We start from the raw sequence: 57671 nt of genomic DNA on the forward strand, positions 1-57671 counted from the left end.
GCCTATGGACTGGTTTCAAGTCTAACCTCCTAGCAAAACAGAGCGGCGACTATTCATCATTGATTTACGTTCTGAAAAGAGCAGAAAACTAATTTAAGGCGCCTTATTCGCTTTTTTATATTCAAGCCGCTAAACGACTATGGGCACAGATCAAAAGCCCCTAAAAAGGCGCTTATTAAGCCAGAAAACAATAATTTTTAAATATAAAAAAAACAAAAACGATAGATTTGCCTTATTGTTTCTATTCTGACTTTTGGTGGAGAAGTCTAGTGAGTTTTATAGATAAATCCGTAAACACGATTTTGCCATTCGCATTTCGTTCAATGTGGTGTATAGCGCTTTCAAGTTCAGAACAAATTTTTTCAATATTTTGAGCGTCAATGAAACGAGCAAACTTTTTCAACGAAAAGCTTTGATCTAAAAGCTCAAAATGAACAAGATCCAAAGCGCCATAATTTAAAAGTAAGGCTTGTCGGAAAAATTCTAAACTGTAGCCTAAAAATAGTTTTTCTTTCTCTCTACCTAATTTAGCTATTGCTTCACTCCATTCCATTAAGCTGTTAATCGATTTTTTATTTGTCTTTGCTTGAAATGCCGTGCGAACCCAATCAATAAACAGTGCCTCAAATTGACTTATTTGATCCCCCTGATCAATTAATTTCAGCGCTGTATTAAAATTTCCTTCAGACCTATGCGCAATTTGCTTAGCTCTTGAATTGTCCAATTTTTTAATTTTTACAAGTGCATTTGTAATTTGAATTTCGGTTAATGGGCGTAAGTGCACAGACTGGCAACGCGACTGAATCGTTTTTAATAAAGCATCTTCTTGTTCCGAAATGAGGATAATATTTGTTTTTTCATTTGGTTCTTCAAACCATTTCAGCAGCTTGTTTCCGCACTCAGGATTCATTTTTTCCGCATGCCAAACAATCAACACCTTGTTACCGCCCCCAAATGATTTTAAAGCCAGGGTTTTAATGATTGCTTGGGCTTCATCAACCGTAATTAACCCTTGTTTGTTTTCTGCCCCAATAGCCGTATACCACTGATTAAGTTCACCGTAAGGGTTTTGTGTTATAAAGCTTCTCCATTCTTTAATATAGTCTTTTGAAATTAGGGTTTTGCTTGGAGATTTTTTAACTACAGGAAAAAAAAAGTGTATGTCTGGATTTTCTAGTGGGTTGATGTGTTGTTTTGGGTTTTCTGACTGCAACAACAAGGAAGCATAAGCAACTGCAAGCGGAAGTGCGCCTAAGCCGTCTTTACCTACAAAAAGCTGCGCATGAGGTGCGCGTCCACAACGAATGTTTTGTTGCAAAAAGGATTTAAGATGTTCTTGTCCAATGATATCCTCAAAAGTCATCTTACAAATATAATTTATTTAAATCATCAAATTATAGTTTAAATTAGTTTTTAAGACCCCTATTCTATTTTATTCGCTCTAAAGAAATATGTACCTTTGGGCTTTAAAAATCAACAAAACCAACCAAAACACACCCACAAATGAGCACATTAAAAGAGTTTAATTTTAAAAACAAAAAGGCCTTAATTCGCGTAGATTTTAATGTGCCTCTTGACGAAAACCTTCAAGTCACTGATGATACTAGAATTCAGTCTGCCAAAAACACAATTTTCAAGGTTTTGCAAGATGGCGGAAGCTGTGTTTTGATGTCTCACTTAGGCCGTCCAAAATCAAATGAATCTGAGTATTCTTTAAAGAATATTGTCCCCGCAGTGGAAGATATTTTAGGTGTTGAGGTTTTGTTCGCCAATGACTGTGTTGGAGCAGAAGCCGCACAAATGGTAAAGGCCCTGAAACCAGGGCAAGTTTTGCTTTTAGAGAACTTGAGATATTACAAAGAGGAAAAAGAGGGGGATACATCTTTTGCTCAATCATTGTCAGAGCACGGAGATATTTATGTGAATGACGCCTTTGGAACAGCCCACAGAGCACATGCCTCGACGAGTATAATTGCTCAATTTTTCCCTAAGAACAAATGTTTTGGTTTTCTATTGGAACAAGAAATAAAAAGTATAGACAAAGTAATGAAATCTGGAGAAAAACCAGTTCTTGCAATTTTGGGAGGTGCTAAAGTTTCCTCTAAAATCACTATCATTGAAAATATTCTTGATAAAGTTGACCACCTCATAGTCGGCGGTGGAATGTCTTTTACTTTTATAAAAGCACAGGGCGGCTCAATAGGCGACTCAATATGTGAAGATGACAAGATGGATTTAGCTTTAGAGATTCTAAAATCAGCAAAAGAAAAAAATGTCCAACTCCACCTTCCCGTCGATGTTTTAGCGGCAGATGATTTCAGTAATAGCGCTAACACTAGAGTGGTAGATATTACAAGTATCCCTGTTAATTGGCAAGGTTTAGATTGTGGTCCTAAAACCAAAGCAATATTTCATGAGGTGGTACAACAATGCAAAACAATTCTTTGGAATGGCCCATTAGGGGTTTTTGAATTAGACCCCTTTTCAACAGGAACAAAAGCATTAGGCGACTCAATATCTGAGGCCACAAAAAATGGTGCATTTTCACTTGTAGGCGGAGGCGATTCAGTAGCCGCTGTTAAACAATTCGGTTTTGAGCAGAAAGTGAGTTATGTAAGCACAGGAGGAGGAGCAATGTTAGAGAGCCTAGAGGGGAAAATTTTACCTGGAATTGCAGCAATTACAAACCACTAAAAAACCCAGCAATGTCTAGAATATTGGCTGTTTTTGTCTTTTTGTTTCCTCAATTTTTTTACGGACAATCGTCTGTATATGACCAAGAAAAGATACGTATAGACAGCTTTGCTATTGAACTAAAAGATTACAAATCAGCTATTCATTATGATGCCGAATGGCGCAAAGAATTTTTGCATCAGAGCGGCCATGATACGATTACAGACGCCTCAAATCAAAGCACTACACAAGCGCCCACGGCGTCTTATTTAGATAAGGATACCTTAAAGTTGCGTTTAATGCGATTAGATGCAAAAACCCCTTTTCACATCAACTACAACCCCGCTTTAGAAACACTCATTAGGAAGTACCTTAAGGAGCGAAAACCCCCTTACGAGCGGCTGATGCAATTAAGCAGATACTATTTTCCGCTCTTTGAAGAAGTTTTCGACAGAGAAGGTATACCATTGGAAATAAAATACTTAGCGGTTGTAGAGTCTGGACTAAGGCCCACCGTAAAATCTAAGCCGGGCGCAACAGGCCTTTGGCAGTTTATGTTTTCTACGGGCAAATATTATAATTTAGAAGTCAGCAGCTATGTTGATGAGCGTTGTGACCCAGCACGTTCCACAATAGCCGCAGCACAGTATTTGAAGTCATTGTACAAGGTGTTTAAAGACTGGGATCTAGCGCTTGCCGCTTACAATTCCGGACCAGGAAATGTAACAAAAGCAATCCGACGATCTGGCGGGTACACTAATTATTGGAATATCCGTCCTTTTTTACCTAAAGAAACAGCGGGCTATCTACCTGCATTTTACGCTACTATGTATCTTTTTGAATATGCTTCCGAACATGGTTTTAATGCTAAAAGAGCGCAAATAACGCAGGCACAAACGGATACTATTCGTATTGCCAATACGATAAGTTTAAGGCAGGTTTCTGAGGTAATAGATATAGACTTAAAAACCTTAGAATTTTTAAACCCGTCTTACAAACTCGGCATTATTCCATTTGTTGAAGGTAAAAATTACGGATTAAGACTTCCATTAGAAACAATTGGTGCTTTTGTAAGCAATGAGAAGGCTATTTATGCCTATGCCGCGCAAGAATTTGAAAAACGCGAAAAACCATTACCGAAGTTTTTCAAGCTTGACACCAAAATCAGGTATAAAATTAAAGCAGGGGATTATTTAGGTAAAATTGCCAATAAATTTGGTGTTCGAATTAGCCAAATTAAGCTATGGAATGGATTAAAGTCAGATCAATTAAACGTTGGAGATCGACTAACGATTTTCACGAGAAATCCTCAAAGTCAATCAGAAGAACGATCAGAACCGTCAACCAAAAAAGGGGACAGTACACAGGTCTATGAAGTGCTAAAAGGAGACTCTTTGTGGAGTATCTCCAAGAAGTTTTATGGCCTTTCTGTAGAAAAACTAAAAAAATGGAACGGTATTAGCAGTGATAAACTAAAACCAGGAATGAAATTAATAATTTCAAACCAAGACAACCTATAACATGCGACTATTTATAAACATATTTGTTGTATCACTTATCCTTTTTTCATGTAAAGAGCGGGCAGAAAAAAGAGTGTATAAACCGGATTCATCTGGAAACATCAATAGTCTTTTAGTGGTTGTTGATGATGATTTGTGGGCCACAAGCGTCGGCGATGCAATTAGAAGCCGTATCGGTGCCGAAGTATATGGTTTGCCACAAATCGAACCCCAGTTTGATTTACGCCAAGTCCCTCCACCTGTTTTTTCAGACTTTGTCCGCATGAATAGAATTGTTCTTAAGGTACAACGATCAGAAGAAAGCACAGTGAAGTTTTACACCGACCCCTACGCAACTCCACAAAAAATGATCTTGGTCAGTGGTCCATCTCCTCAGACTATGGTTGATCTCATTGAAAAAAACGGGTTTAGAATTCTGAATGAATTTAAAAAGGTTGAACTTAAAGAACGACAGCGAAGAACAAAAAAATCACTATTTAACACGGACGCAATAGAGTCATCTTTAGGGGTAAGTATAGCCCTTTCCTCAGTGTATAGAATAGCAAAAAATGAAGAAAACTTCTTTTGGGTCAGAAGAGATACAAAAACGGGAATTATTAGCTTATTAATTTATAGCCTCCCGTTGCAAGACTTTACTTCAAAGGAGGCATTTTCTCAACGCGTTATACAAATAAGAGATTCGGTTGCAAAACAGCATATTCCAGGACCAATAGAAGGTAATTATATGACTACCGAAATGGCGTATACCCCTTTCTCTGTCTTAACAGAAACAGAAAACACAAAGGTATTGGAAACAAGAAGCTTGTGGAAGGTGGAGGGGGCATTTATGTCTGGCCCCTTCATCAATTATTCGTTTTTAGACAAAAAGAACAATAGAATGCTTGTCGCTGAGGGCTTCGTTTACGCACCGTCAGAGCCCAAAAGAGATTATATTTTTGAATTAGAATCCATTATAAAGTCAATTAAGATTCAATAAAAAACCCCAGAAAAGTTCTGGGATTTTATTTATTTTTTCTCTTCGTCTTTTTTCTCGGCGTCCTCTTCTTGGCTTGCTTTTTTAAATTCTTTTATTCCGCCGCCTAATCCTTTCATAAGCTCAGGGATTTTTTTTCCTCCAAACAATAAAAGAACAACAACGACAACAAGTACGATTTGCATTGGGCCAAAAGCCAGAGGTAGTATAAACAGGTCCATAATTATTGTATTTATAAAGACAAAGTTAAGAATTATCCATTAATTAAATTACTTAAATAAAAATATTAGTAAAAGAGTTCTGTAGTATACCTATAATTTTTATTTAATTTTGTTGTTGATGAAATATTCAAAGACAACTAAAAAATCGCGGCAGAAGAAACTTACTAAAAAGTTGTTGCATAAATACAGATTGGTCGTTCTCAATGAAGACACATTCGAGGAGCGCTTTGCCATGAAGCTTACACGCTTGAATGTCTTTATTTACGGATCGTTGTTTGCGCTACTTCTTATCGGTTTCACAACCGTTTTTATTGCTTTTACCCCTATTCGTGAGTATATTCCAGGCTACACTTCCCCAACACTACAAAAACAAGCGATTGCACTGGAGCAAAAAACAGATTCTTTGATGCGCATCACCAAAATGAATGAACGTTTTATGGCTTCAATAAAAGATGTTTTAAGCGGCCAGACATCTTCAGAGACAATTAATAAAGACTCTATTTATGCTGAAGTGGCTTCTGAGGTTGACCCTCAAAACCTAAACCCTTCACAGGCGGATTCAATTCTAAGAAACAAGGTAGAGAATGAAGACAAATACAATCTTTTTGAATCGGCAAAATCACTTAAAAACTTTGTTTTTTTTCCGCCGGTAAAAGGAACAGTAAGTTCAGAATTTAATTTTGATGAACAGCACTATGCCGTCGATATAGCAGTTCCAAAAAACACACCGGTTAAGGCAGCAGCAGACGGTAGGGTAATCTTTGCCTCTTGGACATCAGACTCAGGGTTTGTACTTATAATCGACCATGGCAACCAATTAATTACTGTATATAAACACAATGCTTCGCTAACAAAAGCCCAAGGAGAATTGGTTAAAGCAAGGGAAGTGATCGCAATTTCTGGTTCATCAGGAGAGTTAAGCACAGGACCCCACTTACATTTCGAGTTGTGGAGCGACGGGAACCCAATTGATCCTCTTTCATTTATAGATTTTCAGCTTTAAAATATGACATCAATAAAATCATTTTTTGCAAAGATATTTGCTGCGCAGGTAACCAAAAAAATTAATACTTGGGCAAGTGATCCTATTGCCACTCAACAAAAAGTCTTCGAACAGCTAGTTCGCACAGCGAAGCACACGACTTTTGGGAAAGACCATAATTTCAGTGCGCTAAAAAACCACGATGATTTTGTAAAAAACGTTCCTGTACGGGATTATGAAAAACTAAAACATTATGTTGATCAAGTTGTTGCTGGAGCCCCAGACATTTTATGGCCAGGCAAGCCACTTTATTTTGCCAAAACCTCAGGGACCACCTCTGGCGCAAAATATATTCCTATCACTGCCCCTTCAATAAAAGCGCAAGTAGAAGCTTCGCGGAATGCTGTTTTAATGTATATTAACGAAACGGGTAATTCGGACTTTGTTGATGGCAAATGGATTTTTCTCCAAGGAAGTCCGGTTTTGGACGAAAAGAATGGTATAAAACTCGGTCGCCTTTCAGGAATTTCCGCACATTATGTTCCGTCCTATTTACTTAAAAACAGAATGCCAAGTTGGGATACAAATTGCATTGAGGATTGGGAAACTAAAGTCGATGCAATTGTTGAAGAGACTTTAGAGGAAAACATGACCGCCATTGCTGGAATTCCCTCTTGGGTACAGATGTATTTTGAAAAATTAGTTGAAAAGAAACAGGAAAAAGTTGGCTCCATTTTTAAGAACTTTAACCTTTTTATTTTTGGCGGCGTCAATTTTGAACCCTACAGATCAAAATTTGAAAACTTGATTGGAAGAGAGGTAGATAGCGTTGAGCTTTATCCAGCAAGTGAAGGTTTTTTTGCATTTCAAGACCGACAGAACCAAAAAGGCTTGTTATTGCAATTAGATTCTGGTATTTTTTATGAATTTATTGAAGCAGATCATTTCTTTGAAGAGGCTCCGAAACGCATAACGCTGAAAGACGTTCAGTTAGGGGTTAACTATGTTATTATCATTTCAACCAACGCTGGTCTTTGGGCCTATAACATTGGCGACACAGTTCAGTTTACATCCCTATCGCCGTATAGAATTATTGTTAGCGGTCGAATTAAACATTTTATTTCTGCTTTTGGCGAACACGTGATTGCAAAAGAAGTTGATCAAGCCCTAACAACCGCTGTAAAAACATCCAATGCAAGGGTCACTGAGTATACTGTTGCCCCACAAATTACACCAGTAGACGGCCTGCCGTATCACGAATGGTTTATTGAGTTTGAAAAAGAGCCCGAAGACTTGGATGTATTCATTCAAACAATAGATTCCGCTCTTCAAGAGCAGAACGCTTATTACAAAGACCTTATTACAGGGAAAGTATTACAGCAGCTGCATATAAAAAAGGTTAAAAAAGGGGGCTTTAAAAGTTATATGAAAGCCATTGGTAAATTAGGAGGGCAGAACAAAATACCTCGCCTATCTAACGACCGCAAAATAGCCGAAAGTCTCTTGAATGCCGATCTCATCAATTAATGTATATTTGCATGTAAATGATTACAAACCCCACAAATAGCCTAAACCGAACACGTGCTCAAGAAAGTTCTCACGCCATTCAGCGCATGTACATTACCATGCGCCATTTGTTCAGCCGAGGATTTTACAAACCGATGGGTGTTTCTGGTTCTACCTTGCGCCAAGCGCTTTTATCTTTAAGACCTGAAATTTACGGCACTATAGCTGAAGAAAAAATAGAACTGCAGGGCTTGCTGTATGTCGTCGATCGCCTTCCAATAGGGATCGAGCAATGTATGCATATAAACCTTACTAGCGCTGAAGGGTTCGGCGGATCTCATTTTGAAGTCATTGTGCCTGCAAAACGCAGAAGAAACTGTTACCGGATTGATTTTGAGCAAATGAACATTGAAATAACTCGGGGGCGCTCAGAAATTTATGATATTTTAACGCATCTTACATTTCTATATATTGAGTCGCACAAGATTGCTCACCAAGTTCTAATAGGCGAAAAAGGAAAGACAACTAGAGATTGGCAGAAACTTGAAGCTGCAATCACAGCTGAAAAAAAATTAACTAAAAAAGCACGCGAAATAGCGGTGTCTCATACAGCAAATATTTTAGGCCGAACGTTTGAAGAGATTTTGGCAGTATATGATGCTTTTGCAACAGACAAACAACCCGATCATTTTTTACATCTTATATATTGGCTTGGGAAGCGTGCCATTAGTGAAATTACTGATCAAGACAAACGCATCATCACTTTTAGTCCAGTTTTAAGAGAACGTTTAGGGCATCATATTCATGGGGAGCAATGGGCCAATACTATAAAAAATATTCTGGTAAAACAGCAGCTCATCACACGCCCAATACATATTATTTCGGCTAACTTACATAGTGTAATGAATGCACTGTACGCGCCAAAAGCACTTCAGAAGCTAGCTAAAAGCACTGATATTTTTACTATTTATGAGCAATTAAGCGCGAGTGAAAACTCCGCTATGCGCAATAAAATCAAGCAGTTAGCGTTGAAAGAAGGAATGATATATCTAGAAGACAAATCGGGAACAAACATAGATGTTCAGCTTATTGACACAGCAAAGGTTGACTTTACACAGAACACCAATCTTTCTGGCGTTGCATCAGCGAACAATGCCCCTGTCCTTATTGTCATGGATTACGCCTTTGGGGAACAGGCTTATGAAACAATTGACGAACTGTTAAAACCCTACAAGACAAAGGCAAAAAACTATTTTTTAAACGTAGACTCTATATCTGTGATGGGGAAAGCCGGCATTTTAGATGGTGGCAAAGGAGATATTATGATTCCGTCAGCGCACATATTTGAAGGCACAGCAGATAATTATCCTTTTAAAAATGAATTGAAAAAAGAAGATTTTGACGGCCAGAATGTTGATGTTTACGAAGGCGCAATGGTAACTGTTTTAGGCACCTCCCTACAAAACAAGGATCTTTTAAGATTTTTCCATGAATCCACTTGGGACGTCATTGGCTTAGAAATGGAAGGTGTTCATTATCAGAAGGCGATACAATCTGCCTCAAAAATAAGAAAGAGTATTTCATCAGAAGTGAAGGTACGCTATGCTTATTACGCCAGCGATAACCCTCTTGAAACGGGCAGCACTTTAGCTTCGGGTGGTTTAGGCCTTTCAGGGGTGCGCCCAACATACGTTATTACACATCAGATCTTAAAACAAATTTTAAATTAATACATCAAATATGAGTACCACAAGCAACCCCCAACCCTCAGAAGAAGTCGATTTAGGCCAACTTTTCAAAATGATTGGAAATGGATTCCGCCGTCTTTTTCAGTTTATTGGCTCTATTTTTAAGCAGCTTTTTTTAGCTTTTGTTTGGTTTGTGTTTTTCTTAAAAAAACGCACCATCATACTTTTAATTGCAGCAGCTGTTGGTTTAGCGTTAGGATTGGTTTTAAACAAGACCTCACCCCCAATTTATAAGTCCTCGATTTCGGTAAAACAAAATTATCCTACAGGCGAAAATTTGTACGGCTCCATTGAATATTACAATGGACTTTTGAAAGACAGAGACTACGAAGTTCTTGGTCGTGTTTTAGGAATTGGAGAGGACGTTTCTAATGAAATTGTTGGATTTAGCATAGAGCCCATCATTACAGACAATGACAGAGTTGTTATGTTTGATCAGTACATCACAGAATTAGACTCATTAGCGGCATCAAAAGTTGAATACGAGGCTTTTATTGATAACATTGAAGATTACAAGCACAGGAACCAGCAAATTAGCATCAAGTCTACGACCAGAGCAAACTTCAAGGCTGTATTTACAAATATCGTTGATAATATTAATTCCAATTCTTTTTTCAAAAATGAACAGGCAAAAGATATTTTTGAGCTCGAGGAGAGCAAAGCTGCAATTGAACAGGCCTTAGTCCAATCGGACTCCTTACAGCGCACGTACAAGCGCGTTTTGGAACAGCAGACGGATGCTAAATCGGGCGCAGAAATTGGAATTACATTCGAGGGGGATAACGACATAGATAAAACCCGTGAATATGACTTGTATCTCAATGATATTAGACTAAGGAAAGAGCTGGTTGACATTAACCGCAGATTGAACGATATCGAAAATATAGTTGATGCGATCTCTAGCAAACAAGAAAGTGGTTTTGTGGATAACACAAAAGAACTGTTAGGGATGAAGTTGAGCTCTAGAACTTATTATCCATACTTGTTTTTTCTTCTCGCTTTTGTAGCACTATTAGGCATGGAGTTTTTTAAGTTTATTGATAAATACAAGCCAGAACAATAGAGTTTGCAGCAAGTTAATACTCTCTTTTATGAAATTACACCCTACTCCTTTAAACGGTTGTGTTGTTCTAACCCCCACTATTTTTCCAGACCACAGAGGATATTTTTATGAGTCTTATAAAAGAGGCATTTTTGACGAAGTTTTGGGGTATGACGTCAATTTTGTTCAAGACAATGAATCCTTCTCAACAAAGGGAACGCTTCGAGGAATACATTTTCAAAAAGGGAATTATGCTCAAGCTAAATTAACCCGAGTTGTGCAAGGCACTGTTTTGGATGTTGCAGTAGATCTTCGTGAGAACTCACCAACTTTTGGTGCACACTTTTCTGTAGAACTGTCGTCTGAAAATAAAAAGCAATTGTTCATCCCAAGAGGTTTTGCACATGGATTTGTAGTGCTTAGCGATACCGCTATTTTTTCCTATAAATGTGATAATTACTATCATAAGGATTCAGAAAGCGGAATCATTTATAACGACCCAACACTTAACATTGACTGGAAATTACCTAATGATCAATTACAACTGTCTAAAAAAGATTTAGAACTCCCTGGATTTAAACCATTGGAGTTATGATTAAAGCTTTGGTAACAGGTGGTAATGGGCAGCTCGCTCAATCTTTAAAGGATGTTGTAAATCACCAGGATGAATTAGATGTTGATTTTCAGGATCTTCCGGATTTAGATATTACCAACAAGCAGCAACTAGAGTCATACTTTTCAAATAATGAATTAGATTATTGTATTAATTGTGCGGCGTACACCGCAGTAGATTTAGCCGAAGAACAAAGCGATTTGGCCTATGCAGTCAATGCAGAGGGCCCTAAATATTTAGCGGAGGTTTGTCAGAAACACCAAGTTACACTGATTCATATCTCCACAGATTTTGTTTTTGACGGTCAAAAGCGAATACCCTATTTAGAAACGGATGCACCCAATCCACTTAGTGTTTATGGCGCCAGCAAACTGCAAGGTGAACGCAGCATACAGGAGACCACGGAAGCCTATTTTATTGTACGTACTTCATGGCTGTACTCGGAATATGGGAATAATTTTATAAAAACCATGTTAAGGTTATCGGAAACACGAGACGAAATTAGCGTAGTGTCCGATCAAATAGGTTCGCCCACATATGCAGGAGATTTGGCTGAGGTTTTGATAAAAATTGTTTTATCTTCGTCTATAAGTTATGGCATATACCATTACAGTAATGGCGGTATAGTTTCGTGGTATGATTTTGCGTCAGAAATTTTTAAACAGTTTGGCAAGAAAATTGAGGTTAAGCCCATCAAAACAAAAGATTATCCAACCGCAGCCAAGCGGCCAAAATATAGTGTATTGGATACTACAAAAATTAAAAACAACTTTGATTGCACAATAAAAGATTGGCAGGGAAGTTTAAACAAAGTAATATATATAAATGAACCTAACTAACAAATCTATCCTAATAACAGGCGGCACAGGCTCTTTAGGGAAAGCCTTAACCGAAAGGATTTTTAACACTTATCCTAATGTTAAAAGATTAGTCATTTTTTCAAGAGATGAGCAAAAACAATTTTTAATGGCTCAAGAATACCCTGTAGACAAATTTCCAGCGATTCGTTTTTTTATTGGTGATGTTAGAGATCGAGAACGCCTGATTAGAGCTATGGATGGAATTGACTATGTAATCCATGCTGCAGCGATGAAGCATGTTCATTTGGCCGAATACAATCCATCAGAGTGTGTAAAAACAAATGTCAATGGTGCGGAAAATGTGATTCATGCATGTTTAGAAACTAATGTAAAAAGAGTTGTAGCGCTTTCTACAGATAAAGCATGTGCGCCTATTAATCTTTATGGGGCTACTAAATTAACTTCTGACAAACTATTTGTTGCTGCTAATGGTATAAAAGGAAACAGAGATATTCGTTTTTCAGTTGTCCGATATGGGAATGTAATGGGATCCAATGGATCTGTGATTCCATTTTTTATAAAAAAGAGAGCGGAAGGGTTTTTGCCCATTACAGATTTGAATATGACGCGTTTTAACATCTCACTTTCTGGTGGTGTAGACATGGTGTTACACGCCCTTAAACATGCTTGGGGCGGTGAAATATTTGTACCTAAGATACCGTCCTATAAAATTACAGATGTAGCTAAAGCTATAGCCCCCAATATTGAGCAACGTGAGGTTGGAATTCGACCAGGAGAAAAACTTCATGAAGCCATGATTACGTCTTCAGATTCTTACAACACCTACGATCTGGGGAAATATTACACTATTTTACCAACGGTTTTGAACTGGGATTTAGATGAATTTATAAAAGTCTTTGATGCAAAAAAAGTTCCCGAAGGATTTCGTTACAATTCTGGAGAAAATGATGAATGGGAAACTGTCGAAAGTCTGAGAGCATTAATAAAAGAACATGTAGACTCAAATTTTACATTGTAATGAACTCAATCCCTTATGGAAGGCAACATATAGACCAAGATGATATTGATGCTGTTGTGTCGACCTTACAGAGTGATTTTCTAACTCAAGGGCCAGTGGTCAAACAATTCGAAGACCAATTTTCAGCGTATATTGGCGCAAAATATGCAGTTGCTGTGAGCAATGCCACCGCAGGACTTCATTTGGCCAATCTGGCGTTAGGCTTAAAAAAGGGTGACCGCATTATAACCACACCCATTACATTTGCCGCAACAGCAAACTGCGCGCGCTATTGCGGAGCAGAAGTATGGTTTGCCGATATTGACTCAGACACCTATTTACTTTCATTAGAAAGTACCAGAAATTTGATCGAAAGTAAACCAAAAGGATTTTTTAAAGGGATTATTCCAGTGGATTTTGCGGGTTTGCCCGTAAATATGGAAGCTTTTAGGGCTTTAGCGGATGAATATAATCTATGGCTTATTGAAGATGCTTGTCATGCGCCAGGAGGACATTTCACAGATTCAAAAGGTACTAAGCAAATGTGTGGTAATAGCAATTATGCAGATATTGGTATTTTTTCTTTTCATCCAGTAAAACATATAGCGTGTGGTGAGGGAGGCATGATAACCACAAACTCTGAAGCGCTTTACAAAAAACTATCTATGCTTAGAACCCATGGTATAACCAAAGAAAACATGGTCGAAAATCATGGAGGGTGGTTTTACGAAATGCAAGAATTGGGTTTTAATTATAGGTTAACCGACATACAATCGGCTCTAGGCATTAAGCAACTTGCAAAAAACAAAGCAAGTGTAGTTAGGAGAAACGAAATAGCAAATAATTACAAGCAAGCATTTAATGGAAAAGTAAAATTCCAAAACTTACCAGATGGAAATTTAAACGCACACCATTTATTTGTTATTGAAGTTGAAGACCGAAAAGGCTTATATGATTATTTAAGAACACACAGTATTTTTGCTCAAATACACTATATACCTTTACATACACTACCATATTATAAAGAAATAGGTTACGGAAGTGCAGATTTAAGCCATTCTGAAAACTACTATTCTAAATGTATCAGTTTACCAATGTACCCAACATTGACAGATGATGAACAAGCATTTGTTATTGAAAAAGTTTTAGAGTTTGTTAATGGTAAATAAGTTAATATTAGGGACGGTTCAATTAGGGTTAGATTATGGTATCAATAATCAATTAGGAAAGCCAACTTTAGAAAAGGCATTTGATATATTGCATACTGCTTATGATAATGGCGTTAGAATATTAGACACAGCAGAAGCCTACGGTAATTCGGTAGAGGTTATAGGGAAATTTCAGAAACGACATCCCAATAAAAAATTTAATATTATAAGTAAATTGGCAGCAAACACCAATTTGTCTTCTAAAGACCTCTTTAGTCATGTTTCAGAAGGCTGTAAGATTTTAAATACAGACCAGCTTTATGGATACATGTTTCATAATTACATGAGTTTTAAACAAAACACAAATTTTTACGAGGAACTATTAAACCTTAAATCTAAGGGATTGACATTACATATTGGTATTTCATTGTACACTAATGAAGAGATTTTAGATGTAGCTGAAAATTTCAGTGATTTTGATTTTATTCAAATACCTTTTAACTTACTTGACAATGACTTAAAAAGAAAAAAAGCTATTTTGAAAGCAAAAGAGAGCAATATTGCAATACACACAAGATCAACTTTTTTGCAAGGTTTATTTTTTATTGACCCAAATACATTGACAGATACTTTATTACCATTAAAGCCATATCTACAAGAGATCGAAAAAATAAAATTAGATTATAATTTAACAACCGAATCTCTTGCGCTTCAATACGTAATTCAGAAAGAGTATATCAATCACGTTTTAGTAGGCGTAGAAACGAGTCAACAATTAATTGATAACATTAAGTTGTGTGGAGCTGAATCAACAATACCCCATTCTAAAGTTGATAAACTTAATGTCTTAAAAAGCCACTTGTTGAACCCATCCAATTGGAACTAAATCTTAAACCCCAAACATTAAGAAATTAATTATTGAATAACTCTTGCTGTTTATAAAAAAACGCTTTAATTTAAAATCAAAATAAAATTGTCATGAAAAATATTGTGCTATTAGGTCATGGGGTTGGTGTTAAATTTGTTGTGAATTCTTTATTAAAAAACAGTAAAACATACAAAGTTGTAGCTCTTTTTACGCATCCATTTAACGATCATAAAAGAGATTTAGAACTCATTGAAAACAGAAAAGATATTTATGATGAATATGCCTACAATGTTTTCAATTTAAAAAAGGATTACGATATTGATGTGCATGAATCTGAAAACATCAATGATTCTAAAACGGTTTCAAAAATTAAACATTATAATCCTGATTATATCATTAGCATAGGGTGTAGAAACATCTTAAAGGGTGCTTTTTTAAATGAGTTTCCTCAAAAAGTACTGAACATCCATACAACACCTTTGCCAACATATAGAGGAGCAGCAAGCGATTCTTGGATGATTTTAAACAACGAATTAGGAAAAGAAAAGTATGGCTGCATGCACTTTATTGACTCTGGAATCGATACAGGAGATATCATCGCAAAATCGTATTATACTATACCCAAAAAATCATACCCAATTGATGTGTTTAAAGCTAGAATGGACATCTTTCATGATATTATTTTAAAAGGTTTAACGAACCTAGAAAACCCTAATTTTGTTGCTGAAAAACAAGACACAAGTGTATCAACGACTTTTCCAAGGCTGTATACTCCTAAAGATGGAAAAATTAATTTTAAAGAATATACAGGAGAACAATTAATACATTTTATTTGGGCTTTTGGCTACCCTTTCGAAGGTGCCTTTTGTTTTTTAGAAGACCAAAAGATTAATATATTGGATGGCGAGTTTCATGATGATCTCGGCTTTCATCCGTTTTCACATGGTTTAATTTTTGGTAAAAACGAAAACAATGAATATAAAGTTAGTGTTAAAAACGGTTATATAGTTGTGAAGAAAATTGAAATAAATGGAGTGTTAACAAAACAGTCGAAAATATTTAGATTAGGGAAATTTTTGAAGTAAATGAAAGTAATAGCAGTAACACAGGCAAGATCAGGTTCTACGCGTTTGCCAAATAAGGTTTTATTAAAGATTGAAGATAAAACTTTGCTACAGATTCACATTGATAGAATAAAACAAGCAAAGCAAGTTGATGCCATTATTATAGCAACAACTATAGAAAAAGCAGATGATGTGATTGCAAGTCTTGCAAATAGTCTAGACGTTATGTATCACAGAGGAAGTGAAAACGATGTCCTTGACAGATTTTATCAAACCGTAAAGGATATTCAACCCGATTACATTGTGAGACTTACATCTGATTGTCCGTTAATTGACCCAATGCTTTTAGATGAGGTCATAGCCAAGGCAAAAGAAGAAGATTTAGATTATTATGCGAATGTTATAGAAGAGCAATATCCAGATGGACAAGATATAGAAGTGATTAAATTTTCTGCTTTAGAAAAAGCATGGAAGGAGGCATCTCTAAAGTCAGATAGGGAACACGTTACTCCATATATTAGAAATAACTCTACTTACAAAGGAGGTTCGCTATTCAAATCTAATAATCACGATTTAGATGATAATTACAATCATGTGCGTTTAACCGTTGATGAACCTAAAGACCTAGAAGTGATCAAGCATATTGTTAACGATTTAGGTTTAGACAAAGACTGGAGAACTTATGCAGAGTATTATTTAAACAACCCAAAAGTTAAAGCGCTTAACGATACGATTGTAAGGAATGAAGGGTATCAAAAATCTGTAGATGAAGACAAAAACAATTAGTAACTTTATGCTTAGAATTATTTTATAAACCCATGAATAACAGAACAGGACAAAACTTATATAAAAAGGCAAAAACATTAATTCCAGGCGGAACGATGTTGCTTTCTAAACGACCAGAAATGTTTCTACCAGACAATTGGCCGTCTTACTTTTCAAAAGCCAAAGGTTGTAAGGTCTGGGATCTTGATGGTAAGGAATATACCGATATGTGTATTATGGGTATTGGGACAAATACCTTAGGTTATGGAAATGATGAGGTAGATAATGCCGTCATTGAGACAGTAAAAAAAGGTAACATGAGTACATTTAATTGCCCAGAAGAAGTTGCACTTGCGGAAAAGTTGGTAGAGCTAAACCCTTGGGCTGATATGGTTAGGTTTGCACGAAGTGGAGGTGAAGCAAACTCAATTGCCATTAGAATTGCAAGAGCAGCTTCTGGCAAAGATAAAGTAGCCATTTGTGGTTATCATGGTTGGCATGATTGGTATCTTTCAGCAAATCATAATAAAGGGGACGATTTATCGAATCATTTACTTTCTGGGCTAAATCCAAATGGCGTACCCAAAAACTTAAAGAATACGGTATATCCATTTCATTATAATGATTTTGAAGAACTTCTTTCTATTGTAAATCAAAACGATATTGGTGTAATCAAAATGGAGGTTATGCGAAACTTTGGCCCTAGGGACAACTTCTTACAAAAGGTAAGAGATTTAGCAACACAACGTAATATTGTTCTAATTTTTGACGAATGTACTTCTGGGTTTAGAGAAACCTATGGCGGGATTTATAAAAAGTATGGTGTAGAACCAGATGTTGCTATGTATGGAAAAACTATTGGCAACGGATATGCATTAACTGCTGTGGTGGGTAAAAAATCTGTCATGGAAGCCGCACAAACTTCATTTATTAGTAGTACATTTTGGACAGAACGTATAGGGCCAACAGCAGCGTTGAAAACGCTTGAAGTAATGTACAAAATGAGTTCTTGGGATATTATCACTGATCAAGGAAAGAAAATACAAAACCAATGGAAATCTCTGGCAGAAACACACAATCTCTCTATTTCAGTTTCAGGAATGCCAGCACTTAGCACCTATAGTTTTAATAGTGAAAATGCTATGGAATACAAAACTTTTATAGCACAAGAAATGCTTAAAAAAGGGTTTTTAGCGAGTACAAACTTCTATGCTTGTACAGAGCATAAAGACGATCAAATAGTTGATTATTTTGATGCTTTAGATGGTGTTTATAAGATGATATCTGATTGTGAAAAAGGTCAGAAAAATATTCAAGACTTATTAGAAGGACCAGTTTGTCATTCTGGATTTAAGCGATTAAATTAATGACTAAAACGATTCTCTTTAGGGCAGATGGAAATGCTAAAACTGGACTAGGTCACTTATACAGATTATTTAGTCTTGTTGAAATGACTAAAGGCCAATATAATTTTGTGTTTTTAACCAAAGAAGAGTCAACGACTAAAGTCATTCCAAAAGAGTATAGGTTTGTAACAATTCCACAAAACATTACTATAGATCAAGAACCAGAATGGGTTAATTCTCAATTTCGAGCTAAATCACATAGCATGATTGTTGATGGATATCACTTTAATTCAAGTTACCAAAAGAAGTTAAAAGCAGCAGGCTATACATTTATTTATATAGATGATTTAGCAACCGAACACATGTATGCAGATATTGTAATCAACCATTCACCAGACCTAAATGAAACGCATTATAAAACGGAACCATATACACAATTAGCCTTAGGGACACAGTTTGCTCTACTTCGTCCAGCATTTTTAAAAGCAGCTCGTGAAAAAAGAAAAACTAATAGTATAGAGACTGCCTTTGTGTGCTTTGGTGGCTCAGACCCTAACGATCTTAGCTTTAAAGCGGTAAAAGCATTGCTACAGTTTAAAAAAATAAATATCGTTCTAGGGGAAGCATATAATCATAAAGACATTATTGAGCTAGCAAAACAGTATTCAGATAAAATCAAATTATATAAAAATCTTACAGAAACTGAACTCGTTAATGTTATGAAAGAATCGCACATTGGTATAGCACCAGCAAGCACTATACTTTATGAGTTGTGCTGTGTAAAAATGCCAATTCTAAGTGGGTTCTATGTTGAAAACCAGAAAAATATTTATAGAGAATTAGCTGATTTAAATGTGATTTATAGTGGTGGTGATTTTAGGAAAGCAACTACCGAGGATTTTCAGTCCATGATAACATCATTATTAAAAAGCCCTCTACATAATGCGTATTTAGAAAATCAATCAAAAATTTTTGACGGAAACAGTTCTCAAAGAATTTTAGGGCTTATAAATAGACTACATATCTCCTTCAGAAAAGCTAGCGAAAAAGACATGCTAACAGTTTTTAAATGGTCTAATGATAACTTAGTACGTCAAAATTCTTATAATTCTGATGAGATTGCTTTAAAAGATCATAAAAATTGGTTTACGAACAAGATTAAAGATGAGAAGTCACTTTTTTTAATTGTTTTGGTTAATAATCAGCCTTCTGGAATTGTTCGCTATGAGATTAATAATGAATATTCAGTTGTAGGCATTGTAGTGTCAAAAGATTATCGCGGACAGGGATTGGCTACTTATTTTTTAAAGGAAGCAGCAGCGTATTATTTTAAAAGATTTGACAAACCAATCCATGCTTATATTAAAAAAGAAAATTTAGCATCTATTAAATCTTTTGAAAAGGCAAGATTTAAACATTTTAAGGACGAAATAATAAAAGGAAACCTTAGTTTTGTATATAAATTGAAAAAATCGGATGCTGAAAGATAAATGTTTTATTATTGCTGAACTTTCCGCAAATCATGGAGGAAGTATAGAAATTGCTGAAGAAACCGTTAGAGCTGCCAAAAGAGCTGGCGCTGATGCTATCAAACTTCAAACGTATACTGCAGACACTATAACCCTAAATGTTAAAACAGATGATTTTAAAATAAGCCAAGGTACAGCATGGGACGGCCAATACTTATACGATTTGTATAAAAATGCATCACTTCCATGGGAATGGCACAAAAGACTTTATGATTTAGCGCAAGAAGAAGGGTTGGTTTGTTTTTCGTCACCCTTCGATAAAACAGCTGTTGATTTCTTAGAGGATTTAAATAATCCAATTTATAAGATAGCCTCGTTTGAAATTACGGATATTCCGCTAATTAGTTATATTGCTTCCAAGGGAAAGCCAATTATCATTTCAACAGGGATAGCCACTATTGAAGACATAGAACTAGCCATTGAAACTTGTGAAAAAGCTGGAAATTCAGATATTACAATTTTAAAATGTACGTCGGCTTATCCTGCAACTCCTGAAGATGCTAATTTATTAACCATACCAGATATTCAAAAAAGATTTAAGGTAAAATCAGGATTATCAGATCACACTATGGGAATTGAAGCTCCAATGATTGCTGTAGCATTAGGAGCAAAAGTTATTGAAAAGCACTTTATTTTAAATAAAAAAATAGGAGGTCCAGATGCTCATTTTTCCTTAGACGAAATGGAATTCCAAAAAATGGTAGATGCTGTTAGGTTAACAGAGAAACTAATGGGGAAAGTAGATTACACCATGACTACTAAAAAGAAGAAAAGTAGAGAGTTCTCACGATCTTTATTTATAACTAAAGATCTTAAAAAAGGAGATCAATTAACCCAAGAGAATATTCGTTCGGTACGCCCTAGTTTTGGATTACACCCAAAGCATTATGAAAATATACTGGGAAAAAGAGTTATTAAGAATGTTAAAAAAGGCACACCATTATCTTTTGAATTAATTAAACAGTAAATAAAAGTAGTCCCTTATAAGCAATGAAATTACTTTTTATTGAAAACAGATACAAAACTTATTTTTTTGACTTGTTAGCTGCCGAGTTAGAAAAGCTTGGGCATGAAATATATTGGATTGTTCAAAACCCTAAGTTTTTGCCAACTGTAGGAAACATACACATAATTAAATATCCTTCAAAATCTATAAAAGTAGATACAAAAACGAATCTTGATAGTATAATAAACTCAGATAGACAATTAAATTTTTTCAAAAAAAAAGACACTAATTATTTTCATTATTACTATCATGAAATTAAAAGCTTGGTAGAACAGATTGAACCAAATTTTGTTTTTGGAGAAAGCACGGCTTTTCATGAACTATTAGCCATAAAAATATCTAAAGAAAAGGACATTTTATATTTGCACCCATCTTCTTGTCGCTATCCTTCAGAGCGATTTTCATTTTATTTATACGATACAGTTCACCCTTATGTAGGTAGTGAAGAATTCTTATCTCAAAAAGAGGCGCTTACTATTATTGAAAACATTATTAATAGAGATTCGAAACCAGATTATATGAAAAAAGTGTCTTTTAAAAAAAGTAAGATTTTAAAAGACAAAATAAAAGTTTTAAAAGGCTATTTAACAGGCGAAAAGTACAATACGCCAAACCCAATTGTTAAATATAAAATAGAACAACAAAAGAAAAAAAATATAGCAGCTTGGGATGCTAAAGCACTATTCGAAATAGATAAAAAGCATTTTTCCATTGTCTACCCTTTGCATCTACAACCTGAAGCTAATATTGATGTTTGGGGAAGACCTCGAAGAGACCAATTGGATACAATTAAAAAAATAGCCAATAATTTATTAGGCAATCAAATTCTTTACATAAAGCCAAACCCAAAATCAAAATACGAATTATCTAAAGAGCTATTACATTCCATAGAAAACACTCATAATGCACAAATGCTCCACCATCAAGTATCTATGGATGATATTTTTAATGATGTTAATTTATTTATTACGGTTAATGGTACTATTGCCTTAGAATGTATTTTTGCTAACAAACCAATACTAACATTGGTTGAGGTGTTTTTTAATAAAGCAAAAAATTGCTTATTTATGAAGGAATTTAATTTACTGCAAGATTATATATTGAATATTCAAAACAATAATTTCCCTATCTTATCGGATATTGAGAAGGTAGATTTTTTAAATTTGTTAAGCACCACAAGTTATAAAGGCGTTATTTCAGATCCTTATTATAGTTCATATTCCGTTTCTAAAGACAATATAAGTGATGTAGTAAAAGCGTTCAATCAAATATTAAACAGTAAAGTTTGAAAAATTTCATTGGTTTTTTAGTATTTATTTCACCCTCATTCCTGGGTGTTTTGTTGTTAAGAGCATCTGGACACAAAGTGGGAAAAAAAGTAAAAATTGGTTTTTCATTCATTAAAGCCAAACAAATAACGCTTGGTGATAATGTAAAAATTGGACATTTAAATCTAATACTAAATAAGTCGATAACACTAAATAATGATGCATATATTGGATATCTAAATGTTTTAAAGGGACCATTTAACTTAGAGCTTGATAAAAAAGCTGCTATTGGTAATAAAAATTACATAACCAGAAGTAATTTAGGAATAACCTATGGAGAGAGCGATTTGATTTTGGGCGAATTAACAAAAATAACAACTGGTCATCACATCGATTTAACACAAAGTATAAGTTTTGGAAAATTTTCTATTTTGGCTGGAGTAAGATCTCAAATGTGGACACATGGCTATTACCATGCTAATACAGGAAAAGATAGGATCAGAATTGATGGTAAAATACAAATAGGTGACAACGTATACATAGGTTCAGGTTGTATTTTTAATCCTGGCGTAAAAGTTGGTAATGCCATTCACGTTGGCAGTGGCAGTGTTGTTTCTAAAGACTTAGAAAAACCAGGAATGTACGTTAGTCAAGGTCTGCGACATATTGAAAATAGCCTCGATAAAGTAAAGAGCAAGCTAAAAAAAGTAAAAGATCATGGTTTAGTTGAACTTATATATAAAAAAGAATAATGCAAGCAATACATCCAATAAAATTATTGTTGTGGTCTCTTTTGGTTTGGGTATTTTTTTACAGTCAGCTCCCAGTTACTTATTTATATAGTGGCGGTATTTGGTTTCCATTATTTACGCTTACTTTATTTGTTCTAGCTTTTTGCTTAGGGGTTATTTCTTTGAAAACTAGCTTAGTCAAACCTTTAAAAGTAACATCAAACAAAAAGACAAAACAGATTGCATATTTATTTTTTTTCATAGGTGTCATTGGAATTTTGTTAAAATTATATATAGGTTTTTTTAAAAGTGGTATTTATATAGCCAATGATATTTTTGAACAACGCTTGGAGAATATGGGAAAAGAGTTAACAGGCGGAGCAGTTGGAGTAATTGCATCTATATTATATCCTTTTTCTTTTTTAGCACTTCTTGTTACAATTTATAACTATAAAATTTTTAATAAAACGCACCTGTTTTTAATAGTAAGTTTTGGTCTCTACCCAATTATAGAAACCTTTTTTATGGGAGGGAGAACCATTATTGCATTACTTGGTACGACCATTATTATTGTAAGTTATGCCAGCTTTTTTAAAAACACAACGTTTACTATTGTAAAATTTAAAGTTTTAAAAACAACATTAGCTTCGTTGCCTAAATTTCTATTTAAAAAAAAGGTGATAATTCCTTTGGCAATAGTGTCACTTTTGTTTGTATCCTATTCCATAAAGGTTTTAGACACACGATTAACACGTTTTAATTATGGAGATACTGTGTTTAAAGTTTGGGAACAAAAAGACTACCAATGGGTGAAGTTTGATAAAGATTTCAAAGAAGCTTTTTACTCAGCTCTCCCCAATGAAAAAAGTCGAATGTTGGGTCTTTTTAGCTTAAAACATTACTTTGCTCATGGGGTTTTTGAATATGTAAGACTAGTAAACGACCTTGAAAAAACCACGGGTTATCACTATGGCCAATATGAGTTTAATGTGTTTTTTAAATTTTTTAGAGTTTTTGGCGCCCCTCTGAAATCATTTGACGAACTCAACGACATAGTAAAAAGAAAAGCAGTTTATCAAACTTTCTTTGGGCCTTTTTATATTGACTTTGGTTTATTTGGTATAGTGCTTTTGTTTTTTTGGGGGCGTTTTTCAAAACGAATCTATACACATGCAAAAAGAGGACACACTCAATATATTATTTTTTATGGATATCTTTCCACAATCATCATCACCTCAATTTATTTGAATTTTTTAATGGGGTCATCATCCTATTATTTATTTACTTTTTTTATTTCATTATTAGTTTTTAAGTACTGGCCAAATAATTTGACCTTCATTGCAAAGCATAAATTATGAGATTCGCTTATTTACTTTTTAGTTTAATACTTTGCTTATCTTGTGTGGATTCTAAAGAAATAATAAATATAGTTCCCCCAGAAGAAACACTTAATGTTGATGACAGTGAGTTTATTATTCACCAAACCTTCACTAAAGGAGATGTAAGGCGATATGGTGTTTTTCCAGAACAAACTATATCAACAAACGATTTCAAAAATGTGCTCAGTCTTGCCAACCAAGGGCTGCCAATTTATTTTCCTCCAGGATATTATAATACTTCTGTTAGTTTGGAAAACACCTCAAATGTTACAATTAAATTTGATGAGGTTATTTTGGCAGGATACCTTCAAATTACTAATAATTCAGAACGCATTAAAATCAACGGTTCAGTCACTATTTTAGACAAACTTTTTATTGTCCAATCACATGATATTTCTTTTGAAAAAGTTATTGTAAAATCCAATCAAACCCAAAATATATATGAGCAAAAAAATCGCGGTGTTAGTATTTACGCTGGAAGTAAGAATATAAAATTTGATTCTCTTTTCATTAGTGATACTGGAGCTACAGGGGATGACTTTTTTAAGCATACAGCGGCATCTTTACAGATTCACGGTTGGAATGACAACCCTAAAAATATTCAGATTAATAAACTGGAAATTAATAACGCAGGCAGAACAGCACTTTATCTTACAGGGCAAAATCATAAACTAAACAATATTAAGATTTCAAATTTTGGATTGGGCAGTAATGAAAATATGTTTGGCTTAGATGATGCTAAGACTGGAGAAGAAACAGTTTTTTCAGCTCTTTGGATAAACAAATGTAATAACTGTGAGATAGATTCGTTAGATATATATAGTACCACCCCTAACAAGCGGGGATATAGTCTAAGATTGGATGAGGGGAGATACCATGAGCCAACGTTTATTAACAATATTAGAATGAGTGGTTCAGCAAAACAATTACCAATTTTTGATGATCAATTAACAAATATTTTAGTTAAAAATGAGTATTACGATCAGGAGCTTAATTAACCAACGATCTAAATTATTTTGTATCGTTGTGGCCATCATTATTTGCTCATTTCCATTGTCTTATGCAGTAAACAACATCGCCTTATATTTATTAGTACCAATATTTTTTTTAGACAGTAAAGCAAATATTACAAAAAAATTAAAAGCCCTAAAAACACATAAAGCTTCAGTATTATTCATAGCATTTTTCTTGGTCCAATGTGTTGGATATTTTTATTCAGAAGACAAAGAATTTGCCTTAAGGAGGATTGTAGTTTTGCTGCCTTTATGCCTTATCCCTCCCATCATGTTTTTAGAATCAATAACAAAAAAGAATGTGCTAAAACTTTTATGTTTCTTAAAATATTCAATTGTTATAACATTTATTGGCCTAATTATAAGTCATGTTTTTATTTTACAGCGCACTCTAAATACATTTGTGCATTTTACAATTGAAGAGCAGTTAGGGGTTAGTCAGTTCTATATAGCGTTTATTGTTTTTCTTCCAATTTTAATTTCATTAAAATCAATTCTTGAGCAAAAACAATTGATCCTGCACACTATTTTACTATGTATATCCGTGGGGGTTTTATTTTTGCTAGGGAACAAAACGATATTGTTTTTTCTTTTTGCTTCATGGATATATTTTATCACATCGTTGTTTTTAAAACGAAAACAAAAGAACGCTTATTTTTTGATGATAATTGGATGTGTTTGTTTGTTTGCAGCAATGCAAACCCCAATTTTAAAAAATAGAATAAATGTGTTTATTAAAACAACAGATTTGAACCTTGAGACCATTATTACAAAAAATAAATACACGCAAACCAAAAACACATTCGAACACAGGTTGCTTATTAATTATTTAGCGTTGAAAGAAATCGGCCAATCATTACCCTTTGGAGTTGGTACTGGAGATTTTCAAAGCGCATTAAAAAAGCAGTATAAGACAATTAATTTTAAAGCAGCATTAAAGGGAGAACTAAACAACCACAATCAATATTTATCGGAATTTCTTAAAACAGGTTTTTTGGGAGGGATCTTGTTTTTGTGGCTTCTATTTTGTTTATTCAAAAAAATAAAAACAAAATATTTTTTTTATCCATTTATTTTAACCTTTTTTAGCTTTGCTTGCGTTGTAGAATCGTATTTAGATAGGCAACATGGTGTTGTCATTTTTGCCGTTTTAATTCCATTTTTGTATGTGTTAGATAAAAGTTTAAATACTATGGCTTATAAAACTAATTAAAAATATTATTTATGAAATCAATTTTATTTTCCTGCATCATTTTTCTTTCTTTCTATTCTCGGGTGTAAAGACATAAAAATCAAATTTTTAGAAATAGATGATTTTGGCTCTGGTGATAAAAAGTACCAACACAATCATGCAGCTCTTTCAATTGACGGGTGGAACAATAATCCAGAAAATGTACAAATTGACAAGGTACACATCAAATCAACGGACCGTCATGGGGTTTACATTACTGGGAAAGATCATTTGATAGGTGAAGTTTATATAGATAAGTTTGGTGTTGGCAGTTCAGAGCATATGTCTCCAATGCAAGACGCAGTCAAAGGAGAAGAAATAGAGTTTAAGGCGCTTTGGGTCAACAAATGTTATAATAGTTATATTGAAAAAGTTGTCATTAATGAGAAAGGTAGCAAAGCAAAATATACAGCTCATTTTGACTATGGGGATAAAACAAGGCCTTTTACTATTGGAGTATTAGATATAATTAATGATAATCCTAACATAAATATTTTAGAAGACAATAACAATGGAGTACTAATAGAAAACCAACAATAGTTGATAAAATTATGAAATCAATTTTATTTTTTAAGAAAACGATTTTTTGAAAATAGTCGCCCGCATAAGAAAACATAGCTTCTTTGTCTTAGTATTTACCATAGCCAAGGCAACGGTTTATTTTGTACCTCTATTTTTAGCAGATGTATTATCTCGTACTGATTTTGGTATTCTAGAATATGCATTGGCGGGCTTAGGGATGATTGTTAATACAGTAATCAATCTAGGTGTTCCAGGAGCTTATCCATATTTCATATTAAGAGAAAAAAGATTAGAATTACAACCGTCGTTTAAACTCCATGTGTTGGTGTTGCTAATACCATTTGTGATAAATCAAATTTTGTTTTTTTTCTTTGAATTGAACATCAATTTTTATTTAGCATTCAATGTGTCGTATATAATTGCAAATCAAGTATTTTATTCAACTCAATTAAAGTCCCACGAAAAATCAATAGTTGCTGTAATTTTAGATTCAGGGCTTTACATTGTTCTGTTAGTATATTACATTTTTTCACTACTTGGGTTGGTAGCAATTAGTATTAATGCAATTAATGTATTTATAATATTATATGCTATGGGTTATGTGTTTTATAGTATTTATAATTTCTTTAAACATAAAAATCAAATATTAATTGATGGATATAAAATCATTTTAAGCTTTAGTGTTCATCTTTTAATTTCTACTTTTTTAATATTTTTAATTACGACCTCAGGCAGAATATTGGTAGAATACTTTTTTGATTTTGAGGCTGTAGGTGTATACGCTTTTTATTTTAGGTTGGCAGCAATTGTTGTAATGATTTATCAAGTAATAAATATTCTTTTTTTCAAGAAAATTTATACGCTGAGCCCTTTATTGTTAGATGAGTATTACTTCAAATTTTTTCTGTTTATATATACACTTTCCGTACTAATTTTTTTCATTTCACCATACATTGTTGGAGAATTCTCAGACTTTTTTACGGACACTTTTCAATCCTACAAAAACATTTATTTTATATTATCTGCTCAGATGGTTGTTTGGATTGCAACTGCATTAAATTCGAGTATCATTGACAGGGAAAAACTCGCCGCCAAAAACAATATTAAATTTTTAGGATTGTCGGTTGTAGCGCTAATTGTTTTTTACTTTTGTAGAAATCAAATGGATTTACAATTTTTGGTACTTATACATTTCACTATAATATCAACAGCCTGTCTTATTCAATATTTTAGTTTATATAAAAAAAATATAATTTTTAGAAAATCTGCGCTCACGATCGCATCATTATATTTATTTACTATTGGGTACTATTATTTAATTTTATGTCCGTGAACTATCTTAACATAAATAAGCTGTTCTATTTTAGTCTGATATTTGGAGTTGTCATATGGTTTTGTGTGTTTGTTACACTTCCTGTTCAAATTGTTGAGCCCATTCAACCCAAAACAACACTATTTATCGTTGCTTGTTATTTGAGCTTGATATTTGGATTTGTAACGATTAATCTTAAAAAAAAGGAAAAAGAGGTTTACAATCAGGTAGAATTGATTTCAATTTTATATAAGATAATCATTATTACAGCACTTAGTTTTTTGGTGCGCTTTATTGACCTGTTTTTTGTTCGTGAGATGACATTATCAAACAGTTACGCTTTAAACAGATCTTTGGTTGGGAGTGGTTTTGAGTTTGTACAAATTCCTTTTAAAATTGCCTCCGTATTAAAAGCTCTTTATTTTTTTCCAATAGTAATTGTAATAAGTTTAAATCTTCAAAACAAACGATTAAAAATTCTCTCTTTTGCACTTCTATTTTTGCCCCTTGTAGAAGCACTTTTGTTAGGATCTAGAAAGCCTTTTTTTGATATTGCTATTATTCTAGTTTTTTCAACCCTAGTTTTTACAAAGATTAAATTAACAAAGAAGAAAATTATTTTGACTCTTTTTGGAGCAATATCATTATTTATAGTTACAAATCTTTTGTTATTTAAAAGAGAAGCAAAAGAAGGGAAAAATATATACAATGAGATTTTATCTGCTAGATATAACGATTTATTAAAGCCGTCAAAAAATATTGAGTTGTATATTTTATCAGACAGCACTTCTGATTTAAATAAGCGGACAGCTTTGACATTTCTTCATTTAGGACAATATATTACTCATGGTTTCTTTGAGTTTAACCATATTGTAAAAGGAAAACCAATACCGCTAACCTATGGCTCTTATACCTTTAGTCCTTTTGGCAGACTATTTAATAAAGGAAATATTAACACCTCTCCAAGAGAATATGTTTACATAACAACTTTTGGAGCTCTTTTTCTAGATTTTGGCTGGTTAACTCCTCTTTTTATGTTTGTTTTTGGTGGCTTTCAAAAGATTGTATTTTTAAATGCAAAAAACAACTTTATTTGGCTTCCATTAGTAATTTATATCATAATTATTAATGTATTTTTGTTAATGTTTAATTATTTAAGAGGCGCTGGGATTTATCCTTTTGTAGCATTTACAATAATCCTTTTATTGCTAAAAAATAATTTAATTAAAGTTAATGAAGAGAGCATTAGTTCATGATTGGTATTATGTAAATGGAGGCGCCGAAAAGGTTGTTCATTCAATAAACAATGTTTGGAATGATTTAGCCCATTTTTCTTTAATTGACTTTTTAAATAATGAGGATAGAGAATTTATTTTAGGAGGCAAAACAGTCAAAACTAGCTTTATTCAAAACCTGCCTACCGCAAAGTCAAACCACAGAAAATTTTTACAACTTTTCCCTAAAGCAATGGAGCGACTTGATTTAAAGGAATATGACCTAGTTCTATCATCTTCTGCATCAATAGCCAAGGGTGTTTTAACTAATCAAAATCAACTACACATATGTTATTGTCATTCACCAATGCGATATGCTTGGGATTTTTATCATCAATATTTAGAAGACTCAAATTTCAACACGGGCATTAGGGGGATGTATGCAAAATGGGTTTTAAATAAAATAAGAAGATGGGACTACAACAACAATAAGAGCGTTGATTTTTTTATTGCGAATTCTAAATATATACAGAAAAGAATAAAAAAAAACTATAATCGAAATAGTAAAGTAATTTACCCTCCGGTTGATATTAGTAAGTTTAAATTAAAAGTCAAGAAAGAGGATTTCTTTTTTACTGCATCGAGGTTGGTTTCATATAAAAAAATTGAAATCATAATTAGGGCATTCAATGAATTACCCAACAAAAAATTAATCATAGCAGGATCTGGGCCAGAGGAAAAAAAACTAAAGAAAATAGCCAAAGATAATATTGAGTTTTTAGGGTATATTGAACCATCTAAATTAAAGGTTTACATGCGAAACGCTAGAGCATTTGTGTTTGCTGCCGAGGAAGATTTTGGAATAGTTCCAGTTGAAGCTCAAGCATGCGGAACCCCAGTAATTGGTCTTGCAAAAGGCGGTTTATTAGAAACGGTCAAACATAATTATACAGGTATTTTATTTGAAAATCAAACAAGTCAATCAATCTTAAATGCTCTGAAATACTTTGATACGCAATCCTTTGAGCCTGAAATAATTAGGGCTAGTGTAGAAAAATTTTCAAAAAAACGATTTGAAAAAGAAATCAAAGACTTTGTAGAATTAAAGTCCAAAGATTTCTTCCGCACAAAATAATACTTATCTGTAATACTCCCCAAACCAAACAATCTAATTATATTTGGCATGACAAATAAATCTTTATGTCCAAAACCGTTCTTATCACTGGCGCCGCAGGCTTTTTAGGATCACACCTCTGTGATCGTTTTATTGCTGAGGAGTTTCATGTTATTGGGATGGACAACTACATTACTGGAGATCAAGACAATATACATCATCTTTTTAAGCACCCCAATTTTGAGTTTATAGAGCATGATGTTACAAATCATATAGATATCGCCCAGACTATAGATTATATCTTACATTTTGCTTCTCCTGCCAGCCCAATTGATTACCTTAAAATCCCTATTCAAACCCTGAAAGTAGGCTCGCTTGGGACACACAATTTATTAGGTTTAGCAAAAGCCAAAAACGCCCGTATTCTTATCGCCTCGACCTCAGAGGTCTATGGCGATCCACTTGTACATCCACAGTCAGAAGAATATTATGGTAATGTCAGCGCTATTGGCCCTCGTGGGGTTTATGACGAAGCCAAGCGCTTTCAAGAAGCATTGACCATGGCCTATCATCGTTTTCACGGGCTGGAGACTCGGATTGCCCGTATTTTTAATACCTATGGCCCTCGTATGCGTCTGAATGACGGCCGAGTGATTCCCGCATTTATGGGGCAGTCGCTTAGAGGGGAAGACCTTACGGTATTTGGAGATGGCAGTCAAACACGTTCGTTCTGCTTTGTAGATGATTTAATTGAGGGCATTTACCGATTGCTTTTTAGCGACTATACACTGCCTGTTAATCTTGGCAACCCCGGCGAAATTACCATTTCAGAATTCGCACAAGAAATCTTAACTCTTACAAATACCAATCAAAAAATAAAATATAAACCCCTCCCTAAAGATGACCCATTAAAACGCCAACCCAATATTAGCTTAGCAAAAAAAATATTAAATTGGGCACCTAAAGTCAATCGAAGTGAGGGCATGAAAAAGACATTAGAATATTTTAGAACATTACCTGAATCAAAACTTTTTAAAGTCGATCATAAAGACTTTTCTAAACACATCAAACGCTAGTGAGCAGTTTCAGACAAGGACGTTATTCGTGGCTGATTAAGCCTATTTTTCACACCATTGATCTAACAGTAATCAATGTGGTAGCGGCTTTGTGTCTCTTTCCTCAAGCATTTTCTTTAAGATATACCGTGACTATTTCTTTGGGCTGGGTTGTTACAGCCCTTATTTCAAAATTTTATGAAGTTCACCGTTATTCAAGCGCTCTTCGTGTCTATAACCTTTTAGTACGTCAAGCGTTGTTTTTTTCATTACTGGTGTTTGCCTATGAAGGAGTTTTTCCACAATCTAACCTTAACCCAGTTCTGATTTTAAGATATATTATTTTCTGTTTTCTTTTTATATCATTGTTTAAGTATCTGTTATTTTTTCTTTTAAAGAATTATAGAGCTTATCTAAAAGGGAATACACGAAGAACAATTATTCTTGGAGACAGCAAAGAAGCAAAGGATCTTGAGTTGTTTTTCAAGAATAATCCTGAGTCAGGCTTTATTAACACAAAAACCGTGTCCTTTAAAAAAAGAGAGAAGATAGACTTAAACACACTTTTTAGTTATATCAAAGCTGAAAGTGTTGATGAAATTTACTGCTCACTTTCTGAAATAGAAGCTGTTGATGTGAAAGCGATTACAAAATTTGCAGACAATAATTTGAAAGTTGTCAAATTCGTCCCAGAGCAAAATACTGTCCTCAACCAAGACCTAAAGCGCGATTTTTACGGGATGGTTCCTGTCTTAGAATTCAGAACCATTCCTTTGGATGATTCTTTCAACCTAGCCCTGAAGCGACTGTTTGATATTGGTTTTTCTTTGCTGATTATCGTTCTAATCCTGTCTTGGTTGACCCCCTTATTAGCACTTCTCATAAAGATTGAATCTAGGGGGCCAGTGTTCTTTTCTCAGCTTCGAAATGGCTATAATTACAAGTCATTTACTTGTTTTAAGTTCAGATCAATGGTTATAAATGATAAAGCAAATGTTATTCAAGTATCAAAAGCGGACCAAAGGATTACTAAACTGGGCAAAATTATGCGTCAAACCAGTATGGATGAACTCCCCCAATTTTTCAATGTGCTCATAGGCGATATGTCTGTTGTTGGGCCACGACCACATATGCTAAGCCATACAGAAATGTATGCCAATAAAGTTGATAAATTTATGGTACGTCACTTTGTAAAACCGGGGATTACGGGCCTGGCACAAGTGAGTGGATATAGAGGCGAAGTAGAGACGGACAAAGATATTATTGGTCGGGTGAAATACGATATTTTTTATATAGAAAATTGGTCTATATTTTTGGACCTAAAAATTATTATTCAAACTATTATTAAAGCCATTAAAGGCGACGAAAAAGCATATTAACCAATGAACGTTTTAGTATTAGGATCAGGAGGAAGAGAGCATACCTTTGCTTGGAAAATTGCAAAGAGCCCATTGTGTGCCGACTTGTATGTAGCGCCAGGCAATTCTGGAACTGCATCAATTGCAACAAATTTAGATATTTCAGTTACTGATTTTGAAGGCATAAAATCTGCAGTTTTAAGCCATAACATAGAAATGCTTGTTGTGGGCCCAGAAGACCCTTTGGTGAATGGCGTACATGATTTCTTTTTAAATGATGATGCTTTGAAACATGTTGCCGTAATTGGCCCTCAAAAAGCTGCTGCTACATTAGAGGGAAGTAAAGAATTTGCTAAAGAATTTTTATTTCGCCATAATATTCCCACTGCGGCCTATCAAAGTTTTACAGCTAATGACCTTGAAAAAGGGTTTTCTTTTTTGGAAACACTTTCACCACCTTATGTCTTAAAAGCCGATGGTCTTGCCGCAGGGAAAGGTGTTCTAATTATTGATGATCTCGATGAAGCAAAATCTGAACTAAAAAACATGTTAGTGGATTCCAAGTTTGGCGCCGCAAGCAGCAAAGTTGTTATCGAAGAATTTTTGGACGGCATAGAGCTGAGTTGTTTTGTGCTTACAGATGGAATACATTATAAGCTATTGCCAACGGCAAAAGACTACAAACGCATCGGTGAAGGTGATACTGGCCTCAATACTGGAGGTATGGGCGCTATCTCTCCAGTTCCTTTTGCTGATGAGGTCCTTTTGAATAAAATTGAAGAACGCATTGTAAAGCCAACTATCGAAGGGCTTAAAAAGGACAAAACCCCTTATAAAGGATTTATTTTTATCGGATTAATTGTAGTTAATAACGAACCTTTAGTGATCGAATACAATGTACGAATGGGTGATCCAGAAACCGAAGCTGTTTTACCGCGCATTAATACAGATTTGATGGAGATTTTTATTGCAATTAAAAATCAGAATTTGAATACAATAAATTTAGAAGTCAATCCAAAAACAGCAACGACTGTTGTGCTTGTGTCTGGTGGCTATCCTGAAGCCTATGAAAAAGGAAAAACAATATCGGGGTTTGAGAATGTACAAGAGGCGATAGTTTTTCATGCTGGAGCACAACACAGCAATGATGAAGTTGTGACTTCTGGAGGCCGAGTGATGGCCATTACAGCTCTTGGATTAGACCACAAAGAAGCCCTCAATAAAGCTTACAATGAGATTTCAAAGATAAAATTTGAAGGTATGAATTTCAGAAAAGACCTTGGATTTGATCTATAAATAGGAGTGTGAAGAAATGCTTTTATCCTCTTCATTATTGTCATTGAATGACTTAAGCTGGAGCATCCAATACGTAAAGCTCACCACGAGGATAGCTAAGAAAACCCATGAAACGAGATTCGCCATCCACCAATTTTCGAGCTCAACCTCTCTTAATACATTAAAAGGAACAAACAATACGGTTTCAAAAAATTCCTGAATTCCATTAAAAAAATCTTTCATCTTATGGTTTTAAAAGTTTTGTTCTTGTGGGTTAGCACAGAATAAGCTTATATTTACGTTGCAAATATAAGTAACACATAAGATGATTACAAGCTTTTTTAGAACATCTAAGCCCTTACACTATTTAATTTTTTTAGTGTTGTTTTTTGCGATTTTTGTCTTTCAGTCTTTTTACAACCATAACATCAATCAATCTCCCATAAGTTACCTCACTCTTTTTGGTGTTTTTTTCCTGTTTTTAGTAACCTTTTTTGTTTATGTTTTTATCATCACAAAAAATGACTTAACCCAAAAAAACAGTTTTGCTGCACTTTATCTTTGCTTGTTTATTGGAATCCTACCGCAGTTTTTTTTAACACCTATTGTAATGCTATCCAATCTTTTTGTTTTATTAGGCCTAAGACGAATATTCAGCTTAAAGAAAAATCTAAATACAAAAAAGAAGCTATTTGATGCTGGCTTTTGGATTGCTTTAGCAACTATTTTCTATCCTTGGTCCGTACTGTACTTTGTCCCTTTATTTGTCGCAATATTAATGATCACTTCAGATTATTTTAAAAACACTTTTGCCGTTTTTTTTGGCGCTTTAAGCGTAAGCTTAACAGCGTTTTTTTTTATTTTTTTTTTAAATAAGGATTTTGATATTTGGCTCAAACAGATGCCACAAATCAACTTAGACCTCTCAATTTATTATGATTTGATCACTTTTTTTCCTTTAGCAATATTGCTAATATCATCTTTATGGGGAATCTCTAGTTTGTTCAATAAAATGGTATTTAAAACATCAAAATCCCGTTTTGTATACTTTATTTTATTTTCTGCTCTTGTAATCGGCCTTATTATTCCATTGGTTTCAGAAAACAAATCAATGGCAGATTTTATTTTTTTAGTTTTTCCCTTGGCAATTGTTATGGCAAATAACACAGAACAGACCCATTCACAATGGTTACCAAGCGTTTTTATTTTACTTCTTTTTGGGACAGCTGTACTCAAAACAGGCCTCAATATTCAGAACCTTCTTAATTTTTAAGTCAAGATTTACACTATATTTGCAGCATAATTATACACTATGTTTTCCAAGAAAGCCAATACAATTTTTCAAGATGTAATTGCCACTTATAAAAAGGCGGATACTGTCGATCAGCCATTTCACAACAAATATGATAAAGACCAGGACCTCATCGGTCATTTATTGTACAGAAAGTGCTGGATCGACACGGTTCAATGGGCTTATGAAGATATTATTCGCGACCCCAATATTGACCCTGTTACAGCTTTAAAACTAAAGCGCATGATTGATGCTTCAAATCAAGACCGAACCGATACAGTGGAATTTATTGACAGCTATTTTTTAGAGTTATACAAAAAGGTTCAGCCAAAAAGTACGGCCAAAATCAACTCTGAAAGTCCAGCTTGGGCAATTGACCGCCTTTCTATTTTAGCGCTTAAAATTTACCACATGCACCTCGAAACGGTACGTGCTGATGCTACAGGCGAACACAAAGCAGCCTGTCAGAAAAAGTTAGACATTTTATTAGAGCAACGTCTGGATCTTTCTACTGCCATAGATGACCTTTTAGGGGCTATTGCCAATGGCGATAAATACATGAAGGTGTACAAGCAAATGAAAATGTACAATGATGACGAACTAAATCCTGTTTTAAGAGGAACAAAATAATTTATTCTTGCGCGAGGACCCACAACATATACTGGTCATTAGATTTTCATCTTTAGGGGATGTGGCGATGATAGTTCCTGTAATAAGTGCCCTTATTAAAAGCCACCCAAATGCAAAAATAGCTGTACTCACCAAGACTCAATTTACTCCTCTTTTTAAGCATCTGCCCACTGTTGAGGTTATTGGAGTTGACTTGAAAAAACAGTACAAAGGACTTCTTGGCCTGTTCCAGCTTTCTAAAAAAATAAAGGCCCTTAGAGTAAATGCAGTTGCTGATTTACACTATGTTTTGCGGACCAAGGTACTGCGCATTTTACTTCCCGGGCTCAATTGGGCCATTTTGGACAAAGGACGTAAAGAAAAAAAACAATTAATTACAGGAAAAATATTTAAACCCTTAAAGCCTGTTGTCGAACGTTATGCTGATGTATTTCGTCAACTTGGGTTTGACCTCTCATTAAGCACACCAGATTTTCCAATAGCTCAGCCACTTTCCAAAGAAATTCAATCCCTATTAAAAGAATGCCCACAGCCCTATATTGGAATTGCCCCGTTTGCTGCCTACTCTTCAAAGACATATTCTTTGGATAAAATGAAAGCGGTTATAGATCATTTTTCTAAAACTGGCGCTACTGTTGTTTTGTTTGGAGGCGGACAAGCAGAGGTGCAAAAGCTAAATGAGATTACGAATTTATTCCCAAATGTAATTTCGGTGGCTGGCCGACTTTCCCTGGATGATGAGTTAAAATTAATTGGCCATTTAAAAGCAATGCTGGCTATGGATTCAGGCAACGCGCACATGGCGGCTTTAATGGGTATACAGGTCCTGACTTTATGGGGAGTTACTCATCCATTTTCTGGGTTCAAGCCCTTTAATCAGTCTCTTAAAAATTGCTTGGTTGCAGACCGAAATAAATTTCCAAGAATACCGACTTCAGTTTACGGTAAACACTACCCAAAGGGTTATGAAAAAGCGATAGATAGCATTTCTGAAAAAGACATTATAGCGGCTATTGAAAAAATAGTCTAAACATCATCAAAATCGATATGTATAACAGCTGATGTTGGAACGGCTTGACAACTAAGCACAAGGCCTTCTGCGACTTCACCATCTGTAAGAACACTATTTTGACGCATTTCAGCAGTTCCTTTTGTGATCCGGCAAATACAGCTACTACATACTCCTCCTTGACAAGAATAAGGGACATCAACATCATGCTTCAGTGCGGCCTCAAGAATGGTTTGCTCTGAATTTACACTAATTTCTGTTGTTTCATCATCTACCAAAACAGTAGCTTTGGTGGGGCCACTAGGTATCGAAACTTGGGCTTCAGCAACTGTTGTTGTAGCAGTAAAAAGTTCGAACAATATATCATCCTCAGACACATTGTGTTGCAAAAGAACTTCTTTAACGGTATGTATCATTTTCTCAGGGCCGCACAAATAGAAGGCCGATGTTTGATCAATATTAATTAGATTCTTTAAGCTGTAATTTGTATTTCCTTTATCAATTCTTCCAAAAAGCGCGCTCTCACCTTGTGCTTGACTGTATACATACTGAAGCTCAAAACGAGTTGGGTATTGTGTTTTCAAATCGTGAAGCGTTTTAAAAAAAATTGTTTCTTCAGGTGTTTTGTTTCCGTAAACAAGAACAAACTTTTGGCTAGTGTTCGTGTCCAATACAGTTTTCAAAATACTCATAATTGGGGTTATCCCGCTTCCTGCAGCAAAAGCGACAATAGTGTTTTGACGATTAGAATTTGTTGTATATGTGAAGCGGCCTTTTGGAGGTGCTACAGCGATAGACTCCCCTACTTTAAGTTCTTGGTTAGCAAAAGACGAAAATATTCCATTTTCGATTTCTTTGATGGTAACGGTCAACTCATTACTTCTAGGGCTTGAGCTAATAGAGTAGTCACGGCGTATCTCTTGACCATCAATTTTAGTTTTTAAGGTTAGATACTGGCCCGCCTCAAAGGCATATGTGTTCTTTAATGATTCCGGGACATCAAAACTAATGCTTACTGCTTTAGAAGTTTCACGCTGAATTTTGCTTATAACAAGGGTGTTAAATGTAGCCATCTATTTTTATTTGGAACAAAAATACTAAAGTTTGAAGATGAACTTTAGTTAACATACCGCCAAAATTTTTGTTTTTTGTGAAAAACGTAAGTTCTCAAATTATACTAAATTCAGGCAAATAGTTAGATTTATTCAAAAAGATGAGTATTTTTACAGACCTTGTATACAATTTATAGATAGTTTTAAGTTATAAACATCAAAAACGTCCCAGAGTTGAGACAGACATTCAAATATATTCTAAGTTTTTCAGCAATTGCATTTATTTTTACGAGCTGCTCGCAAAAAAAAGATAAATTCATCAACCGCAATTGGCACTCTCTAAACACAAAGTACAATATTTTATATAATGGAAATCTAGCACTAGATGCAGGGCTTAAGGATATTGAAGACTCATATCAAGACAATTACTGGGCAATTCTACCTGTAGAGCGCTTGAGCTTTTCCGAAGATCTTTTTTCAGAATTCAACAATCAAAATGCGAATTTTGAACGCGCTGAGCAAAAGGCTATTAAAGCGGTTCAAAAACACGGAATGAACATCAAGGGCAAAGAAAAAAACCCTCAAATTGACGAAGCATACCTCCTTCTGGGCAAGTCGCGCTATTACAGTGGACGATTTATACCAGCGCTTGAAGCGTTCAATTATATTTTGTTTAAATACCCTGGTAGTAGTAATATTAACTCAGCTAAGATTTGGCGTGCAAAAACAAATTTACGTCTAGAAAATGAAGCTACAGCCCTAGAGAATTTAAAAGCATTAATTGAAAAAAAGCAATTATCGAAAGAGGATCAAGTAGATGCCCAAGCGACTTTGGCTCAACTCTATTTGAATACAAAACGTGTGGACTCAGCTCTTTTACATCTCAGAAACGCCTACACGCTTACTAAAAGCAAGCCTTTGAGAGGTCGACTCCATTTTATTGAAGGCCAAATTTTTAATGAACTTGGTAAAAAGGACAGTGCTGATCTAGCGTTTCAAAAAGTTATTGAGCTAAAGCGCAGCGTTCCTATGGCGTATCGAGTAAATGCGTTTTTGGAACAGATTCACAATTTTGATTACTCCAATGGCGATCGTGAAGAACTAAGTACATTATTGTCTGATATGGAAGACAACAGAGAATATCGCCCATATTTGGACCGTATCCACCACACAATAGCAAAGCACCATTTGAAACGCGAGAATGACTCTCTTGCCATTGCTTATTTCAACAAATCTTTAAGAACAGATTCCAAGGATACTTTCTTAACAGCATTGAACTACCACAATATTGCTGACCTCTATTTTGATGACTCAAGATATACAAGAGCAGGCACATATTACGACAGTACTCATGTAAATTACAAGAAGAATTCAAAGCCTTACCGCGCAGTTAAAAAACGGCTGGACAATTTACAAGACGTCATTTATTACGAAGCTATTGCGCAGGCAAATGATAGTGTTTTAAATCTTGTTGCTATGTCAAAAAGCGAACAAGAAGACTATTTTGAGAGGCTCATCAAAGAATTAAAAGCTGAGCAAGAACAAAAAAGTACTGCACAAAACAACTATATAAATCCCTCGACAAGCTTTGGATCTAAAAATGCATCAAGTAAAGGAAAGTTTTATTTTTACGAAACGGCAACAGTCGCTTATGGTAAAAATGCATTTGCCAATGTTTGGGGGAAACGTCCGCTGGCGGATAATTGGCGATGGTCTAAAAAAACAATTTCTGGTGAGGTATCAAAATCAATGGCCTCTAAAGCAGAGGGAGAAACGAATAAAGATATTTTAACCGTCAGTTATTATTTAAATCTAATACCAGCAGATTCTGCTCAAATCGATAGTATTGCCAAAGAGCGAAATTTTGCATACTACCAATTGGGATTGATTTATAAAAACAAATTTAAAGACTATCAGCGCTCTGTAGACAAATTGGAAGCCCTTCTTGATCAAACCCCAGAAGACCGCTTGGTTTTACCCGCAAAATATAATCTTTATAAAGCATACACATTGCTTCCAAATTTAGGACTAGCCACGCAGATCAAGGATGAGATTATACGCGATTACCCCACCTCAAGGTATGCCCAAATACTCAAAAACCCAGCAGCGGTTTTAGCTGGCGATGAAAAAGGACCAGAGGCTGTATATAAAGCTCTTTTTGAAAAGTTTGAGGCCAGTGCTTATCAAGAAGTGATTGACTCCTGTGCTAATGAAATCATTCGATTTGAAGGGGATGAGATTGTTCCTAAGTTCGAATTGTTAAAAACCAGCGCAAAGGGGCGTCTCTATGGGTTTGGGGAGTACAAAGAAGGCCTCAATTATATTGCATTGAATTACCCTAATAGTCCTGAAGGCAAACAAGCCCAAGAGTTAATAGATAATGTGCTTTCAAACTTAGAAAACGACGATTTTAAAAATTTATCTGAGGGTAAAAATTTTAAAACGATTTACCAATTTAACGCTCAAGAGCAGGAGCTTATCAATACGTTTAAAAAGGAACTTGCCAAGGTACTTGAGGACGAAGAGGTCCTTAGTTTGAAGGTCTCTGAGGATGTGTTCAATAAAAATACTACATTTGTAGTTGTTCATGGCTTGAGAAGTATTCAAGGGGCAAGAGGATTTGCGGAGTTAATTGACATAGAAGACAATGAAATTTTAGCACAGCCAAGTTTTGCAATATCATCTGAAAACTACAGGATACTTCAAATACACAAAGCCCTTGATCGATATTTAGAAAAGCGAGAAAATTAAAATTATAGATTATGTTCACAGAAGCAAAAAAACCAAAATACCAACAAGGCGCACTCTCACAGCAAAACACCATTGCTCAAGGAACTGTTTTTGAAGGGGACTTGAAGAGTGAAGGCGATTTTAGAATAGAGGGTAAAATTCACGGCACATTGATAACTAAAGGAAAAGTGGTAATAGGCAATACTGGTAAAATTGAAGGCAGTCTATCGTGTAAAAATGCAGATGTTGAGGGGAGCTTTAAAGGAAAACTAACTGTTTTTGAAACATTAAGTTTGCGCGCTACTGCACGTGTAGAGGGCGAGGTTCAAACAGGAAAACTAGCTGTTGAGCCAGGGGCTTCTTTTAATGCCCATTGTCAAATGAAGGATTCTGTAAAAGAGCTCAAAGCAGAACCAAAACCAACCTTACAAACAAGTGCCAAACCAGGACAAACCGCTTAAACACCTTGCCGCACTTTCAGGTATTGGAATTCAGATGGGGGTGATTATATATGTTTTTGTCCGCTTGGGGCAGTGGTTAGACGTCAGTTTCAATACTTCCAAAAAAACCTTTGTGGCTATTGGCGCCCTGATTGGGGTTTCTGCGGGACTTTATGTAGCGCTGAGGCAACTAAAAAAAAGCCAAAATAAATGAACTCCGAATCAAGAGAATTTTCCACCAAAGTGCTTATTTTTTTGAGTATTTCATTTATGGCTCATCTGATTTTAAATGCGGTTATTGGTGTTCCAATATTTCAGCATCAAATAATCCATTCGTACACAATAAATGCCGCCTTGGCTGTAGGAATATTTTGGGGACTAACATCTTTAAAGACAAAATACAGTAACCAAATTGGGTTTATGTTTTTAGCAAGTAGCTTTATTAAATTCTTTGTTTTTTTTATGGTATTCTATAGCCCCTACAAGGCAGATGGTAAAATTGTTTTCTTAGAATTTGTATCCTTTTTTATTCCGTACACGATTTGCCTAATTTTAGAGACATATTTTCTTAGCAAACAACTCAATCAAATGTAGAAAAGACCACCCCCCGGTGGACTCATTTTTTTACTCAAAATAAAGTCATTAAAATTGTTTTTGTTTTTGATAGAAAACCATAACTTTGCAGCGATTTTATACAACTATAAAAATCTGCAATGCGAAGCAAGCTAACTTTGAAAGCGATTACACTGATTTTCTTTTTTGCGCCATTCTTGGTAATGGCAGGAGGAGATGCCCCAAAGACTGATAAAAAAGCTGAGATTAAAGCCTATATTCAGCACCACCTTCAAGACTCTTACGATTTTAGTCTATTTTCATACACCACAGACGGGGGCGAACACAAATATATAGCAGCACCGTTACCCGTAATTTTATGGGACGAAGGGCTTAAAATATTTTCTTCATCCAAATTTCATCATGGTGAAACTCTTGCTGAAGTTGACAACAACTTTTATAAGTTATACCACAATAAAATTTATAAAACAGATGCTGAGGGAACCATCAATTATGATGATCACAAGCATCCCACAAATATTAAACCTCTAGATTTTTCAATCACAAAAAGCGTTGTCATGATTATGATTACAGCGCTTCTTATGTTTTTCCTATTCAAAGCTCTAGGGAAATCTTATGCGGAGAACAAAGGAATTGCTAAAGGAGCAGGCCGCTTTTTTGAACCAATAGTCCTCTATATTAGAGACGACATTGCCATCCCCAATATCGGCGAAAAGAAACACATGCGCTACATGCCTTTTTTATTGACAGTATTCTTTTTCATTTGGTTCCTCAACATTTTTGGGCTCACACCTCTTGGGGTTAATGTTACCGGAAATATTGCTGTTACATTTGCTTTAGCGTTACTAACATTCCTGATTACAAATTTCACAGGGACAAAGGATTATTGGAAACATATATTTGATCCTCTCGGAGACTCCATGCCTTGGTATGGTAAGCTTCCATTATACATCATATTAATCCCAATTGAGGTTTTAGGGATTTTTATCAAACCTTTTTCGCTTTTAATTCGATTATACGCCAACATGCAAGCCGGGCATATCGTGTTAATGAGTTTGATTGGTTTAATGTTTTTATTTAAAAGTTGGTTGGGAAGCCCATTGTCCTTTGGACTGGCTTTTGCCATATCGCTTATTGAAATACTTGTAGCATTGTTGCAGGCTTATATTTTCACAATGCTATCAGCTTTATATTTTGGTTTTGCTTCAGAGGAGCACGAGCATCACGATGAAGCGCACGCTCATTAATTTGAGCAATTGATTTGAATGTTTAATTTTTAAATACATATATATGGAAATTCCAGTAATGGTAGGTGCAGGTTTAGTTGTAATCGGAGTAGGATTAGGTATTGGCAAAATTGGTGGTTCCGCAATGGAGGCTATCGCTCGCCAGCCAGAAGCTTACGGAAAGATTCAAACAGCTATGCTTATTGCAGCAGCCCTGATTGAAGGTATTGGATTTGCGGCATTATTTGCAGTATAATCTTTATCCAAAAAAACAATCTTGTAACGGTTGGTTGCAGGATTGTTTTAATTAAATTTAAAACATCATCATAATAAAATTATTATGGAAAAATTATTAGAAGAATTCTCACTTGGATTGTTTGTTTGGCAAACGTTACTTTTTGTTGGGCTTTTATTGCTATTAAAAAAATATGCTTGGGGCCCAATTCTCAGCGCTGTGAATGAGCGAGAGGAAGGCATCAAAAATGCACTTAGTGCAGCCGATAATGCAAAAAAAGAAATGGAAAATCTTCAAGCAGACAACCAAAAGCTTTTGAAAGAAGCTCGCGCAGAGCGCGAAGCCATGCTTAAAGAAGCGCGCGAACTCAAAAACAAAATGATTGACGACGCCAAAGTAGAAGCTAAAGACCAGGCCAATAAACTTGTAGCGCAAGCTCAAGCTGCCATAGAAACAGAGAAAAAAGCGGCTATCGCAGATTTGAAAGCACAAGTTGCAGACCTCTCGATCTCCATTGCAGAAAAAGTACTTGGGGAAGAATTATCGAATAAAGGAAAACAAGAAAAATTAGTAGAGTCTATGTTGGACGATACGAGTTTAAACTAAATAATTATGTCAGGGACAAGAGCAGCCATTCGATATGCTAAAGCTATTCTAAGCGTAGCAGAGGACAATAAAACATCGGCCAAGATTCAGCAAGACATGAATCAAATTGCTAATGCTATTGCATCTAACCCTGCATTGAACGAAGTTTTGAAATCCCCAGTCGTCAAACTGTCTGAAAAGACAACTGTTTTGGGTAAACTTTTTTCAAAAATGAACCCAGAAGTAACGTCTTTGTTTAATGTTCTAGCATTGAACAAGCGTGTCGATTTGCTAGAGCAAATTGCACTACAGTTCAATCGATTGTATGATGAGCTTAACAATAAGGAACAAGCAACAGTAACTACTGCAGTGCCCATGACAGAAGCACTCGAAGAAAAGGTGATGGCAAAGTTAAAAACCCTTTCTAGTAAAGAAGTAACCTTGACAAAAATTGTGGATGAAACCATCCTTGGAGGATTTATCTTACGTGTTGGAGATCAGCAGTACAATGCAAGTGTTTCTAACCAATTGAATGAAATAAAAAATAAATTTATAACAAATTAAAACGAACTCATTTTGAGTTCAATGAGTTAAAAATAGATTAAAATGGCAGATGTAAAAGCAGCTGAAATTTCAGCAATTTTAAAGCAACAACTTTCAGGATTTGAGTCCACGGCTTCTTTGGATGAAGTAGGAACTGTTCTCACTGTTGGGGATGGAATTGTTCGTGCATACGGACTTTCAAACGCACAGTACGGAGAATTAGTTCAATTTGACGGCGGTCTTGAAGGGATCGTTCTTAACCTTGAAGAAGACAATGTTGGTATTGTACTTTTAGGTGCTTCCAAAGTCGTAAGAGAAGGGTCGACGGTAAAGCGCACGGGGCGCATTGCTTCAATCAATGTTGGTGAAGGAATCGTAGGACGTGTTGTTGACACGCTTGGAGCACCAATTGACGGGAAAGGTCCAATAGAGGGTGATGTTTATGAAATGCCATTGGAAAGAAAAGCACCCGGCGTTGTATTTCGTGAGCCCGTAACTGAGCCACTTCAAACAGGTATTAAATCTATTGATGCCATGATCCCTGTAGGACGTGGACAAAGAGAGCTTGTGATTGGGGACCGTCAAACAGGTAAAACAACGGTTTGTATTGACACAATCCTTAACCAGAAAGAATTTTTTGATGCAGGTGAGCCAGTATATTGTATTTATGTTGCTGTTGGACAAAAAGCGTCTACAGTAGCCAATATTGCAAAAACATTAGAAGACAGAGGAGCTTTGGCTTACACTACAATTGTAGCGGCCAACGCATCAGACCCTGCACCAATGCAAGTTTATGCACCATTTGCAGGAGCTGCTATTGGAGAATATTTTAGAGACACTGGTCGACCAGCATTAATTATATATGATGACTTGTCAAAACAAGCGGTAGCTTACCGTGAAGTATCACTATTACTTCGTCGTCCACCAGGACGTGAGGCCTACCCTGGGGACGTGTTCTACTTACACTCTCGTTTATTAGAGCGCTCGGCAAAAGTTATCAATGATGATACAATTGCAAAAGACATGAACGACTTGCCAGATTCTCTCAAACCATTAGTAAAAGGAGGAGGATCTTTAACAGCACTTCCAATTATTGAAACACAAGCAGGGGATGTATCAGCTTATATTCCTACAAACGTAATTTCGATTACAGATGGTCAGATTTTCTTGGATGGAGATTTATTTAACTCTGGTGTACGTCCAGCAATTAACGTTGGTATTTCGGTATCTCGTGTGGGTGGTAGTGCGCAAATTAAGTCCATGAAGAAAGTATCTGGAACGCTTAAGCTAGATCAAGCTCAGTTCCGTGAATTGGAGGCCTTTGCAAAATTTGGATCTGATCTAGATGCGGTTACACTTAATGTTATTGAAAAAGGGAAACGTAACGTGGAGATATTAAAACAAGCCCAAAACGACCCATATACAGTAGAAGATCAAATTGCGATTATTTATGCAGGATCAAAAAACTTGCTGCGTGATGTGCCTGTAAATAAAGTTAAAGAATTTGAAACTGAATTTATTGAATTCTTAAAAGCAAAACACAGTGATGTTTTGGCAACACTTAAATCGGGTAAACTTACCGATGAGGTAACCGATACCTTAACGAAAGTTGCGAAAGATTTATCAGCCAAATACAATTAATTTTAAATTAAAGAACTAATTTAAAGCATGGCAAATTTAAAAGAAATAAGAAACAGAATTTCGTCCGTATCGTCTACGATGCAGATTACCAGTGCCATGAAAATGGTATCTGCAGCCAAGCTCAAAAAAGCACAAGACGCCATCACAGCGATGCGTCCTTATGCTGATAAATTGACCGAACTACTTCAAAACTTAAGCGCAACTTTGGACGCCGACAGCGGAAGTAAATTTGCAGATCAACGCGAGGTCAAAAACGTTCTTATTGTTGCCATTACGTCCAACAGAGGATTGTGTGGTGCTTTTAATTCCAACATCATCAAACAAGCTAGTCACTTGGCAACAAACTATACAGATAAAAATGTTGCTATTGTTGCTATTGGTAAAAAAGCAAACGACGCCCTTTCAAAGGAGTATGAAATTTTAGCCAATGAAAGTACTGTTTTTGATGACCTAACTTTTGATAATGTAGCACAAATTGCGGAGTTGTTGATGAAAAAGTTTGAGGAGGGAAGCGTTGATAAAATTGAACTGGTCTACAACAAGTTTAAAAATGCGGCAACTCAAATTGTAACCACTGAGCAGTTTTTACCGATAGTTTCTGGTACTGAAGATGCTAATCCCAATCAAGATTATATTTTCGAGCCTTCAAAAGCAGAGATTGTAGAGACTCTGATTCCAAAATCTTTAAAAACACAACTGTTCAAAGCCATTCGCGATAGTTTTGCAAGTGAACACGGCGCACGTATGACCGCCATGCACAAAGCGACCGATAACGCAACAGAACTTAGAGATCAATTGAAATTGACCTATAACAAAGCACGACAAGCTGCAATTACCAATGAAATTTTAGAAATTGTTGGCGGAGCTGAAGCATTGAATAACTAAGAGATTCAAAAAAACAACTATAAAGCCTCGCATTTGCGGGGCTTTTTTGTGGAATGAAGTTTGATGTAATTCGATTATTTAAACCCCAACTTATGAAGCCTAAGTATTTCTTTTTATTAACTTTTATATTTTTTGTATGTCAGCAAACACACAAAATCAAAATAAATCAGTTTCACTTTCAATAACAGCATCCCCATTTCCGGTTGAAATTAATAATGCTAAAGATTTTGGGATAATCGGGAAAATTAGTTTGGAGTTTCATACTTCAAAAGCATTATCTTTTCAAGGAAGTTTTTATGCGTCAAACACAACATTTTTTAAAAACAACTCAAACAATCAAATAAATTCTTTAGGGTTTATTCCGTCTGTTCAATATTATTTTTATAATCGTCAAAAATTTAATGTTTTTGGGCAATTAGGATATGGTTTTGGCTTTGAGGATAGAACATTATACTCTGGTAAAATTGAAAACAGTGCACTCACCATTTTTGCGGTTGGTGCAGGCGCTAATTACAGGCTTAACAATAAATTATATTTTCAACTTCATTTGCCATATTTTAGAGCATACAATATTACAACTGACTATGAATCTGCTTCGGGACTTGCAGTATTCTTTGGGTTTAATTTTATAATTAAATAAAAAAATGAATTTCAAAACCACCTATAAAATTACACTTTTTTGTTTGTCTTTTATGATGGGCTGTAAAACAATAAAACCTACGCTTTTCGTCTCTAAGTCTCCAATTTCAATTGAATCACCTTACTTCCAATCTTGGGTTGCTGGAATTCAAGGTGGAGGAAGTGGTGTCGATGTGTTTTTACCTGTAAAAGACTTAAAGAACATAACCCCTGACAGCCTTCATTTTCGAGGACAACGCGTTAAAGTAATTTATAAAGATCAATATATTACAGCTCGTTTTCAAACCCCTGACAACCAGTTGGAAAAAGTGATTTTGAGCAATGAGCCTTTAGCAGAAGCCAACAATAAATTACTTCCACTTGGTGATAACTCACCATTTGATTTGCCCAAAAACACATGTGTTTTAAGTTACCGCTTGAACAATAAAAGATATTATTATAAAATTTTAGATTTAACAAAGTCCAATTTTACTCCTTATCCTTCTTCACCTCCACCAACGCATTAATTATTGTATCTGGTCTAAAAAGTGTATTTTTAAGGCCATAAAAGCAATAAATTGGGCATTCTTAAAACTCTTTACAAACAAACGTTTATTTATGGGCTCGCTACTGTGGTCCCAAAAATGCTGAGCTTTCTTCTTGTGCGTTTACATACCGACAAAGCGGTGCTTGAAAATGTAGCCGACTATGGTGATGTCTCTCTTATCTTTGCCTATTTTGTTTTGTTTAACGTTCTTTTGGCTTATGGTATGGAAACGGCCTTTTTTCGTTTTTTGAATAGTGAACAAAAAAAGAAATCTGTACTAAGTACCTCGGCAATTTCGCTTGTGCTCACCTCTATATTGGTTTTAGTTATTGGGTATTTTTTTAGAGACCAGGTTTCAAGGATTACTCATATTGATACCGATTACATTGTACTCGTCTTATGGATTTTGTTCTTTGATGCGCTCGTAATTATTCCCTTTGCGTATTTAAGAGCTATGGGTAAGCCCATAAAATATACGGTATTAAAACTCCTTAATGTGGTTCTCAATTTGGGCTTAAACGTTGTCCTGCTGCTCTTCCTAAAATCTTGGGCTGAATCCTCTACATTTTGGACTACATTCTATCGTCCTAATTTCGAAGTGCATTATATATTTATTGCTAATTTAGTGGCCAGCGGAGTTACATTTCTGACCCTAATATCTTTTTACTTTAAATTAAATTATAACTTCGATGCTAAACTTTGGAAACAAATGTTGCGTTACGCTTTTCCAGTACTCATTGCCGGAATTGCTTTTTCCATCAATGAAACTTTTGACCGAATTTTACTTGAGCGCCTTCTTCCAGACAATTTAGCTAAAGATGCTATTGGAACCTATTCAGCATGCTACAAACTCGCTTTGTTTATGATGCTTTTTGCTACGGCCTATCGTTTGGGTATCGAGCCTTTCTTTTTCAGCAACGCCAAAACCAAAGACGCCAAAGCAAACTATGCGAAAATTTTAGAATTCTTTGTCATTTTTGGCGCTTTGATTTTATTAACTGTTGTGGTTTTTGTAGATATTTTAAAGTTAATTCTTATTCCGAATGAAGCCTATTGGGAAGCCATGACTGTTGTTCCAATTTTGTTACTAGCCTATTTATTTTTAGGGGTTTACCACAACCTTTCAGTATGGTACAAAATTACTGACCGTACCAAATTTGGCGCGTATATTTCTATTTTCGGAGCACTCATCACACTTTTGATTAATATCATATTTATCCCAAAATTTGGATATATGGCCTCTGCAATAGCAACGCTTTTTGCTTATACTGCTATGGCTTTAACATCATATATTTTGGGTAAAAAATATTACTCTATCCCATATAATCTAAAAAAAATGGGGCTTTATTTGGCGTTGTCTATTATTTTTTCGGCGCTTTCATTTTATCTATTTAGAGAACAATATTTCGTCGGTATTCTTTTTATCTTAATTTTGATGGCTGCCATATGGGTAAAAGAAAAGACTTTTTTAAAACAACTTCTTAAATCCTAGTTATGAAGATCAACATCATCAACAAATCCTCAAATGCATTACCACATTATGAAACCATTGCCTCTGCTGGCATGGATTTACGAGCTCATTTAGAAAATGACATAGTGCTTCCTCCTATGGAGCGCGTTATAATCCCGACTGGCCTTTTTATGGAACTTCCTGTTGGCTATGAGGCACAAGTGCGCCCAAGAAGCGGGTTAGCTGCCAAACATGGTCTTACCGTACTCAATAGCCCCGGCACTGTTGATGCCGATTATAGAGGAGAAATTGGCGTTATTCTCGTCAATCTTTCCAATACTGCTTTTACCATCAAAAATGGAGAGCGTATCGCCCAGATGGTAATTGCTAAACACGATCGTGCCGAGTGGGAAGAAGTTCAAAGCCTTTCTGATACAAGTCGCGGCACTGGCGGCTTTGGAAGCACAGGGCGTAAATGATTTGCAAGCCCTACATATCAATTTATCTATTTATTCTATTTTTTAGCTCAGGTTCTGCTGCACAAGTCCAAGGCGACAGTTTGATTAATGAAGATCAATCCAATTTAGAGGTTCAATTTCAAAATAAATTTTATGAAGCCTTAAAACAAAAAGGGATCGAAAACTACAGCAAAGCCATAGATGCCTTTGTATATTGTGCAGAATTATTCCCAGACCGTGCGGTTATCTACTATCAATTAGGCACACTTTATTTTATTACGAAGTCCTATGGCCGAGCCGAAAGTAATCTTCAAAAAGCTATAGAGTTAGACCCCAGTAATTTTTGGTACAAGGAACAACTTTACCAGCTCTATGCAGCTCAAAACAACTTTAATAAAGCCATTTACGCCCTAATACCTTTGCTGGACAAAGACCCAATTTACGAAGAAGAGTTAGTAAATTTGTATGTGAGCGCTGGGCGGTTTGAGGAAGCTATTGTACTCATCGAGGCTTTGGATCAACGCTATGGCTACAATATACTTCGCGATAGGACACGTGTAAAAATTTACAAGCAAACAGCAAATCAAAACGCGCACATCAGTTTTCTAAAAACAAGACTTAAAGAAGCCCCTGAAAATGCACAAAATTTTTTAAATTTAGTTTATACTTTAAGCGAATACAACAAAGAAAACGAAGCATTTTCTACTGCAAAATTGTTTTTAGAAACGCATCCAAAAGCGCACATTGCACACGTTGCATTGTATAAGTTTTATTTGAACGCCAAGAACTATGAGCTCGCCATAGCTTCAATGAAGATAGTCACGGGGAGTAATATTTTAGAGCCTCATTTGAAAGTTAAGGTGCTGAGTGACTTTATGCAATTTGTACAACAAAACCCTGAGTATAAAAATGTTTTAATGGAAGTACAACCCGCTCAATCTTTGGATACTTCAAAGCGTTCAAATACAGATTGGGCTAAATACTACCAACACCAAAACAAATTTGAACAAGCAGTTGAATATTATAAAAAAGCATTATTAGATGCCCCGGACGACCTTCAGTTAATCAAAGCATTAGCAAAGCTTTATTTGGATACAAACCAATACGCTTCTGCTGTAGAATTTACTTTAGAAAAGACGGAGTTATTTCCAACTCAAATTGAACTATATTTGATTTGTAGCCAATCCCAATTGGCGTTAAAGAAAATAGATGATGCACTTGTAACTTTAGAAACAGGGCTGGACTACATTTTTGAGGACAATGAATTAGCAGCTCAATACTATTTACTAATGGCTAATATTTACAAAATAAAAAACAATATTAAAAAAGCGCAAACGTTTAGCAGTAAAGCTGAGGCAATTCAATTGAAGCAATGAAGATAATTTTAATTAGTTTAATTGTGTGTATACTTTTTGGATGTAAAAGCACCCAGACCCTTTCCTCAACCACAGGGCTTAACCCTAAACTAAAGGCGAAACAGATCTTAAAAGCCCATAACAAGGAAAATGCAGATTTTACGACCTTGCAATCCCGTGTAAAAATAGAATTGATTGAGGGTGACCAATCCCAATCCCACACTGTTAGCTTACGCATGGAGCATAATAAAATCATTTGGATTAATGCTTTTTTGAATATGGTTAGGCTAAAAATTACCCCTGAAAGAGTGCAAATGTACAACAAGCTCGACCGCACCTATTTCGATGGAGATTTCTCCTTGATAAAGGACTTACTAGGGGTAGAACTTACGTTCTCAAATATAGAAAACTTAATCCTCGGGGATGCGCTATTTAAGCACAAGCCCAATGCCTTAAAAAGACAACCCCACCCAAAGGCTTACGCTCTAGCACCTAAGCAACAACACCCTTTGTACGATCTGTTTTATAGGATCAACCCAAGCTATTTTAAAATAGACGTCCAAGAAGTATCTCAGCCGTTAAGCAATAGAATGTTGAACGTTTTTTACCAAGAGTTTCAAGAAATTCAACAACAGATTTTACCACAAAAAATTTCAATTAAACTAATCGAAAATCAAAAGGAAACCACCTTGAAAATGAATTTTAAATCCGTAAGTTTGAACCAGCCTTTACGGTTTCCTTTCAAGTTTCCGTCTGGGTTTAATCCGATTGACTTCTGATGCATTACAAGACAAAATATTTAACCTTTATTTTTTTCAGCCTGTTTGCGCTAAGTCATTTTAGCGTATACGCTCAAACTAAGCGTCAGTTACAGCTCGAAGAGCGCCGTCGGGAATTGCAGCAAGAAATCAGACAGATTACAAATTTGTTATTTGCAGGTAAAAGGGAAGAAAAATCGGTTGTTAGTGTAGTGGAAGATTTAAACTATAAAATTAGTGTTCGTAAAAATCTAATGCGCATCACCAACCAACAAGCTAATTTGTTGACTCGTGAGATCAACAGCAATCAAAGTGAGATTTCTAAGCGACGGGATCGACTTAAGGTTTTAAAAGACGACTACGGAAATATGATTGTTAAATCGTACAAAAATAGAGCCAATCAAAATAAACTCATGTTTCTGTTATCCTCCTCGAATTTTCAGCAGGCATACAGGCGATTGCAGTACATAAAGCAGTATGCTGATTACCAAAAGGAACAGGCTATAATCATAAAAGAAGAAACTGAAAAACTAAAGCAATTGAATCAGGACTTATTGGTCCAAAAAAAGGAAAAACAGAAATTAGTTGCCGAGAACAAGGCTGCAAAATCAATCCTAGATAAAGAGCTAAAAGCTCAGGAAACACTTATAAATTCGATCCAAAAGAACCTCTCTAAATTTACTGCACAGATAAAACTCAAACAAAAAGAGTCAGAAAAACTAGATCGAGAAATCCAGAAATTAATTCGAGAGGCCATTGCTGCCTCAAATAGAAAGGCAGGAAAATCCACAAAACGAGCCACCTTTTCGCTGACGCCAGAGCAGAAACTATTGGCGGCCAATTTTACCTCTAACAAAGGTAAATTGCCCTGGCCAGTAGCCAGTGGAGTTGTTAAAATGCGTTATGGCACCAACCCTTCGCCAATCGATCCAACAATAAAGATCCAAAGTAATGGAGTTCGGATTGCGACCAACAAAGGCGAGCAGGTACGGGCTGTTTTCGATGGGACTGTTCAAGGAATAATGACCCCGAAAAACGGCAACAATGCGATTATGATTCGCCATGGCAACTATATTACAGTCTATAAAAACTTGTCTAAGTTCTATGTTAATAAAGGGGATAAGGTAAGTACAAAACAAGTTATTGGGGAAGTCATTACCAATAAAAGTTCGGGGGATTCAATCTTAAGTTTTGGCATTTATAAAGACAGTTCTATCCAAAACCCTTCGCATTGGATTTATAGACTATAAAGCTTACTTGCTCTCAAAAAGTGCTTTGAGTTCTGTTGCGTCTTTAGCTTTAATTTTTCCAGCCAACACCAAGCTCAATTGTCGGCGACGTAATGCTCCATCAAAACGATTTTTTTCTTGATCCGTTTCGGGGATTAGTTCGGGTATGCGAACAGGCTTTCTTTGCTCGTCTACCGCCACAAATGTAAAAATAGCTTCATTTGCTTTTATTGGGGCATTAAAATTATTGTCTGTATACCATACGTCCAGATATACCTCCATAGAACTATTGAATGCGCGCGACACTTTAGCTTCTATGGTCACAATACTTCCCAGCGGAATGGCATGATTAAAGGCCACGTGATTTACAGAAGCTGTAACTACAATCTGTTCAGAATGACGCTGCGCTGTAATACTTGCGGCACGATCCATACGCGCCAATAGTTCTCCCCCAAAAAGGGTGTTGATAGCATTTGTTTCGCTGGGCAATACCAGATCTGTAACAATGGTTTTAGAATTGGAAGGGTGTTTTGCAGTCATAGTATAATGTTCTATGAAACAAAGGTACAATTATAGAATTATATCTAGAATTTATTACAGGACCTCTTTAATTAATAACCAGGCAGCAGCGTCTTGTGTACGCTTAATAGTGTAAAGCGCTCGTTCAGCTTCTGGACGAGTGCGGAAGCTTTCATACACAACCTGATGTAGACCATAACGATTTTGACCAATTTTTCGGGCATTAAACCCAAGGCGTTTAAGCTGCCGAAGCTTACGCTCACTGTTGGCCTCAACGCGGAACGCACCTGCAACAATATGAAAACTTCCAAAAGATCTCTCAAGTTCTAAAGTCACAGCGGGCAGAGGATTACTCAAAACAAATGTAGCTTCTTGAATTTTGTTGTCTAAAGCAATATTAGCATTCTGTTGGGCTAATATGTTTTGCTGCTCTATTTGCTTCAAATAGGCATTTGAACCAAAAAACCCACCCAAGCCCAGCATGAGTACTGCAACCGCAGCATACTTAAAAAGAACTTGTGTCTTTTGTTTTCTAGATGCTAATACAATTGGCGCTTTGTTGTCGGAGAATTTTGAAATTTCTGGAGAGACAAATGGTGACAGTCCAAAGGACTCAGTTAAATAGTTTATGCTGTAGTAAGGCTCAAAAAGTAATTGCCCCTTCTTAGTTCTTTTTAATTCGCCAATATTTGGTAAAATTACCGTCTCATCTTTCTTCAGACGCTGTTCTAGGCTTACCACTTGTTTGGTAATTTTATCAATTGCGTTTTCATAAGAAATTTGCTCACTTTCAGCAATATGATTTGCCAAAACACCATCATTAGATTGCAATTGTCCATTAAAAGACAGGCGTTTTTTTGGAGGGTAAAAAGTATTTGATGGCTGGTGAATACTTGCAGGAATTTTATGCGTCAAGAAAGCACCAAAACCAGGCACCACGACACACTCGTAACGGTAAAGCAGATTGCTGATGTATTGACTTAATTGCATAAACTCAAATGTATAAATTTTTTTTGAATTTACACACCGACTTAAAGAAGAAGTTTGTCTCACAGATTTTATATATTTACGTCTAAATTTCCCCCAAATGAAGCCTACAAAATTACATTACGCCATGGCCCTTCAGGCTGTTCCTCATATTGGCGATATTACCGCCAAAAAACTCATTCAACATTGCGGTACACCAGAGGCGGTATTTAAAGCCTCGAAAAAAGAACTTGAATCTATTGATGGAATAGGCGCTATAATTATCAATGCGCTACGTCATTCTAAAACTTTAAAATTGGCGGAACAAGAACTAGAGTTTATAAATAAAAACAATATTCAAGCAAATTATTTTGAAGATGAAGACTATCCTTTTCGGCTCAAACACTGTATTGATGGCCCCTTAGTGTTATTCAAAAAAGGAAACATTAAATGGAATGCATCGCCAGTAATAAGTATTGTAGGGTCACGAAAACTGACACGCTACGGCAAAAAACAATGCGAGGATTTAGTTGATGAACTTTCAGTATTTAACCCCATTGTTGTATCAGGGTTTGCTTACGGTGCTGATATAACGGCGCATAAAGCGGCACTTAAACACAATTTGCAAACCGTAGGGTGTATGGCTCAAGGACTTCATAACACTTATCCTTCAGGACATAAAAAATACCGCAATGCTGTCGAATCTCATGGCGGGTTTATTAGTGATTTTTGGAGTACCGATAGTTTTGATCCTTCTAATTTTTTGAGACGAAACCGCCTGATTGCCGGTTTAAGCGAAGCTACTATTGTTATTGAATCTGGGGCAAAAGGAGGCAGCCTAAGTACTGCGCGTTTAGCATTTGATTACAACCGTGAAGTCTTTGCAGTTCCAGGGCGAACTGATGATTCACAAAGTATTGGCTGCCTTAATTTAATAAAAACAAAAAATGCCCATCTTCTATCAACTCCAGCAGATGTGGCATACATACTTAATTGGTCAATTGGCACAAAGGCAAAACCTATTCAAAAAAAGCTGTTCATTAATATGAAACCAGAAGAGTTAGAGATATATAATTGCCTAAAAAAAGAGGGGCGACTAACTTTAGATCTCATTGCATTGCAGTGTAAAATGCCAACTTCTAAAGCAGCTTATTTATTGATGAATTTAGAACTTAATGGGGCTGTTCGCCCACTTCCCGGAAAAGAATTTGAATTGGCTTAATAGCCCAGTTTTTGCCGTACTCGACTTAAAACTTTGTTTGCGACAGCCTTTGCTTTTTCTGCCCCTAAGGCAAGGGCTTGTGCTATTTCCTCAGGGTTTGCTATATAGTGGTTATAGCGTTCGCGTTCGTCAGAAAATTGTTTACAGATTAAGTCAAACAATGCTTGTTTTGCATGACCATATCCGTAATTTCCGCCCTCGTAATTTTTTTTCATCTCGGCAATTTCTTCAGCTGAAGCGAGTAACTCATACAAAGCAAAGCAATTACAGGTATTCCAGTCTTTAGGCTCTTCAAGTGGAGTGCTATCTGTCTTGATAGACATAATTTGTTTACGAAGCTTTTTGTCATTTTGAAAAATATCAATGACATTATTTTTGCTTTTACTCATTTTTTGACCATCTGTTCCTGGGATGAGTTTTGTTTGCTCTTGAATTTTAGCTTTAGGTAAAACAAATGCCTCACCCATTTTGGCGTGAAATCGCGATGCGACATCTCTAGTCATTTCAATATGTTGAAGCTGATCTTTTCCAACAGGGATAACATGAGCATCATACAATAAAATATCGGCAGCCATGAGCATAGGATAGCTAAACAAACCGCCATTTATATCTTCTAAACGACTCGCTTTGTCTTTAAAACTATGTGCCAATTCTAATCTGGAAAAGGGGAAAAAACAACTCAAATACCATGCGAGTTCCGTAGCTTGAGGAACATCGCTTTGCTTATAAAAAACTGTGGTATTGATATCAAGGCCGCAGGCGAGCCAAGCTGCAGCTGTGGATAAGGTGTTTTGTCTTAGTGTTTCTGCGTCTTTGATTTGTGTAAGCGAGTGTAAATCGGCAATAAACAAAAAGGAATCATTTGTACGTTTGTTGCTCATCTCAATCGCAGGGATGATGGCTCCTAAAATATTTCCTAAATGTGGTGTGCCTGTACTCTGTACCCCTGTTAAAATTCTTGCCATGTAGCTGTTAGTGCTTTGATTTTGCTACAAAGGTACTTTTTTTGCCCTAATCGCTCAATATTTTTATTAGTTTTGATGCTAATGAAGTTAATACAATACCCGCTTTGGATAATTTATAGAGTTTGGTTCTATGTTTTAGTAGGTTTGACTATTGTAGTTTTATTTCCTTTACTATTTATTTCCATACTAAGATCTTCTTGGTACCCCTTCTTTTTCAGATTAGCCCGAGTTTGGTCTAAATGCATTCTTTTAGGGATGGGATTTTATTGGCAGACAAAATGGGCACAAGAATTAGAAAAAGGGCAGAGCTATATTTTTGTAGCAAACCACACCTCAATGACGGATATCATGTTGATGTTTGTTGTAATAAAAAACCACCCATTTGTCTTTGTTGGGAAAAAAGAATTAGCTCGGATTCCATTGTTTGGCTTTTTTTACAAACGTACTTGT

The 57671-nt window shown here is 35.5% G+C and carries 59 protein-coding genes (2 of these 59 only partly in view); 52 read left to right on the top strand and 7 right to left on the bottom strand.

The window, feature by feature from the left end; genetic code table 11:
• Positions 1 to 92: the 3' portion of a class I SAM-dependent methyltransferase gene (locus tag FORMA_RS05755; RefSeq protein WP_069674759.1), read on the top strand. It extends 769 nt beyond the left edge of the window; the window shows 92 of its 861 coding nt (coding positions 770–861); its start codon lies off the left edge, out of view; its stop codon occupies positions 90 to 92.
• A 149-nt stretch (positions 93 to 241) separates the two neighbouring features.
• Here FORMA_RS05755 and FORMA_RS05760 read toward each other — a convergent pair whose 3' ends face one another.
• Positions 242 to 1363 (bottom strand): DNA polymerase III subunit, encoded by a 1122-nt coding sequence (locus FORMA_RS05760; protein ID WP_069674760.1) that lies wholly within the window; start codon positions 1361 to 1363, stop codon positions 242 to 244.
• A 140-nt stretch (positions 1364 to 1503) separates the two neighbouring features.
• Here FORMA_RS05760 and FORMA_RS05765 point away from each other — a divergent pair, with 140 nt between their 5' ends.
• Genes FORMA_RS05765 through FORMA_RS05775 form a run of 3 tightly spaced genes read left to right on the top strand, consistent with a single transcriptional unit; the run spans position 1504 to position 5169 of the window.
• Positions 1504 to 2694: a phosphoglycerate kinase gene (locus FORMA_RS05765; protein ID WP_069674761.1), complete on the top strand. Its 1191-nt coding sequence runs from the start codon at positions 1504 to 1506 to the stop codon at positions 2692 to 2694.
• Between the two features lie 11 nt (positions 2695 to 2705).
• Positions 2706 to 4193 carry a lytic transglycosylase domain-containing protein gene (locus tag FORMA_RS05770; protein WP_069674762.1) on the top strand — a complete coding sequence of 496 codons (1488 nt, stop codon included), beginning with the start codon at positions 2706 to 2708 and terminating at the stop codon, positions 4191 to 4193.
• A 1-nt stretch (position 4194) separates the two neighbouring features.
• Positions 4195 to 5169 carry a DUF4837 family protein gene (locus FORMA_RS05775; RefSeq protein ID WP_069674763.1) on the top strand — a complete coding sequence of 325 codons (975 nt, stop codon included), beginning with the start codon at positions 4195 to 4197 and terminating at the stop codon, positions 5167 to 5169.
• Positions 5170 to 5198: 29 nt separating this feature from the next.
• On the opposite strand, the gene tatA is transcribed toward FORMA_RS05775, so the two are convergent.
• Positions 5199 to 5387 (bottom strand): twin-arginine translocase TatA/TatE family subunit, encoded by a 189-nt coding sequence (tatA, locus tag FORMA_RS05780; RefSeq protein ID WP_069674764.1) that lies wholly within the window; start codon positions 5385 to 5387, stop codon positions 5199 to 5201.
• Between the two features lie 118 nt (positions 5388 to 5505).
• Between tatA and FORMA_RS05785 the strand changes: the two genes are divergently transcribed.
• From FORMA_RS05785 to purD, 26 genes are all read left to right on the top strand, one after another.
• Complete coding sequence (locus tag FORMA_RS05785; protein ID WP_069674765.1) at positions 5506 to 6390, top strand: M23 family metallopeptidase; 885 nt, start codon at positions 5506 to 5508, stop codon at positions 6388 to 6390.
• Between the two features lie 3 nt (positions 6391 to 6393).
• Positions 6394 to 7896, top strand: a complete 1503-nt coding sequence (locus tag FORMA_RS05790; protein WP_069674766.1) for a GH3 auxin-responsive promoter family protein — start codon at positions 6394 to 6396, stop codon at positions 7894 to 7896.
• Between the two features lie 17 nt (positions 7897 to 7913).
• Complete coding sequence (locus FORMA_RS05795; protein ID WP_069674767.1) at positions 7914 to 9605, top strand: DUF6909 family protein; 1692 nt, start codon at positions 7914 to 7916, stop codon at positions 9603 to 9605.
• Positions 9606 to 9615: 10 nt separating this feature from the next.
• Entirely contained in the window at positions 9616 to 10686 is a 1071-nt protein-coding gene (locus tag FORMA_RS05800; protein WP_069674768.1) for a hypothetical protein, read from the top strand.
• A gap of 28 nt (positions 10687 to 10714) precedes the next feature.
• Positions 10715 to 11260 carry a dTDP-4-dehydrorhamnose 3,5-epimerase gene (rfbC, locus tag FORMA_RS05805; RefSeq protein WP_069674769.1) on the top strand — a complete coding sequence of 182 codons (546 nt, stop codon included), beginning with the start codon at positions 10715 to 10717 and terminating at the stop codon, positions 11258 to 11260.
• Positions 11257 to 12117, top strand: coding sequence for a dTDP-4-dehydrorhamnose reductase (gene rfbD, locus FORMA_RS05810; RefSeq protein ID WP_069674770.1), 861 nt, complete (start codon positions 11257 to 11259; stop codon positions 12115 to 12117). The genes rfbC and rfbD overlap by 4 nt, the downstream gene beginning before the upstream one ends.
• Entirely contained in the window at positions 12104 to 13117 is a 1014-nt protein-coding gene (gene pseB, locus FORMA_RS05815) for a UDP-N-acetylglucosamine 4,6-dehydratase (inverting) (RefSeq protein ID WP_069674771.1), read from the top strand. Before rfbD ends, pseB begins: the two co-directional genes overlap by 14 nt.
• Positions 13117 to 14265, top strand: a complete 1149-nt coding sequence (gene pseC, locus FORMA_RS05820; protein ID WP_197500749.1) for a UDP-4-amino-4,6-dideoxy-N-acetyl-beta-L-altrosamine transaminase — start codon at positions 13117 to 13119, stop codon at positions 14263 to 14265. Before pseB ends, pseC begins: the two co-directional genes overlap by 1 nt.
• Positions 14255 to 15130, top strand: a complete 876-nt coding sequence (locus FORMA_RS05825; RefSeq protein WP_069674772.1) for an aldo/keto reductase — start codon at positions 14255 to 14257, stop codon at positions 15128 to 15130. The genes pseC and FORMA_RS05825 overlap by 11 nt, the downstream gene beginning before the upstream one ends.
• A 92-nt stretch (positions 15131 to 15222) precedes the next feature.
• The gene (locus FORMA_RS05830) at positions 15223 to 16197 is read left to right on the top strand and encodes a methionyl-tRNA formyltransferase (RefSeq protein WP_069674773.1); all 975 of its coding nucleotides are present in this window, start codon (positions 15223 to 15225) and stop codon (positions 16195 to 16197) included.
• Positions 16198 to 16962 carry a cytidylyltransferase domain-containing protein gene (locus tag FORMA_RS09330; protein WP_069674774.1) on the top strand — a complete coding sequence of 255 codons (765 nt, stop codon included), beginning with the start codon at positions 16198 to 16200 and terminating at the stop codon, positions 16960 to 16962.
• Positions 16963 to 16994: 32 nt separating this feature from the next.
• A complete protein-coding gene (locus FORMA_RS09335) occupies positions 16995 to 18308 on the top strand; it encodes an aminotransferase class III-fold pyridoxal phosphate-dependent enzyme (protein WP_069674775.1) in 1314 nt (437 codons plus the stop codon).
• A complete protein-coding gene (gene pseG, locus FORMA_RS05845; protein WP_069674776.1) occupies positions 18308 to 19777 on the top strand; it encodes a UDP-2,4-diacetamido-2,4,6-trideoxy-beta-L-altropyranose hydrolase in 1470 nt (489 codons plus the stop codon). Before FORMA_RS09335 ends, pseG begins: the two co-directional genes overlap by 1 nt.
• Entirely contained in the window at positions 19764 to 20783 is a 1020-nt protein-coding gene (gene pseI / locus FORMA_RS05850; RefSeq protein WP_069674777.1) for a pseudaminic acid synthase, read from the top strand. Before pseG ends, pseI begins: the two co-directional genes overlap by 14 nt.
• Before the next feature lie 23 nt (positions 20784 to 20806).
• Positions 20807 to 22111 (top strand): hypothetical protein, encoded by a 1305-nt coding sequence (locus FORMA_RS05855; protein WP_069674778.1) that lies wholly within the window; start codon positions 20807 to 20809, stop codon positions 22109 to 22111.
• On the top strand, positions 22108 to 22842 hold the full coding sequence (locus tag FORMA_RS05860) for an acyltransferase (RefSeq protein ID WP_069674779.1): 735 nt from the start codon (positions 22108 to 22110) through the stop codon (positions 22840 to 22842). Before FORMA_RS05855 ends, FORMA_RS05860 begins: the two co-directional genes overlap by 4 nt.
• A gap of 335 nt (positions 22843 to 23177) precedes the next feature.
• Positions 23178 to 24179, top strand: coding sequence for an O-antigen polymerase (locus FORMA_RS05865; RefSeq protein ID WP_197500750.1), 1002 nt, complete (start codon positions 23178 to 23180; stop codon positions 24177 to 24179).
• Entirely contained in the window at positions 24176 to 25198 is a 1023-nt protein-coding gene (locus FORMA_RS05870; RefSeq protein WP_069674781.1) for a hypothetical protein, read from the top strand. The genes FORMA_RS05865 and FORMA_RS05870 overlap by 4 nt, the downstream gene beginning before the upstream one ends.
• 55 nt (positions 25199 to 25253) lie before the next feature.
• Entirely contained in the window at positions 25254 to 26426 is a 1173-nt protein-coding gene (locus FORMA_RS05875) for an O-antigen ligase family protein (protein ID WP_157506041.1), read from the top strand.
• A 249-nt stretch (positions 26427 to 26675) separates the two neighbouring features.
• Positions 26676 to 26984: a hypothetical protein gene (locus FORMA_RS05880; RefSeq protein ID WP_069674783.1), complete on the top strand. Its 309-nt coding sequence runs from the start codon at positions 26676 to 26678 to the stop codon at positions 26982 to 26984.
• Positions 26985 to 27030: 46 nt separating this feature from the next.
• On the top strand, positions 27031 to 28299 hold the full coding sequence (locus FORMA_RS05885; RefSeq protein WP_069674784.1) for an oligosaccharide flippase family protein: 1269 nt from the start codon (positions 27031 to 27033) through the stop codon (positions 28297 to 28299).
• A gap of 140 nt (positions 28300 to 28439) precedes the next feature.
• Positions 28440 to 29534, top strand: coding sequence for a hypothetical protein (locus FORMA_RS05890; protein ID WP_157506042.1), 1095 nt, complete (start codon positions 28440 to 28442; stop codon positions 29532 to 29534).
• Positions 29512 to 30627 carry a glycosyltransferase gene (locus FORMA_RS05895; protein WP_069674786.1) on the top strand — a complete coding sequence of 372 codons (1116 nt, stop codon included), beginning with the start codon at positions 29512 to 29514 and terminating at the stop codon, positions 30625 to 30627. The genes FORMA_RS05890 and FORMA_RS05895 overlap by 23 nt, the downstream gene beginning before the upstream one ends.
• A 65-nt stretch (positions 30628 to 30692) precedes the next feature.
• Positions 30693 to 31682 carry a UDP-glucuronic acid decarboxylase family protein gene (locus FORMA_RS05900; protein ID WP_069674787.1) on the top strand — a complete coding sequence of 330 codons (990 nt, stop codon included), beginning with the start codon at positions 30693 to 30695 and terminating at the stop codon, positions 31680 to 31682.
• A complete protein-coding gene (locus tag FORMA_RS05905) occupies positions 31682 to 33040 on the top strand; it encodes an exopolysaccharide biosynthesis polyprenyl glycosylphosphotransferase (RefSeq protein WP_069674788.1) in 1359 nt (452 codons plus the stop codon). The genes FORMA_RS05900 and FORMA_RS05905 overlap by 1 nt, the downstream gene beginning before the upstream one ends.
• 3 nt (positions 33041 to 33043) lie before the next feature.
• Positions 33044 to 34315 carry a phosphoribosylamine--glycine ligase gene (gene purD / locus FORMA_RS05910; protein ID WP_069674789.1) on the top strand — a complete coding sequence of 424 codons (1272 nt, stop codon included), beginning with the start codon at positions 33044 to 33046 and terminating at the stop codon, positions 34313 to 34315.
• Here the strand turns inward: purD and FORMA_RS05915 are convergent.
• Positions 34310 to 34537, bottom strand: a complete 228-nt coding sequence (locus FORMA_RS05915) for a DUF6341 family protein (RefSeq protein WP_069674790.1) — start codon at positions 34535 to 34537, stop codon at positions 34310 to 34312. The genes purD and FORMA_RS05915 overlap by 6 nt on opposite strands.
• An 82-nt stretch (positions 34538 to 34619) precedes the next feature.
• On the opposite strand from FORMA_RS05915, the gene FORMA_RS05920 reads away from it, so the two are divergent.
• From FORMA_RS05920 to FORMA_RS05930, 3 genes are read left to right on the top strand one after another with little or no spacing between them, the layout of a single operon-like run.
• Positions 34620 to 35567, top strand: coding sequence for a DUF6427 family protein (locus tag FORMA_RS05920; RefSeq protein ID WP_069674791.1), 948 nt, complete (start codon positions 34620 to 34622; stop codon positions 35565 to 35567).
• 39 nt (positions 35568 to 35606) lie between these two features.
• Positions 35607 to 36215 carry a DUF4254 domain-containing protein gene (locus FORMA_RS05925; RefSeq protein ID WP_069674792.1) on the top strand — a complete coding sequence of 203 codons (609 nt, stop codon included), beginning with the start codon at positions 35607 to 35609 and terminating at the stop codon, positions 36213 to 36215.
• Between the two features lie 7 nt (positions 36216 to 36222).
• Complete coding sequence (locus FORMA_RS05930; RefSeq protein ID WP_231924972.1) at positions 36223 to 37245, top strand: glycosyltransferase family 9 protein; 1023 nt, start codon at positions 36223 to 36225, stop codon at positions 37243 to 37245.
• On the opposite strand, the gene FORMA_RS05935 is transcribed toward FORMA_RS05930, so the two are convergent.
• Complete coding sequence (locus tag FORMA_RS05935) at positions 37242 to 38297, bottom strand: ferredoxin--NADP reductase (RefSeq protein ID WP_069674793.1); 1056 nt, start codon at positions 38295 to 38297, stop codon at positions 37242 to 37244. The genes FORMA_RS05930 and FORMA_RS05935 overlap by 4 nt on opposite strands.
• A gap of 213 nt (positions 38298 to 38510) precedes the next feature.
• On the opposite strand from FORMA_RS05935, the gene porW reads away from it, so the two are divergent.
• The 17 genes from porW (at position 38511) to FORMA_RS06015 (ending at position 53570) form a co-directional block, all read left to right on the top strand.
• Positions 38511 to 41027 (top strand): type IX secretion system periplasmic lipoprotein PorW/SprE, encoded by a 2517-nt coding sequence (gene porW / locus FORMA_RS05940; protein ID WP_069674794.1) that lies wholly within the window; start codon positions 38511 to 38513, stop codon positions 41025 to 41027.
• A gap of 11 nt (positions 41028 to 41038) precedes the next feature.
• Positions 41039 to 41467: a bactofilin family protein gene (locus FORMA_RS05945; protein WP_069674795.1), complete on the top strand. Its 429-nt coding sequence runs from the start codon at positions 41039 to 41041 to the stop codon at positions 41465 to 41467.
• Complete coding sequence (locus FORMA_RS09215) at positions 41442 to 41660, top strand: AtpZ/AtpI family protein (protein ID WP_231924973.1); 219 nt, start codon at positions 41442 to 41444, stop codon at positions 41658 to 41660. The genes FORMA_RS05945 and FORMA_RS09215 overlap by 26 nt, the downstream gene beginning before the upstream one ends.
• Positions 41657 to 42040: a DUF6168 family protein gene (locus FORMA_RS05950; protein ID WP_069674796.1), complete on the top strand. Its 384-nt coding sequence runs from the start codon at positions 41657 to 41659 to the stop codon at positions 42038 to 42040. Before FORMA_RS09215 ends, FORMA_RS05950 begins: the two co-directional genes overlap by 4 nt.
• A 182-nt stretch (positions 42041 to 42222) precedes the next feature.
• On the top strand, positions 42223 to 43266 hold the full coding sequence (atpB, locus tag FORMA_RS05955; protein WP_442856325.1) for a F0F1 ATP synthase subunit A: 1044 nt from the start codon (positions 42223 to 42225) through the stop codon (positions 43264 to 43266).
• 43 nt (positions 43267 to 43309) lie between these two features.
• The gene (atpE, locus tag FORMA_RS05960; protein ID WP_069674798.1) at positions 43310 to 43501 is read left to right on the top strand and encodes an ATP synthase F0 subunit C; all 192 of its coding nucleotides are present in this window, start codon (positions 43310 to 43312) and stop codon (positions 43499 to 43501) included.
• Between the two features lie 84 nt (positions 43502 to 43585).
• A complete protein-coding gene (locus FORMA_RS05965) occupies positions 43586 to 44086 on the top strand; it encodes a F0F1 ATP synthase subunit B (RefSeq protein ID WP_069674799.1) in 501 nt (166 codons plus the stop codon).
• Between the two features lie 6 nt (positions 44087 to 44092).
• On the top strand, positions 44093 to 44629 hold the full coding sequence (atpH, locus tag FORMA_RS05970) for an ATP synthase F1 subunit delta (protein WP_069674800.1): 537 nt from the start codon (positions 44093 to 44095) through the stop codon (positions 44627 to 44629).
• 42 nt (positions 44630 to 44671) lie between these two features.
• Positions 44672 to 46249: a F0F1 ATP synthase subunit alpha gene (gene atpA, locus FORMA_RS05975; protein ID WP_069674801.1), complete on the top strand. Its 1578-nt coding sequence runs from the start codon at positions 44672 to 44674 to the stop codon at positions 46247 to 46249.
• A 27-nt stretch (positions 46250 to 46276) separates the two neighbouring features.
• Positions 46277 to 47134 carry an ATP synthase F1 subunit gamma gene (gene atpG, locus FORMA_RS05980; RefSeq protein WP_069674802.1) on the top strand — a complete coding sequence of 286 codons (858 nt, stop codon included), beginning with the start codon at positions 46277 to 46279 and terminating at the stop codon, positions 47132 to 47134.
• 136 nt (positions 47135 to 47270) lie between these two features.
• A complete protein-coding gene (locus FORMA_RS05985; protein ID WP_069674803.1) occupies positions 47271 to 47774 on the top strand; it encodes an outer membrane beta-barrel protein in 504 nt (167 codons plus the stop codon).
• A gap of 4 nt (positions 47775 to 47778) precedes the next feature.
• Positions 47779 to 48279, top strand: coding sequence for a hypothetical protein (locus FORMA_RS05990; RefSeq protein ID WP_069674804.1), 501 nt, complete (start codon positions 47779 to 47781; stop codon positions 48277 to 48279).
• Positions 48280 to 48330: 51 nt separating this feature from the next.
• Positions 48331 to 49791, top strand: a complete 1461-nt coding sequence (locus FORMA_RS05995; RefSeq protein ID WP_069674805.1) for a lipopolysaccharide biosynthesis protein — start codon at positions 48331 to 48333, stop codon at positions 49789 to 49791.
• Between the two features lie 2 nt (positions 49792 to 49793).
• A complete protein-coding gene (dut, locus tag FORMA_RS06000; protein WP_069674806.1) occupies positions 49794 to 50228 on the top strand; it encodes a dUTP diphosphatase in 435 nt (144 codons plus the stop codon).
• A complete protein-coding gene (locus FORMA_RS06005; RefSeq protein WP_069674807.1) occupies positions 50225 to 51583 on the top strand; it encodes a tetratricopeptide repeat protein in 1359 nt (452 codons plus the stop codon). The genes dut and FORMA_RS06005 overlap by 4 nt, the downstream gene beginning before the upstream one ends.
• Positions 51580 to 52341 (top strand): DUF4292 domain-containing protein, encoded by a 762-nt coding sequence (locus tag FORMA_RS06010; protein ID WP_069674808.1) that lies wholly within the window; start codon positions 51580 to 51582, stop codon positions 52339 to 52341. Before FORMA_RS06005 ends, FORMA_RS06010 begins: the two co-directional genes overlap by 4 nt.
• Complete coding sequence (locus FORMA_RS06015) at positions 52341 to 53570, top strand: murein hydrolase activator EnvC family protein (protein WP_069674809.1); 1230 nt, start codon at positions 52341 to 52343, stop codon at positions 53568 to 53570. Before FORMA_RS06010 ends, FORMA_RS06015 begins: the two co-directional genes overlap by 1 nt.
• A 3-nt stretch (positions 53571 to 53573) precedes the next feature.
• Here FORMA_RS06015 and FORMA_RS06020 read toward each other — a convergent pair whose 3' ends face one another.
• Positions 53574 to 54089, bottom strand: a complete 516-nt coding sequence (locus FORMA_RS06020) for an acyl-CoA thioesterase (protein ID WP_069674810.1) — start codon at positions 54087 to 54089, stop codon at positions 53574 to 53576.
• Positions 54090 to 54143: 54 nt separating this feature from the next.
• On the bottom strand, positions 54144 to 55058 hold the full coding sequence (locus tag FORMA_RS06025; RefSeq protein WP_069674811.1) for an SPOR domain-containing protein: 915 nt from the start codon (positions 55056 to 55058) through the stop codon (positions 54144 to 54146).
• 97 nt (positions 55059 to 55155) lie between these two features.
• Here FORMA_RS06025 and dprA point away from each other — a divergent pair, with 97 nt between their 5' ends.
• Entirely contained in the window at positions 55156 to 56256 is a 1101-nt protein-coding gene (gene dprA / locus FORMA_RS06030) for a DNA-processing protein DprA (protein WP_069674812.1), read from the top strand.
• On the opposite strand, the gene trpS is transcribed toward dprA, so the two are convergent.
• The gene (gene trpS, locus FORMA_RS06035) at positions 56253 to 57221 is read right to left on the bottom strand and encodes a tryptophan--tRNA ligase (protein WP_069674813.1); all 969 of its coding nucleotides are present in this window, start codon (positions 57219 to 57221) and stop codon (positions 56253 to 56255) included. The two genes, dprA and trpS, sit on opposite strands and share 4 nt — an antisense overlap.
• A gap of 81 nt (positions 57222 to 57302) precedes the next feature.
• Between trpS and FORMA_RS06040 the strand changes: the two genes are divergently transcribed.
• Positions 57303 to 57671, top strand: the 5' portion of a protein-coding gene (locus FORMA_RS06040; protein ID WP_069675464.1) for a lysophospholipid acyltransferase family protein. The gene runs 366 nt beyond the window's last position; the window shows 369 of its 735 coding nt (coding positions 1–369); its start codon is at positions 57303 to 57305; its stop codon lies off the right edge, out of view.

It is taken from the genome of Formosa sp. Hel3_A1_48, from assembly GCF_001735715.1.
Classification (GTDB): domain Bacteria; phylum Bacteroidota; class Bacteroidia; order Flavobacteriales; family Flavobacteriaceae; genus UBA3537.

What these genes read in the sequence shown, in the direction of transcription:
- FORMA_RS05800 (WP_069674768.1), top strand. Translation starts at nt 9,616, where the DNA reads ATGAGTACCACAAGCAACCCCCAACCCTCAGAAGAAGTCGATTTAGGC.
- pseB (WP_069674771.1), top strand. Translation starts at nt 12,104, where the DNA reads ATGAACCTAACTAACAAATCTATCCTAATAACAGGCGGCACAGGCTCT.
- FORMA_RS05775 (WP_069674763.1), top strand. Translation starts at nt 4,195, where the DNA reads ATGCGACTATTTATAAACATATTTGTTGTATCACTTATCCTTTTTTCA.
- FORMA_RS05760 (WP_069674760.1), bottom strand. Translation starts at nt 1,363, where the DNA reads ATGACTTTTGAGGATATCATTGGACAAGAACATCTTAAATCCTTTTTG.
- pseC (WP_197500749.1), top strand. Translation starts at nt 13,117, where the DNA reads ATGAACTCAATCCCTTATGGAAGGCAACATATAGACCAAGATGATATT.
- FORMA_RS05855 (WP_069674778.1), top strand. Translation starts at nt 20,807, where the DNA reads ATGAAATTACTTTTTATTGAAAACAGATACAAAACTTATTTTTTTGAC.
- FORMA_RS05770 (WP_069674762.1), top strand. Translation starts at nt 2,706, where the DNA reads ATGTCTAGAATATTGGCTGTTTTTGTCTTTTTGTTTCCTCAATTTTTT.
- FORMA_RS05950 (WP_069674796.1), top strand. Translation starts at nt 41,657, where the DNA reads ATGAACTCCGAATCAAGAGAATTTTCCACCAAAGTGCTTATTTTTTTG.
- FORMA_RS05795 (WP_069674767.1), top strand. Translation starts at nt 7,914, where the DNA reads ATGATTACAAACCCCACAAATAGCCTAAACCGAACACGTGCTCAAGAA.
- FORMA_RS05945 (WP_069674795.1), top strand. Translation starts at nt 41,039, where the DNA reads ATGTTCACAGAAGCAAAAAAACCAAAATACCAACAAGGCGCACTCTCA.
- FORMA_RS05865 (WP_197500750.1), top strand. Translation starts at nt 23,178, where the DNA reads ATGGGAAAAGAGTTAACAGGCGGAGCAGTTGGAGTAATTGCATCTATA.
- trpS (WP_069674813.1), bottom strand. Translation starts at nt 57,221, where the DNA reads ATGGCAAGAATTTTAACAGGGGTACAGAGTACAGGCACACCACATTTA.
- FORMA_RS05765 (WP_069674761.1), top strand. Translation starts at nt 1,504, where the DNA reads ATGAGCACATTAAAAGAGTTTAATTTTAAAAACAAAAAGGCCTTAATT.
- FORMA_RS05925 (WP_069674792.1), top strand. Translation starts at nt 35,607, where the DNA reads ATGTTTTCCAAGAAAGCCAATACAATTTTTCAAGATGTAATTGCCACT.
- FORMA_RS06025 (WP_069674811.1), bottom strand. Translation starts at nt 55,058, where the DNA reads ATGCAATTAAGTCAATACATCAGCAATCTGCTTTACCGTTACGAGTGT.
- tatA (WP_069674764.1), bottom strand. Translation starts at nt 5,387, where the DNA reads ATGGACCTGTTTATACTACCTCTGGCTTTTGGCCCAATGCAAATCGTA.
- pseI (WP_069674777.1), top strand. Translation starts at nt 19,764, where the DNA reads ATGCTGAAAGATAAATGTTTTATTATTGCTGAACTTTCCGCAAATCAT.
- FORMA_RS05785 (WP_069674765.1), top strand. Translation starts at nt 5,506, where the DNA reads ATGAAATATTCAAAGACAACTAAAAAATCGCGGCAGAAGAAACTTACT.
- FORMA_RS05990 (WP_069674804.1), top strand. Translation starts at nt 47,779, where the DNA reads ATGAATTTCAAAACCACCTATAAAATTACACTTTTTTGTTTGTCTTTT.
- dut (WP_069674806.1), top strand. Translation starts at nt 49,794, where the DNA reads ATGAAGATCAACATCATCAACAAATCCTCAAATGCATTACCACATTAT.
- purD (WP_069674789.1), top strand. Translation starts at nt 33,044, where the DNA reads ATGAACGTTTTAGTATTAGGATCAGGAGGAAGAGAGCATACCTTTGCT.
- FORMA_RS05895 (WP_069674786.1), top strand. Translation starts at nt 29,512, where the DNA reads ATGAAGAGAGCATTAGTTCATGATTGGTATTATGTAAATGGAGGCGCC.
- FORMA_RS05830 (WP_069674773.1), top strand. Translation starts at nt 15,223, where the DNA reads ATGAAAAATATTGTGCTATTAGGTCATGGGGTTGGTGTTAAATTTGTT.
- atpB (WP_442856325.1), top strand. Translation starts at nt 42,223, where the DNA reads ATGGCAGGAGGAGATGCCCCAAAGACTGATAAAAAAGCTGAGATTAAA.
- dprA (WP_069674812.1), top strand. Translation starts at nt 55,156, where the DNA reads ATGAAGCCTACAAAATTACATTACGCCATGGCCCTTCAGGCTGTTCCT.
- FORMA_RS05935 (WP_069674793.1), bottom strand. Translation starts at nt 38,297, where the DNA reads ATGGCTACATTTAACACCCTTGTTATAAGCAAAATTCAGCGTGAAACT.
- FORMA_RS05900 (WP_069674787.1), top strand. Translation starts at nt 30,693, where the DNA reads ATGTCCAAAACCGTTCTTATCACTGGCGCCGCAGGCTTTTTAGGATCA.
- FORMA_RS05870 (WP_069674781.1), top strand. Translation starts at nt 24,176, where the DNA reads ATGAGATTCGCTTATTTACTTTTTAGTTTAATACTTTGCTTATCTTGT.
- FORMA_RS06005 (WP_069674807.1), top strand. Translation starts at nt 50,225, where the DNA reads ATGATTTGCAAGCCCTACATATCAATTTATCTATTTATTCTATTTTTT.
- atpH (WP_069674800.1), top strand. Translation starts at nt 44,093, where the DNA reads ATGTCAGGGACAAGAGCAGCCATTCGATATGCTAAAGCTATTCTAAGC.
- FORMA_RS05965 (WP_069674799.1), top strand. Translation starts at nt 43,586, where the DNA reads ATGGAAAAATTATTAGAAGAATTCTCACTTGGATTGTTTGTTTGGCAA.
- FORMA_RS09330 (WP_069674774.1), top strand. Translation starts at nt 16,198, where the DNA reads ATGAAAGTAATAGCAGTAACACAGGCAAGATCAGGTTCTACGCGTTTG.
- atpG (WP_069674802.1), top strand. Translation starts at nt 46,277, where the DNA reads ATGGCAAATTTAAAAGAAATAAGAAACAGAATTTCGTCCGTATCGTCT.
- FORMA_RS06010 (WP_069674808.1), top strand. Translation starts at nt 51,580, where the DNA reads ATGAAGATAATTTTAATTAGTTTAATTGTGTGTATACTTTTTGGATGT.
- atpA (WP_069674801.1), top strand. Translation starts at nt 44,672, where the DNA reads ATGGCAGATGTAAAAGCAGCTGAAATTTCAGCAATTTTAAAGCAACAA.
- FORMA_RS06015 (WP_069674809.1), top strand. Translation starts at nt 52,341, where the DNA reads ATGCATTACAAGACAAAATATTTAACCTTTATTTTTTTCAGCCTGTTT.
- FORMA_RS06020 (WP_069674810.1), bottom strand. Translation starts at nt 54,089, where the DNA reads ATGACTGCAAAACACCCTTCCAATTCTAAAACCATTGTTACAGATCTG.
- FORMA_RS05825 (WP_069674772.1), top strand. Translation starts at nt 14,255, where the DNA reads ATGGTAAATAAGTTAATATTAGGGACGGTTCAATTAGGGTTAGATTAT.
- FORMA_RS05790 (WP_069674766.1), top strand. Translation starts at nt 6,394, where the DNA reads ATGACATCAATAAAATCATTTTTTGCAAAGATATTTGCTGCGCAGGTA.
- FORMA_RS05920 (WP_069674791.1), top strand. Translation starts at nt 34,620, where the DNA reads ATGATTACAAGCTTTTTTAGAACATCTAAGCCCTTACACTATTTAATT.
- atpE (WP_069674798.1), top strand. Translation starts at nt 43,310, where the DNA reads ATGGAAATTCCAGTAATGGTAGGTGCAGGTTTAGTTGTAATCGGAGTA.
- FORMA_RS09335 (WP_069674775.1), top strand. Translation starts at nt 16,995, where the DNA reads ATGAATAACAGAACAGGACAAAACTTATATAAAAAGGCAAAAACATTA.
- rfbC (WP_069674769.1), top strand. Translation starts at nt 10,715, where the DNA reads ATGAAATTACACCCTACTCCTTTAAACGGTTGTGTTGTTCTAACCCCC.
- FORMA_RS05915 (WP_069674790.1), bottom strand. Translation starts at nt 34,537, where the DNA reads ATGAAAGATTTTTTTAATGGAATTCAGGAATTTTTTGAAACCGTATTG.
- rfbD (WP_069674770.1), top strand. Translation starts at nt 11,257, where the DNA reads ATGATTAAAGCTTTGGTAACAGGTGGTAATGGGCAGCTCGCTCAATCT.
- pseG (WP_069674776.1), top strand. Translation starts at nt 18,308, where the DNA reads ATGACTAAAACGATTCTCTTTAGGGCAGATGGAAATGCTAAAACTGGA.
- FORMA_RS05985 (WP_069674803.1), top strand. Translation starts at nt 47,271, where the DNA reads ATGTCAGCAAACACACAAAATCAAAATAAATCAGTTTCACTTTCAATA.